Source organism: Pseudomonas sp. SGAir0191 (assembly GCF_002812565.2).
Lineage (GTDB): Bacteria > Pseudomonadota > Gammaproteobacteria > Pseudomonadales > Pseudomonadaceae > Aquipseudomonas > Aquipseudomonas parafulva_B.
In genome coordinates, this window is sequence record NZ_CP025035.2 from 3,170,150 (window position 1) to 3,227,583 (window position 57,434).

The 57,434-nt window shown below is 62.3% G+C and carries 50 protein-coding genes and 2 pseudogenes (1 of these 52 cut by a window edge); 26 read left to right on the forward strand and 26 right to left on the reverse strand.

From position 1 onward, the window contains the following. From nuoF to nuoN, 9 genes are all read left to right on the forward strand, one after another. Positions 1 to 829, forward strand: partial view of an NADH-quinone oxidoreductase subunit NuoF gene (gene nuoF / locus CWR53_RS14230; RefSeq protein ID WP_023534745.1) — the 3' portion only. Its footprint begins 551 nt before the window's first position; the window shows 829 of its 1,380 coding nt (coding positions 552–1,380); its start codon lies beyond the left edge, outside the window; its stop codon occupies positions 827 to 829. A gap of 133 nt (positions 830 to 962) precedes the next feature. After that, the gene (nuoG, locus tag CWR53_RS14235; RefSeq protein ID WP_100851907.1) at positions 963 to 3,677 is read left to right on the forward strand and encodes an NADH-quinone oxidoreductase subunit NuoG; all 2,715 of its coding nucleotides are present in this window, start codon (positions 963 to 965) and stop codon (positions 3,675 to 3,677) included. Beyond that, positions 3,674 to 4,681 (forward strand): NADH-quinone oxidoreductase subunit NuoH, encoded by a 1,008-nt coding sequence (nuoH, locus tag CWR53_RS14240; protein ID WP_027916254.1) that lies wholly within the window; start codon positions 3,674 to 3,676, stop codon positions 4,679 to 4,681. The genes nuoG and nuoH overlap by 4 nt, the downstream gene beginning before the upstream one ends. 11 nt (positions 4,682 to 4,692) lie before the next feature. Next, positions 4,693 to 5,241 carry an NADH-quinone oxidoreductase subunit NuoI gene (gene nuoI, locus CWR53_RS14245; RefSeq protein WP_023534793.1) on the forward strand — a complete coding sequence of 183 codons (549 nt, stop codon included), beginning with the start codon at positions 4,693 to 4,695 and terminating at the stop codon, positions 5,239 to 5,241. Between the two features lie 10 nt (positions 5,242 to 5,251). Then, positions 5,252 to 5,752 (forward strand): NADH-quinone oxidoreductase subunit J, encoded by a 501-nt coding sequence (gene nuoJ, locus CWR53_RS14250; RefSeq protein WP_023534783.1) that lies wholly within the window; start codon positions 5,252 to 5,254, stop codon positions 5,750 to 5,752. 3 nt (positions 5,753 to 5,755) lie between these two features. Continuing rightward, positions 5,756 to 6,064: an NADH-quinone oxidoreductase subunit NuoK gene (gene nuoK / locus CWR53_RS14255; RefSeq protein ID WP_003251446.1), complete on the forward strand. Its 309-nt coding sequence runs from the start codon at positions 5,756 to 5,758 to the stop codon at positions 6,062 to 6,064. After that, entirely contained in the window at positions 6,061 to 7,914 is a 1,854-nt protein-coding gene (nuoL, locus tag CWR53_RS14260) for an NADH-quinone oxidoreductase subunit L (protein ID WP_078478313.1), read from the forward strand. Before nuoK ends, nuoL begins: the two co-directional genes overlap by 4 nt. Positions 7,915 to 7,963: 49 nt before the next feature. Further along, positions 7,964 to 9,496: an NADH-quinone oxidoreductase subunit M gene (nuoM, locus tag CWR53_RS14265; RefSeq protein ID WP_023534786.1), complete on the forward strand. Its 1,533-nt coding sequence runs from the start codon at positions 7,964 to 7,966 to the stop codon at positions 9,494 to 9,496. A gap of 7 nt (positions 9,497 to 9,503) precedes the next feature. Further along, positions 9,504 to 10,973 carry an NADH-quinone oxidoreductase subunit NuoN gene (gene nuoN / locus CWR53_RS14270; RefSeq protein WP_058605086.1) on the forward strand — a complete coding sequence of 490 codons (1,470 nt, stop codon included), beginning with the start codon at positions 9,504 to 9,506 and terminating at the stop codon, positions 10,971 to 10,973. Positions 10,974 to 11,071: 98 nt separating this feature from the next. Here the strand turns inward: nuoN and CWR53_RS14275 are convergent, their stop codons facing one another. Then, positions 11,072 to 11,332, reverse strand: a complete 261-nt coding sequence (locus CWR53_RS14275; protein ID WP_058605087.1) for an ogr/Delta-like zinc finger family protein — start codon at positions 11,330 to 11,332, stop codon at positions 11,072 to 11,074. A 199-nt stretch (positions 11,333 to 11,531) separates the two neighbouring features. Here CWR53_RS14275 and CWR53_RS14280 point away from each other — a divergent pair, with 199 nt between their 5' ends. Next, a complete protein-coding gene (locus tag CWR53_RS14280; protein ID WP_058605088.1) occupies positions 11,532 to 11,921 on the forward strand; it encodes a helix-turn-helix domain-containing protein in 390 nt (129 codons plus the stop codon). On the opposite strand, the gene CWR53_RS14285 is transcribed toward CWR53_RS14280, so the two are convergent. The 3 genes from CWR53_RS14285 to CWR53_RS14295 are packed head-to-tail and all read right to left on the reverse strand — an operon-like array spanning position 11,918 to position 12,905. Then, on the reverse strand, positions 11,918 to 12,277 hold the full coding sequence (locus CWR53_RS14285) for a hypothetical protein (RefSeq protein WP_058605089.1): 360 nt from the start codon (positions 12,275 to 12,277) through the stop codon (positions 11,918 to 11,920). The genes CWR53_RS14280 and CWR53_RS14285 overlap by 4 nt on opposite strands. Next, a complete protein-coding gene (locus tag CWR53_RS14290; protein ID WP_058605090.1) occupies positions 12,270 to 12,611 on the reverse strand; it encodes a head completion/stabilization protein in 342 nt (113 codons plus the stop codon). The genes CWR53_RS14285 and CWR53_RS14290 overlap by 8 nt, the downstream gene beginning before the upstream one ends. A 9-nt stretch (positions 12,612 to 12,620) precedes the next feature. Then, complete coding sequence (locus tag CWR53_RS14295; protein ID WP_058605091.1) at positions 12,621 to 12,905, reverse strand: helix-turn-helix domain-containing protein; 285 nt, start codon at positions 12,903 to 12,905, stop codon at positions 12,621 to 12,623. A 218-nt stretch (positions 12,906 to 13,123) separates the two neighbouring features. Between CWR53_RS14295 and CWR53_RS14300 the strand changes: the two genes are divergently transcribed. Beyond that, positions 13,124 to 15,196: a TonB-dependent receptor domain-containing protein gene (locus CWR53_RS14300; RefSeq protein WP_100851908.1), complete on the forward strand. Its 2,073-nt coding sequence runs from the start codon at positions 13,124 to 13,126 to the stop codon at positions 15,194 to 15,196. A gap of 82 nt (positions 15,197 to 15,278) precedes the next feature. On the opposite strand, the gene CWR53_RS14305 is transcribed toward CWR53_RS14300, so the two are convergent. Beyond that, the gene (locus CWR53_RS14305) at positions 15,279 to 15,839 is read right to left on the reverse strand and encodes an NADPH-dependent FMN reductase (RefSeq protein WP_058605093.1); all 561 of its coding nucleotides are present in this window, start codon (positions 15,837 to 15,839) and stop codon (positions 15,279 to 15,281) included. A 155-nt stretch (positions 15,840 to 15,994) separates the two neighbouring features. On the opposite strand from CWR53_RS14305, the gene CWR53_RS14310 reads away from it, so the two are divergent. Further along, the gene (locus CWR53_RS14310) at positions 15,995 to 16,213 is read left to right on the forward strand and encodes a hypothetical protein (RefSeq protein ID WP_058605094.1); all 219 of its coding nucleotides are present in this window, start codon (positions 15,995 to 15,997) and stop codon (positions 16,211 to 16,213) included. 80 nt (positions 16,214 to 16,293) lie between these two features. Here CWR53_RS14310 and dnaQ read toward each other — a convergent pair whose 3' ends face one another. From dnaQ to CWR53_RS23015, 3 genes are all read right to left on the reverse strand, one after another. Continuing rightward, positions 16,294 to 16,998 (reverse strand): DNA polymerase III subunit epsilon, encoded by a 705-nt coding sequence (dnaQ, locus tag CWR53_RS14315; protein WP_230382586.1) that lies wholly within the window; start codon positions 16,996 to 16,998, stop codon positions 16,294 to 16,296. Positions 16,999 to 17,153: 155 nt separating this feature from the next. Then, the gene (gene rnhA, locus CWR53_RS14320) at positions 17,154 to 17,600 is read right to left on the reverse strand and encodes a ribonuclease HI (RefSeq protein WP_023534768.1); all 447 of its coding nucleotides are present in this window, start codon (positions 17,598 to 17,600) and stop codon (positions 17,154 to 17,156) included. Between the two features lie 13 nt (positions 17,601 to 17,613). Beyond that, the gene (locus CWR53_RS23015) at positions 17,614 to 18,387 is read right to left on the reverse strand and encodes a class I SAM-dependent methyltransferase (protein ID WP_100851909.1); all 774 of its coding nucleotides are present in this window, start codon (positions 18,385 to 18,387) and stop codon (positions 17,614 to 17,616) included. Positions 18,388 to 18,469: 82 nt separating this feature from the next. On the opposite strand from CWR53_RS23015, the gene gloB reads away from it, so the two are divergent. From gloB to CWR53_RS14365, 7 genes are all read left to right on the forward strand, one after another. Beyond that, entirely contained in the window at positions 18,470 to 19,249 is a 780-nt protein-coding gene (gene gloB / locus CWR53_RS14335; RefSeq protein ID WP_100851910.1) for a hydroxyacylglutathione hydrolase, read from the forward strand. Between the two features lie 100 nt (positions 19,250 to 19,349). After that, positions 19,350 to 20,780, forward strand: coding sequence for a lytic transglycosylase domain-containing protein (locus tag CWR53_RS14340; RefSeq protein ID WP_058605098.1), 1,431 nt, complete (start codon positions 19,350 to 19,352; stop codon positions 20,778 to 20,780). Between the two features lie 128 nt (positions 20,781 to 20,908). Continuing rightward, complete coding sequence (locus CWR53_RS14345) at positions 20,909 to 22,738, forward strand: extracellular solute-binding protein (RefSeq protein WP_100851911.1); 1,830 nt, start codon at positions 20,909 to 20,911, stop codon at positions 22,736 to 22,738. After that, positions 22,735 to 24,570: an extracellular solute-binding protein gene (locus CWR53_RS14350; RefSeq protein WP_100851912.1), complete on the forward strand. Its 1,836-nt coding sequence runs from the start codon at positions 22,735 to 22,737 to the stop codon at positions 24,568 to 24,570. Before CWR53_RS14345 ends, CWR53_RS14350 begins: the two co-directional genes overlap by 4 nt. A gap of 1 nt (position 24,571) precedes the next feature. Then, positions 24,572 to 25,645, forward strand: coding sequence for a microcin C ABC transporter permease YejB (locus tag CWR53_RS14355; RefSeq protein ID WP_023534831.1), 1,074 nt, complete (start codon positions 24,572 to 24,574; stop codon positions 25,643 to 25,645). A gap of 1 nt (position 25,646) precedes the next feature. Then, positions 25,647 to 26,666, forward strand: a complete 1,020-nt coding sequence (locus CWR53_RS14360; protein WP_058605100.1) for an ABC transporter permease — start codon at positions 25,647 to 25,649, stop codon at positions 26,664 to 26,666. A 1-nt stretch (position 26,667) separates the two neighbouring features. Next, complete coding sequence (locus CWR53_RS14365; protein ID WP_058605101.1) at positions 26,668 to 28,275, forward strand: ABC transporter ATP-binding protein; 1,608 nt, start codon at positions 26,668 to 26,670, stop codon at positions 28,273 to 28,275. A gap of 70 nt (positions 28,276 to 28,345) precedes the next feature. Here CWR53_RS14365 and CWR53_RS14370 read toward each other — a convergent pair. After that, positions 28,346 to 28,612: pseudogene (locus tag CWR53_RS14370) on the reverse strand (hypothetical protein); the annotation flags it as partial. Between CWR53_RS14370 and CWR53_RS14375 the strand changes: the two are divergent. After that, positions 28,602 to 28,982: a MerR family transcriptional regulator gene (locus CWR53_RS14375; protein WP_058605107.1), complete on the forward strand. Its 381-nt coding sequence runs from the start codon at positions 28,602 to 28,604 to the stop codon at positions 28,980 to 28,982. The pseudogene CWR53_RS14370 and the gene CWR53_RS14375 sit on opposite strands and share 11 nt — an antisense overlap. Here CWR53_RS14375 and CWR53_RS23545 read toward each other — a convergent pair. After that, positions 28,963 to 29,412 (reverse strand): methyl-accepting chemotaxis protein, encoded by a 450-nt coding sequence (locus CWR53_RS23545; RefSeq protein ID WP_371259686.1) that lies wholly within the window; start codon positions 29,410 to 29,412, stop codon positions 28,963 to 28,965. The genes CWR53_RS14375 and CWR53_RS23545 overlap by 20 nt on opposite strands. Before the next feature lie 135 nt (positions 29,413 to 29,547). Beyond that, positions 29,548 to 30,075 (reverse strand): annotated as a pseudogene (locus CWR53_RS23550) (PAS domain S-box protein); the annotation flags it as partial. Between the two features lie 399 nt (positions 30,076 to 30,474). On the opposite strand from CWR53_RS23550, the gene CWR53_RS14385 reads away from it, so the two are divergent. After that, the gene (locus CWR53_RS14385; RefSeq protein ID WP_100851915.1) at positions 30,475 to 33,402 is read left to right on the forward strand and encodes an aminotransferase; all 2,928 of its coding nucleotides are present in this window, start codon (positions 30,475 to 30,477) and stop codon (positions 33,400 to 33,402) included. A gap of 502 nt (positions 33,403 to 33,904) precedes the next feature. Beyond that, complete coding sequence (locus CWR53_RS14390; protein WP_100851916.1) at positions 33,905 to 34,168, forward strand: polymorphic toxin type 44 domain-containing protein; 264 nt, start codon at positions 33,905 to 33,907, stop codon at positions 34,166 to 34,168. Between the two features lie 1,024 nt (positions 34,169 to 35,192). On the opposite strand, the gene CWR53_RS14400 is transcribed toward CWR53_RS14390, so the two are convergent. After that, positions 35,193 to 36,556 (reverse strand): IS3 family transposase gene (locus CWR53_RS14400; protein WP_100850704.1). Its coding sequence is split into 2 segments (ribosomal slippage): positions 35,193 to 36,091 and positions 36,091 to 36,556, totalling 1,365 coding nucleotides; the frame shifts between segments, so codons are not numbered across the junction. Positions 36,557 to 37,240: 684 nt separating this feature from the next. Between CWR53_RS14400 and CWR53_RS14405 the strand changes: the two genes are divergently transcribed. After that, positions 37,241 to 38,146, forward strand: coding sequence for a LysR family transcriptional regulator (locus CWR53_RS14405; protein ID WP_100851917.1), 906 nt, complete (start codon positions 37,241 to 37,243; stop codon positions 38,144 to 38,146). A gap of 10 nt (positions 38,147 to 38,156) precedes the next feature. Here the strand turns inward: CWR53_RS14405 and CWR53_RS14410 are convergent, their stop codons facing one another. From CWR53_RS14410 to CWR53_RS14475, 14 genes are all read right to left on the reverse strand, one after another. Continuing rightward, a complete protein-coding gene (locus CWR53_RS14410) occupies positions 38,157 to 38,852 on the reverse strand; it encodes a response regulator (protein WP_100851918.1) in 696 nt (231 codons plus the stop codon). Next, a complete protein-coding gene (locus CWR53_RS14415) occupies positions 38,849 to 41,503 on the reverse strand; it encodes a sensor histidine kinase KdpD (RefSeq protein ID WP_100851919.1) in 2,655 nt (884 codons plus the stop codon). Before CWR53_RS14415 ends, CWR53_RS14410 begins: the two co-directional genes overlap by 4 nt. 22 nt (positions 41,504 to 41,525) lie before the next feature. Continuing rightward, positions 41,526 to 42,092: a potassium-transporting ATPase subunit KdpC gene (kdpC, locus tag CWR53_RS14420; protein ID WP_100851920.1), complete on the reverse strand. Its 567-nt coding sequence runs from the start codon at positions 42,090 to 42,092 to the stop codon at positions 41,526 to 41,528. 10 nt (positions 42,093 to 42,102) lie between these two features. Continuing rightward, positions 42,103 to 44,157, reverse strand: coding sequence for a potassium-transporting ATPase subunit KdpB (kdpB, locus tag CWR53_RS14425; RefSeq protein WP_100851921.1), 2,055 nt, complete (start codon positions 44,155 to 44,157; stop codon positions 42,103 to 42,105). 9 nt (positions 44,158 to 44,166) lie between these two features. Beyond that, positions 44,167 to 45,861: a potassium-transporting ATPase subunit KdpA gene (gene kdpA / locus CWR53_RS14430; protein WP_100851922.1), complete on the reverse strand. Its 1,695-nt coding sequence runs from the start codon at positions 45,859 to 45,861 to the stop codon at positions 44,167 to 44,169. Between the two features lie 10 nt (positions 45,862 to 45,871). After that, positions 45,872 to 45,961: a K(+)-transporting ATPase subunit F gene (gene kdpF, locus CWR53_RS14435; protein ID WP_058602683.1), complete on the reverse strand. Its 90-nt coding sequence runs from the start codon at positions 45,959 to 45,961 to the stop codon at positions 45,872 to 45,874. Positions 45,962 to 46,095: 134 nt separating this feature from the next. Next, on the reverse strand, positions 46,096 to 47,145 hold the full coding sequence (locus CWR53_RS14440; protein WP_058602692.1) for an AI-2E family transporter: 1,050 nt from the start codon (positions 47,143 to 47,145) through the stop codon (positions 46,096 to 46,098). An 11-nt stretch (positions 47,146 to 47,156) separates the two neighbouring features. Continuing rightward, on the reverse strand, positions 47,157 to 47,951 hold the full coding sequence (locus CWR53_RS14445) for a DUF4892 domain-containing protein (protein WP_058602682.1): 795 nt from the start codon (positions 47,949 to 47,951) through the stop codon (positions 47,157 to 47,159). Positions 47,952 to 48,060: 109 nt separating this feature from the next. Further along, positions 48,061 to 48,915: an alpha/beta hydrolase gene (locus CWR53_RS14450; RefSeq protein ID WP_100851923.1), complete on the reverse strand. Its 855-nt coding sequence runs from the start codon at positions 48,913 to 48,915 to the stop codon at positions 48,061 to 48,063. Then, complete coding sequence (locus CWR53_RS14455; protein WP_058602680.1) at positions 48,912 to 49,700, reverse strand: alpha/beta fold hydrolase; 789 nt, start codon at positions 49,698 to 49,700, stop codon at positions 48,912 to 48,914. Before CWR53_RS14455 ends, CWR53_RS14450 begins: the two co-directional genes overlap by 4 nt. 91 nt (positions 49,701 to 49,791) lie before the next feature. Beyond that, positions 49,792 to 50,166, reverse strand: coding sequence for a hypothetical protein (locus CWR53_RS14460; RefSeq protein ID WP_058602691.1), 375 nt, complete (start codon positions 50,164 to 50,166; stop codon positions 49,792 to 49,794). Positions 50,167 to 50,296: 130 nt separating this feature from the next. Beyond that, a complete protein-coding gene (gene sixA, locus CWR53_RS14465; RefSeq protein WP_058602679.1) occupies positions 50,297 to 50,755 on the reverse strand; it encodes a phosphohistidine phosphatase SixA in 459 nt (152 codons plus the stop codon). Beyond that, positions 50,752 to 51,099: a DUF4389 domain-containing protein gene (locus CWR53_RS14470; RefSeq protein WP_100851924.1), complete on the reverse strand. Its 348-nt coding sequence runs from the start codon at positions 51,097 to 51,099 to the stop codon at positions 50,752 to 50,754. The genes sixA and CWR53_RS14470 overlap by 4 nt, the downstream gene beginning before the upstream one ends. A gap of 36 nt (positions 51,100 to 51,135) precedes the next feature. Beyond that, entirely contained in the window at positions 51,136 to 52,161 is a 1,026-nt protein-coding gene (locus CWR53_RS14475) for an NAD(P)H-dependent glycerol-3-phosphate dehydrogenase (RefSeq protein WP_058602677.1), read from the reverse strand. 201 nt (positions 52,162 to 52,362) lie between these two features. On the opposite strand from CWR53_RS14475, the gene CWR53_RS14480 reads away from it, so the two are divergent. Genes CWR53_RS14480 through CWR53_RS14490 form a run of 3 tightly spaced genes read left to right on the forward strand, consistent with a single transcriptional unit; the run spans position 52,363 to position 57,295 of the window. After that, a complete protein-coding gene (locus tag CWR53_RS14480) occupies positions 52,363 to 54,477 on the forward strand; it encodes a TonB-dependent siderophore receptor (protein WP_100851925.1) in 2,115 nt (704 codons plus the stop codon). Beyond that, entirely contained in the window at positions 54,477 to 55,367 is an 891-nt protein-coding gene (locus CWR53_RS14485) for an ABC transporter substrate-binding protein (RefSeq protein ID WP_100851926.1), read from the forward strand. Before CWR53_RS14480 ends, CWR53_RS14485 begins: the two co-directional genes overlap by 1 nt. Then, positions 55,364 to 57,295 (forward strand): ATP-binding protein, encoded by a 1,932-nt coding sequence (locus CWR53_RS14490; RefSeq protein ID WP_100851927.1) that lies wholly within the window; start codon positions 55,364 to 55,366, stop codon positions 57,293 to 57,295. The genes CWR53_RS14485 and CWR53_RS14490 overlap by 4 nt, the downstream gene beginning before the upstream one ends. Positions 57,296 to 57,434: the final 139 nt, after the last annotated feature.

Here is a 57,434-nt window from a genome sequence, read left to right on the forward strand (position 1 = left end):
CCGCTACATCTGCGGCGAAGAAACCGCGCTGATCAACTCGCTCGAAGGTCGCCGCGCCAACCCGCGTTCCAAGCCGCCCTTCCCTGCCGCCGTGGGCGTATGGGGCAAGCCGACCTGCGTGAACAACGTCGAGACCCTGTGCAACGTGCCGGCCATCGTCGCCAACGGCAACGACTGGTACAAGTCGCTGGCCCGCGAGGGCAGTGAAGACCATGGCACCAAGCTGATGGGCTTCTCCGGCAAGGTCAAGAACCCGGGCCTGTGGGAATTGCCGTTTGGCGTCACCGCACGCGAACTGTTCGAGGACTACGCTGGCGGCATGCGCGACGGCTTCCGCCTCAAGTGCTGGCAGCCAGGCGGCGCCGGCACCGGTTTCCTGCTGCCCGAGCACCTGGACGCGCAGATGTACGCAGGCGGTATCGCCAAGGTCGGCACCCGCATGGGCACAGGCCTTGCCATGGCGGTGGACGACAGCGTCAGCATGGTCTCGCTGCTGCGCAACATGGAGGAGTTCTTCGCCCGTGAGTCGTGCGGCTGGTGCACACCGTGCCGTGACGGCCTGCCGTGGAGCGTGAAGATGCTGCGCGCCCTGGAAAACCGCCAGGGCCGTGCCGAAGACATCGAGACCCTGCTGGGGCTGGTCAACTTCCTTGGCCCAGGCCGTACCTTCTGCGCCCACGCACCGGGTGCGGTGGAGCCGCTTGGCAGTGCCATCAAGTACTTCCGCTCGGAGTTCGAGGCCGGTGTCGCGCCGGTCGTCGCTGGCGAGGCGTTGCGCCCTGACCTGGCAAGACCGCTTCAGGCCGGGCCGACCGTAGTCGGCGCATAACAAGATGTTCCAGCGGGTGGTCCGTGCCACCCGCCAGCTTGCCGACAGGCCCGACCCGATCGCGGCGTGTCGCAGGCTTACCGATTTCCATTAGCCACGCCTGCTCACGCGGGCCAACGAAGAACTTTGAACAATGGCCACTATCCACGTAGACGGCAAAGCGCTCGAAGTCAACGGTGCAGACAACCTGTTACAAGCCTGTCTGTCACTTGGCCTCGACATCCCTTATTTCTGCTGGCACCCGGCGCTTGGCAGCGTCGGTGCCTGCCGCCAGTGCGCGGTCAAGCAGTACACCGACGAGAACGACACCCGCGGGCGTATCGTCATGTCCTGCATGACGCCTGCATCCGACGGCACCTGGATCTCCATCGACGATGACGAGTCCAAGGCGTTTCGCGCCAGCGTCGTCGAATGGCTGATGACCAACCACCCGCACGACTGCCCCGTGTGCGAGGAAGGCGGTCACTGCCACCTGCAAGACATGACGGTGATGACCGGCCACAACGAGCGCCGCTATCGCTTCACCAAGCGCACCCACCAGAACCAGGACCTTGGCCCGTTCATCGCCCATGAGATGAACCGCTGCATCGCCTGCTACCGCTGCGTGCGTTACTACAAGGACTATGCCGGTGGCACCGACCTGGGTGTCTATGGCGCCCATGACAACGTCTATTTCGGCCGCGTCGAAGACGGCGTGCTGGAAAGCGAGTTCTCGGGCAACCTGACCGAAGTCTGCCCAACCGGCGTGTTCACCGACAAGACCCACTCCGAACGCTACAACCGCAAGTGGGACATGCAGTTTGCCCCGAGCATCTGCCACGGTTGCTCCAGTGGCTGCAACATCAGCCCAGGCGAGCGTTACGGTGAACTGCGCCGCATCGAGAACCGTTTCAACGGCTCGGTGAACCAGTACTTCCTGTGCGACAGGGGCCGCTTCGGCTATGGCTACGTCAACCGCACGGATCGTCCACGCCAGGCGCAACTGGCCGACGGCACCAAGCTGGGCCTGGACGCCGCCCTGGACAAAGCCGCCGACCTGCTGCGCGGCCGCACCATCGTCGGTATCGGTTCGCCACGCGCCAGCCTGGAAAGCAACTATGGCCTACGCGAGCTGGTTGGTGCCGAGTACTTCCACTGTGGGATGGAAGCCGGTGAACTGGCGCGCGTGCGCCTGGCGCTGGAGGTGTTGAACAACAGCCCCCTGCCCGTTCCGACCCTGCGCGACATCGAAGACCACGACGCGGTATTCGTGCTCGGTGAAGACCTGACCCAGACCGCTGCCCGTGTCGCCCTGGCCGTGCGCCAGGCCACCAAGGGCAAGGCCGAGGCCATGGCCGAGGCGATGAAGGTTCAGCCGTGGCTCGACGCCGCCGTCAAGAACATCGGTCAGCATGCGCTGTACCCTCTGTTCATCGCCAGCCTGGCCGAGACCAAGCTCGACGACGTGGCCGAGGAGTGCGTGCATGCAGCCCCGGCGGACCTGGCCCGCCTCGGTTTTGCCGTGGCCCATGCCATCGACCCAAGTGCACCCGCCGTCGCCGGCCTAGACGACGAGGCCAAGGCCCTGGCCCAGCGCATCGCCGATGCCCTGATCGCCGCCAAGCGCCCGCTGGTCATTGCCGGCACCTCGCTGGCCGATGCCTCGTTGATCGAGGCCGCCGCCAACATCGCCAAAGCCCTGAAGCTGCGCGACAAACAAGGCTCGCTGAGCCTGGTGGTACCTGAAGCCAACAGCCTTGGCCTGGCCATGCTCGGTGGCGAATCGGTCGACGCTGCGCTGGATGCGGTCATCGACGGCAAGGCCGACGCCATCGTGGTGCTGGAAAACGACCTCTACGCCCGTGTGCCTGCGGCCAAAGTGGACGCTGCCCTGGCAGCGGCCAAGGTGGTCATCGTTGCCGACCACTCCAGAACCCAGACGGTCGAGCGCGCCCACCTGGTACTGCCGGCCGCCTCCTTCGCCGAGGGCGATGGCACCCTGGTCAGCCAGGAAGGCCGTGCCCAGCGCTTCTTCCAGGTGTTCGACCCGCAGTACCTGGACAGCAGCATCCAGGTCCACGAAGGCTGGCGCTGGATGCACGCCCTGCGTGCAACCTTGCTGGCTAAGCCCGTGGACTGGACCCAACTGGACCACGTGACCCACGCCTGCGCCCAGGCGGCACCGCAACTGGCTGGCATCGTCGACGCCGCGCCAAGCGCCGCCTTCCGCATCAAGGGCCTGAAGCTTGCCCGCGAGCCGCTGCGCTACTCCGGTCGCACCGCCATGCGCGCCAACATCAGCGTGCACGAGCCGCGTACCCCGCAAGACCGCGATACCGCCTTTGCCTTCTCGATGGAAGGGTATTCGGGCTCGGCCGAGCCGCGTCAGCAGGTCCCGTTCGCCTGGTCGCCAGGTTGGAACTCGCCCCAGGCCTGGAACAAGTTTCAGGACGAGGTGGGCGGTCACTTGCGTGCCGGCGACCCCGGCGTGCGCCTGATCGAATCCCAAGGTGATGGCCTGGCCTGGTTCACCACGGTGCCTGGCGCCTTCAACCCGGCCCGCGGCACCTGGACGGCAGTACCGTTCTTCCACCTGTTCGGCAGCGAAGAAAGCTCCTCGCGTGCCGCGCCAGTGCAAGAGCGCATTCCGGCTGCCTACGTGGCCCTGGCCAAGTCCGAAGCCGATCGCCTGGGCGTCAACGAAGGCGCCCTGCTGGACCTGAACGTCGCGGGTGTGGCGCTACGCTTGCCGCTGCGTATCAATGAAGCGCTGGGCGCTGGCCTGGTCGCGCTGCCCAAGGGCCTGGCCGGCATCCCGCCAGCCGTGTTCGGGGCATCCGTCGAAGGCCTGCAGGAGGCAGCACAATGAGCTGGTTCACCCCCGAAGTGATCGACGTGATCCTCACCGTGCTACGGGCCATCGTGGTCCTGTTGGCGGTGGTGGTCTGCGGCGCGCTGCTCAGCTTCATCGAGCGGCGCCTGCTGGGCTGGTGGCAGGACCGTTACGGTCCGAACCGCGTCGGCCCGTTCGGCATGTTCCAGATCGCTGCCGACATGCTCAAGATGTTCTTCAAGGAAGACTGGAACCCGCCCTTCGTCGACCGCGTGATCTTCACCCTGGCACCGGTCGTGGCCATGAGCGCCCTGCTGATTGCCTTCGTGGTCATCCCGATCACCCCGACCTGGGGCGTGGCCGACTTGAACATCGGCCTGCTGTTCTTCTTCGCCATGGCCGGTCTGTCGGTGTATGCCGTGCTGTTTGCCGGCTGGTCCTCGAACAACAAGTACGCCTTGCTCGGCAGCTTGCGGGCCTCGGCCCAGACCGTGTCGTACGAAGTGTTCCTGGGCCTGGCGTTGATGGGCGTGGTGGTGCAGGTCGGCTCGTTCAACATGCGCGACATCGTCGAGTACCAGGCGCAGAACCTGTGGTTCATCATTCCGCAGTTCTTCGGCTTCTGCACCTTCTTCATCGCTGGCGTGGCCGTGACTCACCGTCACCCCTTCGACCAGCCGGAAGCGGAACAGGAACTGGCCGACGGCTACCACATCGAGTATGCCGGCATGAAGTGGGGCATGTTCTTCGTCGGTGAGTACATCGGCATCATCCTCATCTCGGCGCTGCTGGTCACCCTGTTCTTCGGCGGCTGGCACGGCCCGTTCGGCATCCTGCCGCAACTGTCGTTCCTGTGGTTCGCCCTGAAGACCGCGTTCTTCATCATGCTGTTCATCCTGCTGCGCGCCTCCATTCCGCGCCCACGCTATGACCAGGTGATGGACTTCAGCTGGAAGTTCTGCCTGCCGCTGACCCTGATCAATTTGCTGGTGACCGCTGCGATCGTGCTTTACAACACGCCAGCCGTCGCGGCCCAGTGAGGATTTGACCCATGTTCAAGTATATCGGCGACATCGTTAAGGGCACCGGCACCCAGCTGCGCAGCCTGGCCATGGTGTTCTCCCACGGGTTCCGCAAGCGCGACACCCTGCAGTACCCCGAAGAACCCGTGTACCTGCCGCCACGCTACCGTGGCCGCATCGTCCTGACGCGCGACCCCGACGGCGAAGAGCGCTGCGTGGCCTGCAACCTGTGCGCGGTAGCCTGCCCGGTGGGCTGCATCTCGCTGCAGAAGGCAGAAACCGACGACGGCCGTTGGTACCCGGAGTTCTTCCGCATCAACTTCTCGCGCTGCATCTTCTGCGGCCTGTGCGAAGAAGCGTGCCCGACCACCGCAATCCAGCTGACTCCGGATTTCGAAATGGCCGAGTTCAAGCGTCAGGACCTGGTGTACGAGAAAGAAGATCTGCTGATCTCCGGCCCCGGCAAGAACCCTGACTACAACTTCTACCGTGTTGCGGGCATGGCGATCGCTGGCAAGCCGAAAGGCGCTGCGCAGAACGAAGCCGAGCCGATCAACGTGAAGAGCTTGCTCCCATAAGGACAGAAAGATGGAATTCGCTTTCTACTTCGCATCCGGGATCGCCGTGGTCTCCACCCTTCGGGTGGTGACCGGCACAAACCCCGTGCACGCCCTGCTCTACCTGATCATCTCGCTGATTTCCGTGGCGATGATCTTCTTTTCCCTTGGCGCGCCGTTCGCGGGCGCCCTGGAAGTGATCGCCTATGCTGGCGCCATCATGGTGCTGTTCGTCTTCGTGGTGATGATGCTCAACCTGGGGCCGGCGTCGGTCGCCCAGGAGCGCGGCTGGCTCAAGCCCGGTATCTGGGCAGGGCCGGTGATCCTCGGCGCCCTGTTGCTGGTGGAGCTGCTGTACGTGCTGTTCGTCGCACCCAGCGGCGCTGCCATCAGCGGTACCACCGTGGGCCCGAAAGCAGTGGGTGTGAGCCTGTTCGGCCCTTACCTGCTGGTGGTCGAACTGGCGTCGATGCTGCTGCTCGCGGCAGCTGTCACCGCCTTCCACCTGGGCCGCAATGAGGCGAAGGAGTAAATCATGGGTGCTATCCCTCTCGAACATGGTCTGGCCGTCGCCGGCATCCTGTTCTGCTTAGGTCTGGTTGGCCTGATGGTCCGCCGCAACATCCTCTTCGTGCTCATGAGCCTGGAAGTCATGATGAACGCCTCTGCCCTGGCGTTCGTCGTCGCCGGTGCCCGTTGGGTCCAACCCGATGGCCAGGTGATGTTCATTCTGGTGATCAGCCTGGCAGCAGCCGAGGCCAGCATTGGCCTGGCCATCCTGCTGCAGCTGTATCGCCGCTTCCACACTCTCGACATCGATGCTGCCAGTGAGATGCGCGGATGAACCTTCTCTTCCTGACTTTCGTCTTTCCCCTCATCGGCTTTGTGCTGCTGTCGTTCTCGCGCGGGAGGTTCTCGGAGAACCTGTCCGCTCTGATCGGCGTCGGTTCGGTGGGCCTGTCGGCGGCCACGGCCGCCTACGTGATCTGGCAGTTCAACGTCGCCCCGCCTGAAGGCGGTGCGTACAGCCAGCTGCTGTGGCAGTGGATGTCGGTGGATGGCTTTGCGCCGAACTTCACCCTGTACCTGGATGGCCTGTCGGTCACCATGCTGGGCGTAGTGACAGGCGTGGGTTTCCTGATCCACTTGTTCGCGTCCTGGTACATGCGTGGCGAGACCGGCTACTCGCGGTTCTTCTCATACACCAACCTGTTCATCGCCAGCATGCTGTTCCTGATCCTGGGCGACAACCTGCTGTTCATCTACTTCGGTTGGGAAGGCGTGGGCCTGTGTTCCTACCTGTTGATCGGTTTCTACTACAGCAACCGCAACAACGGTAACGCAGCGCTCAAGGCCTTTATCGTCACCCGGATTGGCGACGTGTTCATGGCCATCGGCCTGTTCATCCTGTTCGCCCAGCTGGGCACGCTGAACGTCCAGGAACTGCTGGTGCTGGCACCGCAGAAATTCCAGGCCGGTGATACCTGGATGGTGCTGGCAACGCTGATGCTGCTGGGCGGTGCCGTGGGCAAATCCGCGCAGCTACCGCTGCAGACCTGGTTGGCAGACGCCATGGCCGGCCCGACCCCAGTGTCGGCGCTGATCCACGCGGCGACGATGGTGACGGCCGGTGTCTACCTGATCGCCCGTACCAATGGCCTGTTCCTGCTGGCGCCGGACATCCTGCACCTGGTGGGCGTGGTGGGTGGCGTGACCCTGGTGCTGGCGGGCTTCGCTGCGCTGGTGCAAACCGACATCAAGCGTATCCTGGCCTACTCGACCATGAGCCAGATCGGCTACATGTTCCTGGCCCTGGGTGTCGGCGCCTGGGATGCGGCGATCTTCCACCTGATGACCCACGCCTTCTTCAAGGCGCTGCTGTTCCTGGCCTCGGGTGCCGTCATCGTGGCCTGCCACCACGAGCAGAACATCTTCAAGATGGGCGGCCTGTGGAAAAAGCTGCCCCTGGCCTACGCCAGCTTCGTGGTCGGTGGCGCTGCCCTGGCGGCCTTGCCGATCGTGACCGTGGGCTTCTACTCCAAGGACGAGATCCTGTGGGAAGCCTTCGCCAGCGGCAACTCCGGCCTGCTCTACGCCGGTCTGGTCGGCGCCTTCATGACCTCGCTGTACACCTTCCGCCTGATCTTCATCGCCTTCCACGGCGAAGCGAAGACCGAAGCTCATGCCGGCCATGGCATCAGCCATTGGCTGCCACTGGGCGTGCTGATCGTGCTGTCGACCTTCGTCGGCGCATGGATCACCCCGCCGCTGGCTGATGTGCTGCCACAGAGCGCAGGCCATGCCGGCGGTGAAGCCAAGCATGCCCTGGAGATCACCTCGGGCGCCATCGCCATTGCCGGTATCCTGCTCGCCGCCTTGCTGTTCCTGGGCAAGCGCAGCTTCGTCAGCGCGGTGGCCAACAGTGGCATCGGCCGCGTGCTGTCGGCCTGGTGGTTCGCGGCCTGGGGCTTTGACTGGATCTACGACAAGCTGTTCGTCAAGCCCTACCTGCTGATCAGCCACCTGCTGCGCAAAGACCCGGTTGACCGCGGTATCGGCCTGATCCCTCGCCTGGCTCGCGGTGGCCACGTGGCCATGACCAAGACCGAGACGGGCCAGCTGCGCTGGTACACCGCCTCCATCGCCATTGGCGCAGTGCTGGTACTCGGCGCTGTGGTAGTGGCCGCGGTATGACCATGAACCTTGCGAACCTTGCGACCCTGCAAAAGGAAACCAACCCGTCATGATTTTGCCTTGGCTGATCCTGATCCCCTTCATCGGCGGCTTCCTGTGCTGGCTGGGCGAGCGCTTCGGCGCTACCCTGCCGCGCTGGATCGCGCTGCTGACCATGTCCCTGTTGCTCGGCATCGGCCTGTGGCTGTGGGCTAACGGCGACTACACCCTTGCCCCTGCCCCGGGCGCCGAACCTGCATGGGCGCTGGAATACAAAGTCCAGTGGATCCAGCGCTTCGGCATCAGCATCCACCTGGCCCTGGACGGCCTGTCGCTGCTGATGATCCTGCTCACAGGCCTGCTGGGCGTGCTGTCGGTGCTGTGCTCCTGGAAAGAGATCCAGCGCCACGTCGGCTTCTTCCACCTGAACCTGATGTGGATCCTGGGCGGTGTGGTCGGTGTGTTCCTGGCGCTGGACCTGTTCCTGTTCTTCTTCTTCTGGGAAATGATGCTGGTGCCGATGTACTTCCTCATCGCGCTCTGGGGTCATAGCTCGGCGGACGGCAAGAAGACGCGCATCTACGCGGCGACCAAGTTCTTCATCTTCACCCAGGCCAGCGGCCTGATCATGCTGGTGGCGATCCTGGGCCTGGTACTGGTCAACTACACCAACACTGGTGTGATCACGTTCAACTACAGCGACCTGCTCAAGGCCGATCTGCCGGCCGGTACCGAGTACCTGCTGATGCTGGGCTTCTTCATTGCCTTTGCCGTGAAGCTGCCGGTGGTGCCGTTCCACTCCTGGTTGCCTGACGCCCACGCCCAGGCGCCGACCGCAGGTTCCGTGGACCTGGCTGGTATTCTGCTCAAGACCGCGGCCTATGGCCTGCTGCGCTTTGCCCTGCCGCTGTTCCCCAATGCATCGGCAGAGTTTGCGCCCATCGCCATGACCCTGGGCCTGATCGGCATCTTCTACGGCGCCTTCCTGGCCTTTGCCCAGACCGACATCAAGCGCCTGATCGCCTTCTCCAGCGTCTCGCACATGGGCTTCGTGCTGATCGGCATCTATTCCGGTAGCCAGCAAGCACTGCAAGGTGCGGTCATCCAGATGCTGGCTCACGGCCTGTCGGCTGCCGCGCTGTTCATCCTGTCCGGCCAGCTGTACGAGCGTCTGCACACCCGTGACATGCGCCAGATGGGCGGGCTGTGGCACCGCATCGCCTACCTGCCTGCCATCAGCCTGTTCTTCGCTGCCGCCTCCCTGGGGCTGCCAGGTACCGGCAACTTCGTGGGTGAGTTCCTGATCCTGATCGGCAGCTTCGTACACGTGCCGTGGATCACCGTCATCGCCACCACTGGCCTGGTGTTCGGCTCGGTCTACTCGCTGATCATGATTCACCGCGCCTACTTCGGCCCGAGCAAATCGGACACCGTACTGGCCGGCATGGACACCCGCGAGCTGGTCATGGTGCTGGGCCTGGCGGTACTGCTGGTGCTGCTGGGCGTGTATCCACAGCCGTTCCTCGACACCTCTGCCGCCACCATGAGTGGTGTGCAGCAGTGGCTCGGTTCCGCTTTCACTCAACTCGCTTCGGCCCGGTAAGAGCGCTATGGAATTCACCACTCAACACTTCATCGCATTGGCGCCGATGCTGATCACCACCATCACCACGGTGGTGGTGATGCTGGCGATCGCCTGGAAGCGCAATCACTCGCAGACATTCCTGCTGTCCACCGTGGGGCTGAACCTGGCCCTGCTCTCGATCCTGCCGGCACTGAAGGTCGCGCCGCTGGCGGTCACGTCGCTGATCACCATCGACAAGTTCGCCTGCCTGTACATGGCGATCATGCTGGTCGCGACCCTGGCGTGCGTGACGCTCGCCCATGCCTACCTGGGCGAAGGCGCCAAGGGTTTCCCGGGCAACCGCGAAGAGCTGTACCTGCTGCTGCTGATGTCGGCACTGGGCGGGCTGGTGCTGGTCAGCGCCAACCACCTGGCGGGCCTGTTCATTGGCCTGGAGTTGCTGTCGGTACCGGTCTACGGCCTTGTGGCCTACGCCTTCTTCAACAAGCGCTCGCTTGAAGCCGGCATCAAGTACATGGTGCTGTCGGCTGCAGGTTCGGCCTTCCTGCTGTTCGGCATGGCGCTGCTGTACGCAGACGCCGGCAGCCTGACCTTCGACCAGCTGGGCAAGGCGCTGGCTGCCACCAGCATGCCGAGCCTGCTGGCTCAACTGGGTCTGGGCATGATGCTGGTCGGGCTGGCGTTCAAGCTGTCGCTGGTACCGTTCCACCTGTGGACGCCCGATGTGTACGAAGGTGCCCCGGCGCCGGTCGCAGCGTTCCTCGCCACGGCCAGCAAAGTAGCGGTCTTCGCGGTGGTCATCCGCCTTTTCATGCTCTCCCCTGCCGCCAGCAGCGGTGTGCTGAGCACGGTGCTTGCAGTGATCGCCGTGGCCTCGATCCTGGTCGGCAACCTGTTGGCGTTGACCCAGAACAACCTCAAGCGCCTGCTGGGTTACTCGTCCATCGCCCATTTCGGCTACCTGCTGATCGCGCTGGTCGCCAGCAAGGGCTTGGCGCTGGAGGCCATGGGCGTCTATCTGGTCACCTACGTGCTCACCAGCCTGGGGGCGTTCGGGGTCATCACACTGATGTCCTCGCCTTACGGTGGCCGCGACGCTGACGCGCTGTACGAGTACCGCGGCCTGTTCTGGCGTCGCCCTTACCTGACTGCCGTGCTGACCGTGATGATGCTTTCGCTGGCCGGCATCCCGCTCACCGCTGGCTTCATCGGCAAGTTCTACATCATTGCCACCGGTGTCGAGTCGCAACTGTGGTGGCTAGTAGGTGCTCTGGTAATCGGTAGCGCCATTGGCGTGTACTACTACTTGCGCGTCATGGTGACCCTGTACCTGGTAGAGCCGAACCTGCGCCGTCATGATGCCCCGCTGAAATGGGAACAGCGCACCGGTGGCGTCATGCTGCTGGCCGTCGCCGTGCTTGCGTTCATTCTCGGCGTGTATCCACAGCCCTTGCTGGACCTTGTGCAGCAAGCAAGCCTGCAACTGATCGGCTGATCGGTCTGGCAACGCGAAACACCCCGCTTGTGCGGGGTGTTTTTGTATCCGCGCCATTAACGTGGTACGCCATCCTTGGCCACATCGCTGCGCCTCACTCACCGCGCCAGCACAGCGGCTGTGTCCGGTAATGCCGCCTTGCGCACGTCGCCCTTGGCGGGTGGGAGGTAAACGCCAGGGTTGGGCATGCCGCTTGGGGACAGCTCGTGGGTCATCTCGAACTCAGCCCGTACTGACCAACCGCACGCCTCGGTGGTGCATTGCAAATAGGCAATTCGCAGGAAAATATGACGGCCTTCGCTGGTACGTATGCGCATGCGGCTGTGGCAATGCGGGCAAACCAGTTTATAAGTACTCACGAGAAGTACCTGCTAGCATTGTTGCTGCTTCTGCGATGTAGGCATGATCCTAGGGCCACGTAAGTTTTGGCTGAATGCATGGCTGGGTGGCTCATCTTCAAGTTCCTCATGCGGGAATCCTCCTAAAAGCACAGGGCTGTATTCGTAACGAGTAGTTTAAGCCCATGGAATATCATTAAACCAGTGATGGATATTTGTTATGAGTACTCATGCGCTCGCTGCCGTCATGGAGCGTCTCAAGCAGCTGACCGGTACCCACACTGATGCGGAGCTTTCACGGGCGTTGTCGATCAGCCCGCAGACCTTGAGCAGCTGGAAAGTCCGCAACAGTGTCCCATATTCGTTTTGCGTAGAGATTGCCGTACACTATGCGTGCTCTCTTGACTGGTTGCTGTTGGGCAAGGGCCAAGCTGCTTTTTTTGCTCAAGAAAACGCTGAGTGGGAGTCGGATCTGCTGGGGCGATTGCGCACTCTGTCCCCCACTGACCGCCAGGCCATCCTGCTCGTGATCAAGGACAAACAACGGATACAGCTGCTGGAACAACGACTGACCGAGCTCAGTAAGGGTTCTGGCAGTAGTGCCCCTTAACCCCGACGGCGCCAACGCTGAATCAGCTCGCGCGGATCCAGCGAATCCAGCCAGACCATGACCTTCAAGCTGATGGGAATGACCACGACAGCGGCGACGAAGGCCGACATGCCAGGGGTCAGCAAAGGCGCGATGGACGAAATCAAGGGTTCGAACAGATGCCCTACCCCAACCGTCACGAACACCAGCAGTATTTTCTTGCTCAATGTAAGCCGCTTGGCCGTGTCGGTGATCAGCCGATCTCGAGCCGCACTGACCAGCAACGCGCCAAGCAAGGCGGCAAACAACACGCTGGCCTCCGTGCTTAGCAGCTCTATGACGGCTTGGAATACACCTGCATCAAGTCGTTCAGCCATGACGGACACCCCGGCGTGATGAGCGCACGTAGGGCACGCCCAGGTGGTACAAGATTGCCGCGTCCACAAAGCACAGGTAACAAATGCGCAGCGCACGCCCATGGTCATGCCCACACACGTCATCCAGGCGTCTGTAGCCCAGGCTTCGCAACGCGGCGCGCCAGTTGGCAAACTCGCGAGCGGCTTTGATCACGGCGCAATAAGCGGCTACCTCGATGGCCGCATCACCTGTGGTTCGCTGCAACTTCAGACGCTTGCGCAGCCCGTTCAGATCAATGCGTGGCCAGAATGGGTCGTGGCAGTCGACAGCACGAACGATGTCTTGATGATTCATGAAAGCACCTCACGCTTCGGCCAACAGGCCATAGCGAATGGCTTTGATGACAGCCCCTACCCGGGTGGGTACGTCGAATTTGCGCATAATGTTGGATACGTGAAAATTCACCGTCGATTCCTTGCATCCCAGTATCTGCCCGATTTCCCACGAGCTCTTGCCGTAGGCGCACCACAGCAGTACTTGCTCTTCGCGCGGCGTCAGGCGCGTGGGTACGAATGTGGAGTCGCCGATGGGCGCGCCTGTGGGTTTAGCTGAGAGGGATTGTTGTGAACCTCTTGCATCGGTAGCCATGTTCGAACTCCGGATAATTTACGATCGGCGATGCTGCCGGCCTGCCGTCACCTTACGAAGCAAGGGCGCGCCTGCTCTAGCGGCGGGCTTTGTAAAGAAACTTCATACACTTAAGGGCCACAGAAACCCGATGGATTCGCCGACTTTCGACGTGCTCCGAGCGCCATTTCGCTCGTCTCAATGCTGATATTCGTCCGCCATCTATCTGGAGCCCTACAATGCGTTGCGTTTTGTCCCTTACCCCCTGCGTGGGTATGCTGGGTGTGTTCATGGCCGCCCAGCCCGCGCTGGCAGCGGCGCCGGTCGAACTGGGCCAGGTGCTGATCACCGAGGAGGAACAGGACGACCTGAGCGCCGCCAGTGAGCGCTTGCGGGCCATACCGGGCGCAAGCAACGTGGTGGACATGCACGGCATTGGACAAGGCCGCGTGGCCAGCAACCAGGACGTTCTGGCCTACCAGCCAGGGGTGTTCGCCCAGTCGGCAGGCAACGATGGGATCAAGCTGTCGATCCGTGGCTCGGGCATCAACCGGGCACCGGGTGCGCATGGCTCGGGTGTGTACACCCTGTTCGATGGCCTGCCCCTGACTGGACCAGGTGGCACGCCCTACGAGCTGTTCGAACCGTTATGGTTGAGCCGCGCCGAAGTGCTACGGGGGGCCAATGGCTTTGATCAAGGTGCCCTGGCCCTCGGCGGCGCGATCAACTATGTCACCCACACGGGCCGCGATGCCGCGCCGTTGCAGATACGCTACGAAGTGGGCAGCCGGGGCTATCAGCATCGGCACATCAGTTCGGGCCAGGTGCTCGGTGACCTGGATTACTACGTGGCCCTTACCGACGTCGAGTACAACGGCTATCAGCGGCACAGCAGTGGCAGCGCCAGCGGGATGGCCGCCAACATCGGCTACCGCTTCAACCCGAACCTGGAAACGCGGTTCTACCTGCGTTACCGGGAAACCGAAAACGAACTGGCCGGCCGCCTGACCAAAGACCAGATCAAGCACCACCCGCAGGCAGCCAATCCAGGCTACCTGGCTCGCGATGACAGTCGCCCGCAACCGGGCAGCACCTGGGTGGGCAACAAAACAACCTTCTACCTCGATGATGACGCCAGGCTTGAAGCTGGCCTGGTGTACCACGATTACCCCATGGACCTTCGCGAAGGGCCCATGCGCCTGAAAGTCGCTTACACCGACGTCAGCGGCACACTCGACTACAGGCGCCGCGATACGTTGTTCGGGCGTGAAAGCAAGTCCACTATCGGCTGGCGCACCACCAAACACCTGCCCAACAGCGGCGCGTCGCAGTTTGCTCGTAACGGCCATGTATTCGCAGACCGCACCCGAGACTTTACCTACCAAGGCTCAGACACCGTGTTGCACGTGGGTAACGACCTGGAGCTGGTACCCAATGTGTGGCTGACCACAGGCCTGGCCGCGATCTATACCCGCCGCGAGAGCGACGTGACCTACCCTGCCCAGGGCGGCAAGGTGTACATGCACGACTGGGACTATGCGCCACGGGTAGGCCTGCGCTATGACATACGCCCCGACCTGCAGGTATATGGCAACCTCAGCCGGTCGGTAGAACCGCCGCACCCTTGGTCATTGATCTGGAGTGCGCCAAGCGTTGGCGGCAAGCAGATTCAACCGATCAGAATGCAGAACCAGACCGCCACCACGCTGGAGGTGGGTGCGCGCGGCGCGTCCGCGGTCGGGCGATGGGACCTTGCCTGGTACTACTCCCAGGTACGCCACGAACTGCTCGCGGTCGAGGTGGTGCCGAACTTCACCTCGGAATTCAACGCCAGCGCCACGGTGCATCAAGGGGTGGAGGCCGGGCTGGACAGCACCCTGTGGGAACAGTCTGGCATGGGCCGCTTGAGCCTGCGCCAGGCCTATACCTTCAGTGACTTCCATTACCGCGACGACGAAAAATTCGGCCACAACCGCCTGCCGGGCATCCCCATGCATTACTACCAGGCCGAGTTGCGCTTCGACTGGCCCAATGGCTTCTACGCCGGGCTCAACACGCAGATGGCGTCCAAGGTGCAAGTGGACTACGCCAACAGCTACCACGCCGACGATTACGCTACGCTCGGTGCCCGTCTCGGTTGGGACTCGCCGCAGCGTGACTGGCAGACATGGCTGGACCTACGCAACCTGACCAACAAACGTTACGCGGCGACCGTTACCCCAGGCTTCAATGACGCAGGGCGCGACATTGCCCGCTCGACCCCGGGGGAAGGCGCTGCGGTCTATGCCGGAGTGTCCTATACCTTCCATTGACTGCCACAATCGAGCATTCTCTGGCTGACAGACATTGCGCCGGCCGGCTGGCCCGCGCAATGTGGCGCCGCCTAGCCCACCGTCATACGGACCGATTGAGCTTCACCCAAGAGGCAAACTTGTCGATGAAGCCCTGCAGAAACGGCCGGGTTTTGTCGTTGAGCTTGCCTGACTCGTCGAACAAGCTGGCAGCGCCGCCGATGTAGGCCTCCGGCATCTGCATGCACGGCATGTCCAGGAACACCAGAGACTGACGCACCGAATGGTTGGCACCAAAGCCGCCGATCGCGCCTGGCGACACACTCGCCACGGCTGCCGGTTTACCGCCCCACGCGCTTTGCCCGTAAGGCCTTGAACCCACGTCGATGGCATTTTTCAGGCAGCCTGGCATGGTCCGGTTGTACTCTGGCGTGACGAAGAGCACCGCATCGCTGCCCTTGATGTCCTCCCGAAAGCGTGTCCAGGCAGCTGGCGGGGTATCGGTTTCCAGGTCTTCGTTGTACATGGGTAAGTCGCCGATCTCGACGATCTTCAGTGCCAGGCTGGATGGCGCCAGCTCAGACAGCGCGCGGGCCACCTTGCGGTTGTAGGAATCCTTGCGCAGGCTACCGACGACGACGGCAACCGAATAGACCTGGGTCATGGCAATCTCCAACTTCACGTTTTCAGGGACGATGTAGTTATAGATGACCGTTTTGCGCGGCTTTGGTTTTTTTTCCTGGCCGCGAAAACTTCCCCTGCTCTTGGAAGGTCTATTGCTACAGACATTTCCTACGCAATTCAGAGGGTTCCACCCAAATGGCAGCAGTAATGGTCGGCCAATTCCATGCCCGCGACGCCGAAGGCCGTATCTATCCCGTGCACGAGTTCCAGGAATCTACCCTGCAACTGGACGGCAGCACGAACGGCGCACCTATCACTACCTACCGCCTTGCCATCGGCGACCGCGTCAACTACTTGGGTGAAAATCGATTCGAGCTTGCCCGCACCGGTGTCGAAATCATTCGTATCCCATGACCCGAAGACGGCCTTAGCTCGTTACTGCTCAATCATGTCTGGAGCGCTTGGCAGCCCCTGGTTGAGCAGGCTGTAATTATTTAGTCAGCTGACGGCTCAGTCAGCGACTGCCAGAGCGATGGACCGCCGGCAGACTTGGCAATCGCTGCAAGGCGTTCGGCATGGGCTTCGAGCTCATCCGATGCGGCCAGAATGACCCGACCCGGCGCACGTCCGCTGATGCGGCGAATATCAGCTCCATCACTGCCCTGCCCGTTTTCGTCCGAATCGCTGCCATGCCCTGCCAACGACAGGCTGGTCTGGCCGCCGGTCATTGCCAGGTAGACATCTGCCAGCAGCTCGGCGTCGAGCAGCGCGCCGTGCAGTTCGCGCCCCGAGTTGTCGATATCGTAGCGTTTGCACAAGGCATCCAGGCTGTTGCGTTGCCCCGGATGACGCGCCCGCGCCAGCAACAAGGTGTCGAGAATGGTGCAGTGCTGGGACAGGTCGGCACGGTCCTGCTGGCCCAGCAGCGCGAACTCGTTGTTGATGAACCCCACATCGAACGCTGCGTTGTGGATGACCAGCGTGGCGCCCTGGATGAACGCGAAGAACTCCTCGGCTACGTCGCTGAAGCGAGGTTTGCCAACCAGAAAGGCGTCAGTGATGCCGTGGACGTTGATCGCGCCCTCGTCACTTTCGCGGTCAGGCTGCAGGTAGACGTGGAAGTGCCTGCCTGTCAGGCGCCTGCCGACCACCTCGACGCAGCCGATCTCGATGATGCGGTGCCCCTCGCTGACCGGCATACCCGTGGTTTCGGTATCGAGGATAACGAACCGCTTGTCTTGCTGTTGCTCCACCTGGGGACTCCAACTTGCATCGCTTACAAAGGTGCGCAGTATAACAGCAGGCCGAAGGCAAGCGCTGTGCCCCCTTTGCACCTGGGATCGGGTTCAGGGCTTCAGGCCCGGGCGCGCACTTCGTCCACGCCACGGTTGGCCAACTGGTCCGCACGCTCGTTGCCGGGGTGGCCAATGTGGCCGCGCACCCACTTCCAGGTCACCTTGTGGCGGTTGACCTGTTCGTCGAGCAACTGCCACAGGTCGGCGTTCTTCACAGGCTCCTTGGCCGCGGTCTTCCAGCCACGCTTTTTCCAGTTGACCATCCACTCGTTGATGCCTTTCATCACGTACTGCGAGTCGGTCGTCAGCACAACCTCGCACTCACGCTTGAGCGCCATGAGCCCCTGGATGGCGGCCATCAACTCCATGCGGTTGTTGGTGGTCTCACGTTCGCCGCCCCACAACTCTTTTTCAACGCCCTTGAAAATCATCAGCACACCCCAGCCGCCGGGGCCAGGGTTGCCCTTGCAGGCACCATCGGTAAACATTTCGACGCTATCGCTCATGTACCACTCGTATTCATTGCTTATCGGGATCGGATGTCGCCGAGGTGCGGTTGACCTTGGCCAATGGCAACGGCAGTAACTTGCCCATCGGCTCGCGACGCTGGGGCCGCAGCGGCCGCAGGCCCACGACCATCTTGCGCGCCACCAGCACATAGACACCGCCGCCAGCGCTCTGCCACCCGCCCGCCATGCGCTCCCACCCTTGCAGGCGCTGCTGCCAGGCAGGCGAAGCAAGCGGCGGACGATAGCACCCAAAGCGGCGTTTCTCCAAGGCAAAGCCCAGCAGATTGAGCCAGTCACCCAGTCGCGAAGGCGAGATGCAGCGGGCCTTGCGCAAAGCGCCGCGGCTGAACAGGTGACGCATCCCCCAGCTGCTCCATGGGTTGATCCCAACGACCAGCAGATGGCCGCCGGGGCGCACGGCGCTGGCGGCCTCACGCAGCAGCCCATGGGGCGACAGGCTGAAATCCAGCCCATGTTGCAACACCACCACATCGGCCGCGTGCTCGCTCAACGGCCAGGCCTGTTCCTCGCAGACGATCTCCACCCCCGGCAGCGGTGCGCCGAGGCGCACGTTGCGCTGGACCTTCGGCGCACTGGGCGGGGCATCGGCGCAGGGGCCGTAGTGCACCAGGTAGCCACCGAAGAAGCGCCCCAGCTCTTCCTCCAGCAGCTTCTGTTCTTCGTGCAGCATCAACTGGCCGAGCGGGCCCTGAAACCACTCACGGGCCAGGCTGATCAGCTTGACCCAGTCCGGGTCGGCCTGGGCGAAGGCTTGGTCGGTCATTGTGCAATTCCTCGGAAGGTTCTCCCACCGCGCCATCGCGGCTAAGATGCCTTCATGTGCCAAGGCGAATCGGATTCCCACCATGATACAGATCGAAGCGTTGCCCGCTTTCTCGGACAATTACATCTGGTTGTTACAGGATACTGCCAAACGCCACTGCGCAGTGGTCGACCCTGGCGATGCTGGCCCGGTGGAACTGTGGCTGGCCGCTCACCCTGGGTGGCAACTGACCGCCATGCTCATCACTCACCATCACAACGACCATGTGGGCGGGGTGGAGCGGCTCAAGGCGTTGACTGGCGCGCAAGTGTTCGGCCCAGCTAACGAGCGCATCCCGTGCAGGGATGTGGCACTGGACGATGGCGATCACGTCACGGTGCTGGGAGAGGTGTATGACGTGCTTGCCGTGCCGGGCCATACGCTGGGGCATATCGCGTTCTTCAACGCTGGCGCGGCTCCACCTGTACTGTTCAGTGGCGATACCCTGTTCGCAGCCGGGTGCGGGCGCATGTTCGAGGGCACTGCCGAGCAGATGCAACCGGCGCTAGCCCGCTTGGCAGCCCTGCCAGCCAAGACCCAGGTCTACTGCGCCCATGAATACACCTTGAGCAACCTGCGTTTTGCCAAGGCCGTGGAACCTGACAATGAAGATGTATTGAAGCGCTTCGATGCGGTTTCTCGTCTGCGTGCGCAAGACCGCATCACGTTGCCCACCACCATTGCCCTGGAACGGCTGACCAACCCCTTCCTGCGCACCGCTGAAACATCTGTTAAACAAAAAGCAGACGAATGGAAGGGACATTCCAACACCTCGCATGTCGCTGTTTTTGCTGCCTTGAGGTCTTGGAAAGATAGCTTCTGATAACCCCAAGATATATCGCAAGTGGCGGTCAGAGGTTGACCCGGTCCGGAGCGGTTCCTAGAATCGCCGAAATTTTTTGCCCGGATACCTGTGCCCGCCGATGTCTTCCCGAAGCCGCAGAACCTCTCATTCCGTCGCGCTGACGCGCCTGGCCCAGGTCAGTGCGCTCGCGCTGGCCGCCACCTTGGTGGGTTGCCAGAGCACGCGTCAGCTCGACGAAGCCGATAGCGTCCGTGCGCACAGCCAGCAAGCGCGAATCAAGCCAAGACCCGCACCGTTGCTGGTCAAGCCGGTCGAGCAAGCGCCTCGGGATGTCTGGGAACGCATGCGCCAGGGCTTCGTGCTCCAGGAGTACCGCGATGTCAATCCGCGCATCGATCAGCAGCGCCTGTGGTTTGCCAGCAACCCGACGTTCATCGAAAGTGCTGGCGAGCGCGGCAGCCTCTACCTGCACTACATCGTCGAACGCCTCGAAGAGCGCGGCATGCCACTGGAGTTGGCCCTGCTGCCAGCGATCGAGAGCGCCTACAACCCAATGGCCTACTCACGCGCCAGTGCAGCCGGCATGTGGCAATTCATGCCAGCCACCGGCCGGCACTTCAACCTGCGCCAGACCAACTTCTATGACGGGCGCCGCGATGTCACCGCTTCGACCAACGCCGCGCTCGACTACCTGACCCGCCTGCACGACATGTTCAACGGCGACTGGCTGCTGGCGCTGGCGGCCTACAACGCTGGCGAAGGCACGGTCAGCCGGGCAATGGAGCGCAACGAGAAGCTGGGCTTGCCCACCGACTACTGGAACCTGCCGCTGCCTCAGGAAACCCGTGACTATGTGCCGAAACTGCTGGCCTTGTCACAGGTAGTCTCCACGCCTGAAGCCTACGGCGTGAACCTGACGCCGATTGCCAACGAACCGTACTTCGAGGCCGTCGCGATCAACGACCGGCTCGACCTGACGCGGGTGGCTGCCTTCGCCGACATCGACGAAGACGAACTCATCCAGCTGAACCCAGCCTTTAAAAAGCGCATGACGGTCGATGGCCCGAAGCAGTTGCTGGTACCCACGGCCAAGGCGCAGTTGCTCTCGGCCAGCCTTTCCAACCTCAACCCCGAGCAGTTGGTCACCCTTCAGCCCCCCAAGGCAGCTTTCGCTCGCGCCGTGGCCGAAGCCCAGGCGCCTGTAGCCGCGCGCAGCTACAAGGTCAGGCGTGGTGACAACCTGGGGACCATCGCCAAGGCCAACCGTGTCTCCATTGCGGACATCAAGCGCTGGAACCGCCTTTCGGGTAGCAGCCTGCGCGCAGGCCAGGTGCTAGCCCTGCGCGGCGGCAAAGCCTCCAGTGGCGCCGCCAACCGGGTCGCCAGTTCGGCAAAACGCACCACTCAATACAAGGTGCGCAAGGGCGATTCGCTGTATCTGGTGGCCAAACGCTTCAATGTCGAGATGACCCACCTCAAGCGCTGGAACCCGCGCAGTGGCCATGCGCTGAAACCAGGCCAGACCCTGACCGTCTACGTCGGCCACTGACCCTGGCGGCAAGGAGACACCCGTACGTGCGCGTACCTGTGTTTTCTTGCCGTTTGGCGCTTGCCGCGCCAGTGCAAACTGTTACTGTAGCCCGATCAAAGCCCAATGCCTTTGGATCGGATGCCGACTTGATACGTCCCCTCCTTCTTACACTCAGCCTGGCCTTGAGCTTTCCCGCCGTCGCAACCGTAAGCGAAAGCCACGGTTACGCGCAGTTCGGCACGCTCAAGTACCCGGCCTCGTTCACCCATTTCGACTGGGTCAACCCCCAAGCCCCCAAAGGTGGCACCTTACGGGCGATGGCCTTCGGTACGTTCGACACCCTCAACCCCTATACCTTCAAGGGTACGAGCCCGGTGAGCACGCCCAACTTTCAACAGTATGGGGTCAACGAACTCAACGAAACCCTCATGGTGGGCACCGGCCAGTACGACCCCTCGGGCGATGAGCCGACCTCCAGTTATGGGCTGATCGCCCGCTCGGTCGAATACAGCCAGGACCGCAGCTGGGTGGTGTTCAACCTGCGGCCGCAAGCCCGCTGGCACGATGGCAAGCCCATCACCTCGGCAGACGTAGCCTTCTCCTTCCGCACACTGCTCAAAGAAGGCCATCCGCTTTACCGGACCAACCTGCAGGAAGTTCAGCGGGTGGACATTCTCGGTCCGCTGCGTATCCGCTTCGTGTTCAAGCGTGCCGGCAACCCGCTGCTGATCCTGCGCCTTGGGGAAATGCCCGTTCTGCCCCAGCATTACTGGCGCACGCGCGACTTCAAGGCCACCACCTTCGAGCCGCCGCTGGGCAGCGGGCCCTACCGGGTGACCCAGGTAGTGCCAGGCCGGCGCCTGGTGTTCGAGCGCGTCAAGAACTACTGGGGCAAGGACCTGGCGGTCAACCGCGGCAAGTACAACGTCGACCGTGTCGAGTACGAGTTCTACCGCGACTCGACCGTTGCCTTCGAAGCCTTCAAGGCAGGCGAGTTCGACATCTACATCGAGCATCAGGCCAAGAACTGGGCCAACGGCTACACCTTCCCCGCCGTACGGCGCGGCGAGGTGATCAAGGCGCAGATTCCCCACCGCATCCCGACCCAGACCCAAGGCCTGTTCATGAACAGCCGTCGGGCCACCTTCAGCGATCCACGGGTGCGCCAGGCGCTGGGCCTGATGTTCGATTTCGAGTGGACCAACCGTGCGCTATTCAGCAGCGCCTACCGCCGTTCGACCAGTTATTACCCCAACAGCGAATTCGCAGCCGCCGGCCTGCCCCAGGGCAAGGAATGGCTGTTGCTGGCCCCGTTTCGCGACCAGCTTCCGGCCAAGCTGTTTACCGAACCCTACCAGGTCAGCCGCACGGACGGGCGCGGGATCGACCGGCAGACGTTGCGCAAGGCCCTGGCCTTGCTGGCGGAGGCCGGTTGGACGCTGAAGGGGCAGCGCTTGGTCGACAGCAAGGGCCAACCGCTGCGTATGGAAGTGCTGCTGGTAAACCCCAACCTGGAACGCATCCTGCAGCCGTATGTCGAAAACCTCTCCAGCATCGGTGTAGACGCGCGCTTGAGAACCGTGGACCGCGCCCAGTACAAACAGCGACTGGACCAGTTCGACTTCGACATGATTCTGATGACCCTGAACCAGACCCTGAGCCCGGGCCTCGAGCAGTGGCTGTACTTCCATTCAAGCCAGGCGGCCACCAAGGGCAGCAAGAACTACGCCGGGGTTGACGACCCTGTGGTCGATCATCTGCTCGACACCTTGCTGGCGGCGCGCACCCGTGATGACCAGGTCGCAGCGGCGCGAGCGCTGGACCGCGTGCTGTCATGGCAGCACTACATGATTCCCAATTGGTACCTCGACAACCACCGCCTGGCCTACCGCAATCGGTTCGGCTTCGTCACCACGCCGCCCTATACCCTCGGGCTGAACAGCTGGTGGATCAAGACTTCGGAGAAAGCCCAATGACGCCCACGCATTCCTTGCGCCGGCTGGCCGGCAGCCTGTTGCTGGCCTGCCTGAGCCTTCCCGCGCTGGCAGCGCCGCAGCACGCACTCACCCTGTACGACGAGCCGCCCAAATACCCGGCGGATTTCAAGCACTTCGATTACGTGAACCCGGACGCTCCCAAGGGTGGCACCTTCCGCCAGTCCAGCTTTGGTGGGTTCGACAGCCTCAACCCCTTCATCAACAAGGGGGTATCTGCCGAAAACATCAGCATTATCTACGACACCTTGATGCGCCAGAGCCTGGACGAGCCTTTCACCGAATATGGCCTGGTCGCTCGACAGATCGAGAAGGCGCCTGACAACAGCTGGGTGCGCTTCTACCTGCGCCCCGAGGCGCGGTTCCACGATGGCCATCCCATGCGCGCCGAAGACGTGGTGTTCACCTTCAATGCGCTGATGAAGGACGGTGCTCCCCTGTACCGTCAGTACTACGCGGACGTGGCCGAGGTGGTCGCCGAAGACCCGCTCAAGGTCGTGTTCACGTTCAAGCACAAGGGCAACCGTGAACTGCCGCTGATTCTCGGCCAGTTGCCCGTGCTGCCCAAGCATTGGTACGCGCAGCGCGACTTCAACCGCGGCAACCTGGAAATTCCGCTGGGCAGCGGGCCCTACAAGGTGGCCGAGGTCAAGGCCGGGCGCTCGGTGCGCTATGAGCGGGTCAAGGACTATTGGGCCAAGGACTTGCCCATCAACCGTGGTTTCTACAATTTCGACGCCATGACCTTCGATTCCTACCGCGACACTACGGTTGCGCTGGAGGCACTGAAGGCCGGCGCCTTCGACTATGCGCTGGAGGTCAGCGCCAAGAACTGGGCCACAGCCTACAACGTGCCGGCCGTGCGCGACGGCCGCCTGATCAAGGAGGAGCTGCCCAATGGCAATCCCACCGGCATGCAGGGCTTCATCTTCAACATCCGCCGGCCTGTCTTCCAGGATATACGCGTGCGCAAGGCGCTGAGCCTGCTGCTGGACTACGAATGGACCAACAAACAGCTGTTCAACGGCGCCTATACGCGCACCGGCAGTTACTTCGAGAACTCCGAGATGGCGGCCCGTGGCTTGCCCGGCCCTGGCGAACTCAAAATCCTCGAACCGGTGCGCAGCCAGGTGCCTGAGCAGGTCTTCACCCAGGCCTTCCATAACCCGGTGAGCGACGGCAGCGGCATGATCCGGGAGCAGCAGCGCCAAGCCTACAAGTTGCTGCAGGAAGCGGGCTGGAAAATCGTCGACGACAAGATGGTCGACACCAACGGCCAGCCGGTCAGCATCGAGTTTCTGCTTGCCCAGACCGAGTTCGAGCGCGTTTTGCTGCCCTTCAAGCGCAACCTCGCGGACCTGGGTATTGAGCTCAACATCCGCCGGGTTGATGTGTCTCAGTACATCACCCGCCTGCGCTCGCGCGACTACGACATGATCGTCGGCGGCTACCCCCAGTCCAACTCCCCTGGCAATGAGCAACGGGAATTCTGGTCCAGCGCGGCCGCCGACAACCCCGGCAGCCGCAATTTCATCGGCCTGCGTGACCCTGCCATCGACCAACTGGTCGATGGCCTGATCAACGCCGAGTCGCGTCAGAGCCTGATCGACCACTGCCGTGCCCTGGACCGGGTATTGCTGTGGGGCTACTACGTGATTCCGAACTGGCACATCAAGACCTGGCGCGTGGCCTATTGGAACCACATCGGTCACCCCAAGGTTTCGCCCAAGTACGACATCGGCATCGACACCTGGTGGATCAAGCCCGGCACATCGCCCAAGGCAAGCCAGGCCACTGCTGGCGAGGCCAACTGACATGCTGGCCTATATCCTGCGGCGACTGCTGCTGATCATCCCCACATTGTTCGGCATCCTGATCATCAACTTCATCATCGTCCAGGCCGCTCCTGGCGGGCCAGTGGAGCAGATGATCGCCAAGCTCGAAGGGTTCGAAGGCGCCACCAGCCGAATCGCAGGTGGGGGCGCCGAGGTGTCGGTGGCCGGCTCCAACTACCGGGGTGCCCAAGGCCTGGACCCTGCGCTGGTGGCGGAGATCGAGCGCATGTACGGCTTCGACAAATCGCCGCCCGAACGCCTGTGGATCATGATCAAGAACTATGCCCGGCTGGATTTTGGCGACAGCTTCTTCCGTGACGCCAAGGTCATCGACCTGATCCTGGAGAAGATGCCGGTATCGATCTCGCTGGGGCTCTGGAGCACGCTGATCATGTACCTGATCTCGATCCCCCTTGGGATCGCCAAGGCGGTCAGACACGGCAGTCACTTCGATGTGTGGACCAGCTCGGCGATCATCGTGGGCTATGCCATCCCGGCGTTCCTGTTCGCGATCCTGCTGATCGTCCTGTTCGCCGGCGGCAGCTACTTCGACTGGTTCCCACTGCGCGGCCTGACCTCCAACAACTTCGATGAGCTGAGCACCACGGGCAAGGTCCTCGATTATTTCTGGCACTTGGTGTTGCCGATCACGGCCCTCGTGATTGGCAACTTCGCCACCATGACGCTGCTGACCAAGAACAGCTTTCTCGACGAGATCAACAAGCAGTACGTGGTCACCGCCAAGGCCAAGGGCCTGAGCCGGTCACGGGTCTTGTACGGCCACGTGTTCCGTAATGCCATGTTGTTGGTGATCGCAGGCTTTCCCTCGGCGTTCATCGGCATCTTCTTCACAGGCTCGCTGCTGATCGAGGTGATTTTCAGCCTCGACGGGCTGGGCCTGATGAGTTTCGAAGCGGCCATCAACCGCGATTACCCGGTGGTCTTCGGCACCCTGTTCATCTTCACCCTCCTGGGGCTGGTGGTGAAACTGATCGGCGACCTGACCTACACCTTGGTCGATCCACGCATCGACTTTGCCAGCCGGGAGCACTGACATGGCCTTGTCCCCCCTGAACCGTCGTCGCTTCGAGCGTTTCAAGGCCAACCGTCGTGGCTGGTGGTCGCTGTGGCTGTTCCTGATCCTGTTCGGGCTGAGCCTGGGCGCCGAGCTCATCGCCAACGACAAGCCCATTGCCGTGCAGTACGACGGCCAGTGGTACTTCCCTGCCTTCAAGCGTTACCCGGAAACCACGTTTGGCGGCGAGTTCCCGCTGGAAGCCAACTACAAGAGCCCCTACGTACGTGACCTGCTGGCCAAGAAAGATAGCTTCGTGCTATGGGCACCCATACCGTTCAGCTACCAGAGCATCAACTACGACCTGCGCGTGCCCGCCCCCGCTCCACCCTCAGCCGACAACTGGCTGGGCACCGATGATCAAGGGCGCGACGTGCTGGCCCGGGTGATCTACGGGTTCCGCATTTCGGTACTGTTCGCCCTGACCCTGACCGTGCTCAGCTCCATCATCGGCGTGATCGCCGGTGCCTTGCAGGGGTTCTATGGTGGCTGGGTGGACCTGGCCGGGCAACGCTTCCTGGAAATCTGGTCCGGCTTGCCAGTGCTCTACCTGCTGATCATCCTGGCCAGCTTCGTGCAGCCCAATTTCTGGTGGTTGTTGGGCATCATGCTGCTGTTTTCCTGGATGAGCCTGGTGGACGTGGTCCGCGCCGAATTCCTGCGCGGACGCAACCTGGAGTACGTTCGCGCCGCGCGCGCACTGGGCATGCGCAACGGCGCGATCATGTACCGGCATATCCTGCCCAATGCCATGATCTCGACCATGACGTTCATGCCGTTCATTCTCACCGGCGCGATCGGCACGCTGACCGCATTGGATTTTCTCGGCTTTGGGCTACCTCCGGGCGCTCCGTCGCTTGGCGAATTGGTTGCGCAGGGCAAGTCCAACCTGCAGGCGCCGTGGCTGGGCATCAGCGCATTTGCCGTGCTGGCCGTGATGCTGAGCCTGCTGGTATTCATCGGCGAGTCCGCCCGCGACGCCTTCGACCCGAGGAAGTGACATGAGCGAAGAAAACCTGATCGAAGTGCGTGACCTTGCCGTCGAGTTCGTGAACGGCGAGCACACCAACCGGGTGGTCGACGGCATCAGCTTCGACATCCGCAAAGGTGAAACGCTGGCGCTGGTCGGAGAAAGCGGTTCGGGCAAGTCGGTGACTGCCCACTCGATCCTGCGCTTGCTGCCCTACCCCCTGGCGCGTCATCCCGGTGGCACGATCCGCTATCAAGGCAAGGATTTGCTGCAGCAGAACGAAAAGAGCATGCAGCGCATTCGTGGCGACCGTATCGCGATGATCTTCCAGGAGCCGATGACCTCGCTCAACCCGCTGCACTGCATCGAAAAGCAGATCAACGAAATTCTGCTCATCCACAAGGGGCTGACCGGCAAGCAGGCCACCGCTCGCACCCTTGAGTTACTGGAGATGGTCGGCATCCCAGAGCCGCGCAAGCGCCTCAAGGCGCTACCCCATGAACTCTCGGGCGGGCAACGTCAACGTGTGATGATCGCCATGGCGTTGGCCAACGAGCCAGAATTGTTGATTGCAGACGAACCGACCACCGCGCTGGACGTGACCGTGCAACTCAAGGTGCTTGACCTGCTCAAGGCGCTGCAGGCGCGCCTGGGCATGGCCTTGTTGTTGATCAGCCACGACCTGAACCTGGTACGACGAATCGCGCACCGGGTGTGCGTGATGCAGCAGGGGCAGATCGTCGAACAAGCCGACTGCGCCGCGCTATTCGATGCCCCACAGCACCCGTATACACAGATGCTGATCAACGCCGAGCCCAGCGGTTTGCCGGCGCACAACACCCCCGGCTCGCCACTGCTGGCAGTGGATGACCTGAGGGTGTGGTTTCCGATCAAGAAAGGCTTGCTGCGCCGCACCGTCGACCACGTCAAAGCCGTGGACGGTATCAATTTCAGCCTGCCCCAGGGGCAGACCCTGGGCATCGTGGGCGAGTCGGGCTCAGGCAAGTCGACCCTGGGCCTGGCGATTCTGCGCTTGATCGGGAGCCAAGGTGGCATCCGCTTCCACGGGAAAGACCTGCAAGGGCTGAACCAGCAAGCCGTACGCCCCCTGCGCCGGGAAATGCAGGTGGTATTCCAGGACCCGTTCGGCAGCCTCAGCCCCCGCATGAGCGTGGCCGAGATCGTGGGTGAAGGCCTGCGCATCCACCGTATCGGGACCGCCCAGGAACAGGAAGCCGCCATCATTGCAGCGCTGCAGGAGGTCGGCCTGGACCCGCAGACGCGCCATCGCTACCCCCATGAGTTCTCAGGCGGCCAGCGCCAACGCATCGCGATCGCCAGGGCCCTGGTGCTCAAGCCGGCGCTGATCCTGCTGGACGAGCCCACCTCCGCGCTGGACCGGACGGTACAGCGCCAGGTGGTTGAGCTGCTGCGCAACCTGCAGCAGAAATACAACCTCACCTACCTGTTCATCAGTCACGACCTGGCAGTGGTCAAGGCTTTGAGCCATCAGCTGATGGTGATCAAGCAAGGCCATGTGGTCGAGCAAGGGGATGCTCAAACCATCTTTCAGGCCCCGCAACACCCCTACACCCAGCAACTGCTGGAGGCCGCGTTCTTGCAGCCTGAAGCCCGTTAACGCCCACGGCGCGTTAACCGTGTCCCGGCCCGGCGCGCTCTTCTACAGGGCGCGTCGGTTTGACACGCTGTCAGGCGGCGGCGGGCGTTTCACATTGCGCCTGGCAACGACCGGTGACGGGCATCAATTGCAGGATCGCCCACACTACTTCCATCATCAGGATGCCCCAGATCAGCGCTGAACCGCCGTGCATCAGCGCATAGAGCTGCCAGGTACTGAACAGTACGCGACCGGCCGCATCATAACGAGCGAACCGCACTTGAGGATGACGTATGCGCAGCCACGCCCACACGCAGACGATCGACCCCATGAGGTTGGCCATCAACATGCGAATTGGTCGACTTGCCGCCTGCTGCGAAGTCAGCCGCGATACCCTGCGGTTCTATGAGGCCCGGGGCTTGATCAAGGCCCAGCGCTCGGCCAACGGTTATCGGGACTATGCCGATGACACCGTACAACTGGTCGCCTTCATCCGTACGGCGCAGCAGCTTGGGTTCAGCCTCAGCGAAATTGGCAGCAATGTGCAGCAGTTGTGGAGCGCTACCGAGCCGGCACAAGCCGTTGAAGCATTGTTGCGCGATAAATTGGCGCTCATCGAGCAGCGTATGGCCGACCTGCAGGGGCTGCGTGCAGCCTTGCTGCACCGCCTGGACCTGGCCTGCCCCCTGCGCCCAGATCTGCAGGACGCTAACGCAGGTCCTTGCTGACCCGCTCGACAGCGCCGACCACGCGCTTGGCGCCTTCCTGGATACTGCTGATCACATGCCCTGCATGGTCAGCCAGCTGCAACCCGTTGGCAGCTTCGGCACGGCTGCTTTGCACTTCGCCCACGGCCTGGGTCACCAACGCCTGGTTACGTGCCACCACCGCATCGATTTCCGCCGTGGCCGCGCTGGTACGACCGGCCAGTTTGCGCACCTCGTCTGCCACCACGGCGAAGCCGCGCCCCTGATCACCCGCCCGCGCCGCCTCGATGGCTGCGTTGAGCGCCAACAAGTTGGTTTGCGATGCAATGGCGCCAATGGTCTGGACGATGGCACTGATCACCGTCGATTGCTGGCCGAGCGCGCTGATGGTGTCACCGGCCGACTGCAGTTGACGCGCGACCCCCTGCATGGACTGCCCCACTTCCTGCATGACCACGACCCCTTCGCTGGCGCTGCCATCGGTTTGCAGCGACACCTCCAGCGCCACCTGCGCCGCTTGCTTGACGGCCTCTTCACGCTGCACCTGGTCGGTCACCAAGGAAGCGAACTTGACCACCCTCACCAGCTTGCCGCTGGCATCGCTGACCGGGTTGTAGCTGGCCTCAAGCCAGACCTCATGCCCGTGGCGGTCCAGGCGCTTGAAACGCCCGGTCACGTAGCGACCTGCGTTGAGGGTGCGCCAAAAGTTGCTGTATGCCTCGCCCTTGACCTCATCAGGGCTGCAGAACATGCGGTGATGCTGCCCCACCACTTCGTCCAGGCGGTAACCCAACGCCGTCAGGAAGTTGGGGTTGGCGGCCAGCACTTTGCCCTCAAGGTCGAACTGGATGATGGCGCTGGAGCGCAACAGGGCCTCCAGCAGCGCCTGGCTTTCTTGCGCCGGCGCCGCCAGCCAGTTCCCGAGTGGCTGCCCTACCACCGCTTCGGGCGAAACGCCCAAGGCAGTGGCGAACGCCGGGCTGCATTCGAGAGCGCGACGTTGTGCATCAAGGCGCAAGAATGCGCCGTTTTCCAAAACGTCCAGGCGCTGGCGAAGCGTAGCCAGTTCGGTTTCGCGGGCGGCCAAGGTAGCTTTGAGTTGCCGATTGAACATGGGGTCACCTGAGGGTGGGGTGCGTCAGCACCAGCGTACTGTCACTGCTTACGTGTGACAGATCAGTCAATACTTGTACAGGCCCACAGGACGGTCCAAATGGGTGCCTGGGGTCTATCCATCACGTCCCTGATGCCGTTTCGACTCGAGGATACGGCGGTCGTTCCTATAGGCAGGCTTAATAAATGTGATTGAACGGGACGAAGGGGCCGCGAAGGACGCCATCATCCAGATATCACCTTTCTGTACAAGGAATCACCTGTGTACAAGTCCAATACAAGGGCCTTTGCTCCGCGCTGCCGCGTGGAGCGTTTTCAGAAAAACTGAAGACAATCGTCTTTCTTCATCGCCCAGAACGCGCATAAATAACGTCAGTCTCCTTATGACCCGGTACGACCCATGCCTACACGTCTTCATGATGCCGCCACCGTCCTTCGCCAGATCACAGAACGTGTGAGCCTGCCAGCGCCCTGTCTAGCACCCTCCCAGGCACGTGAACTGCTCTCGGAGCATTACGGCCTCTGCGGCGAACTACAGCCGCTTGGCAGTCAACAGGATCTGAATGTGCTTATGGATACTGGCCAGGGCAAGTTCGTGCTCAAGGCGTGCCACGCCAGCTATGCCGAGCCAGAGCTGCACGCCCAGCATGCTGCGCTGGGTGTGCTGCGTGACCAGGGCTTGCCAGTGCCTTCGGTGGTTGCCGCAAAGACTGGCAACACCCTGCTGACACTGGATATAGAAGGGCAAGCGCTGAGGGTCCGGGTCTTGGATTACTTGCAAGGACAGCCCTTGACCCGATGCGGGTGGCTTCGCGCCCCTGTGATCCAGGCGATGGGCACGCTTTGCGCGCGGGTCGACAGGGCCCTTGCAGATTTCGACCACGAAGGTCTGGCACGCACGCTGCAATGGGACCCCAGGCACGCCCCGGCATTGATTGACCGCCTGCTGCCACAGGTGGAAGACCCAAGGCTACGCGGACGGCTGAGCGAGGCAGCACGAGCCGCTGCCATCCGCCTTTCCCCTCTGATGAAGCAGTTGCCCATCCAGGCCGTGCACCTGGACATCACCGATGACAACACCGTCTGGGCTCAAGATGCGCAGCGCCAGTGGCAACTGCAGGGGCTCATCGATTTCGGCGACCTGGTTCGCACCTGGCGCGTTGCCGATCTGTCGGTGACCTGCGCAGCGCTGCTGCATCATGCCGAAGGCGATCCCTTCAGGGTGCTCGCCGCCGTCAGTGCCTATCAGGCGGTCAATCCGCTGACCGAGGCAGAACTACGTGCGTTGTGGCCCTTGGTGCTCAACCGTGCAATCGTGTTGGTGCTCAGCAGCGCTCAACAGCAGGCCATCGACCCCGGTAACCAGTACATTCGCGATAACGCCGCCCATGAATGGCAGATTTTCGAGACGGCGCAGGCCGCACCGTTGGCACTGATGGAAGTCGCCATTTTACAGGCAGCTGGTTTGGCGCCTTCGGCCCCCTGCTTCGTTGATTGTGCACCGCTGCTACCTACCGTGGCTGGCCACCCGGTCGCCCGCCTCGATTTGGGGGTGCTGAGCGTGCACTGCGATGCCGGCAACTGGGAGGTGCCAGGGTTCGACCAGCGCCTGCTGGCAGCCCAGTCAGCGCCAGCGTGCACATTGCATGGGCAGTATCGCTTGTCCCAGACACACATCGATCGTAGCGAAGAACCGGCAACCTGCGCATTGGGGGTGGAGCTGAAACTGGAGCCTGGCACGGCCGTGCAGGCGCCGGAGGACGGCACGTGGCGGTCTGTAGATGAGCAGAGCGGGTACTTGCGCAGCTCCTCATGGGACCTGTGGCTCAATGGTTTGGCACAGGCCCCCGCCGATGGGCAATGGTTGCGAAAGGGCGATGCAGTGGGCAACAGCGGCGAGAGGCTCAGCGTCCAGCTATGCCTGGACAGCAGCCTCGAACCGCCGTTCTTCGCCGCGCCCTCCCACGCGCCAGCATGGCTGGCCCTGTGCCCTTCCCCTGCGGGCTTACTGAGGTTGGACTGCAACGCCGACGCCCTGCCAGACGCTCACGCGTTACTGGCTCGACGCGGGGCCAGTTTTGCCCGGTCGCAAAAGCATTATTACCCAGACCCACCCCAGATCGAGCGCGGCTGGCGCAACTACCTGATCGATCTGCAAGGTCGCTCCTACCTGGACATGCTCAACAACGTGGCCGTACTCGGGCACGGTCATCCGCGCATGGCGGCCGAGTCGGCACGGCAATGGTCGCTGCTCAACACCAATTCGCGCTTTCACTACGCCGCCGTCACCGAATTTTCCGAACGCCTGCTGTCCCTGGCGCCCGACGGATTCGACCGGGTGTTCATGGTCAACAGCGGTACCGAAGCCAATGACCTTGCAATCCGCCTGGCATGGGCCTACAGCGGTGGACGCGACATGCTCAGTGTACTGGAGGCCTACCATGGCTGGTCGGTGGCGACCGATGCGATCTCCACGTCCATTGCCGACAACCCGCAGGCCCTGGAAACCCGCCCCGCCTGGGTACACCCGGTCGAAGCCCCCAACACGTTCCGCGGCCGTTTCCGCGGCCCGGACAGCGCCGCTGACTACCTGCGCGACGTCGATAACCGGCTGGCCGAACTCGATGCGGGCGGGCGCCAGCTGGCTGGGATCATCTGCGAACCTGTGTATGGCAATGCCGGCGGCATTGCCTTGCCGCCGGGCTACCTGCAAGCGGCCTATGCCAAGGTGCGCGCACGCGGCGGGGTCTGCATCGCCGACGAAGTACAGGTGGGCTATGGCCGTTTAGGGGAATATTTCTGGGGTTTCGAGGAGCAAGGCGTGGTGCCGGATATCATCACGATGGCCAAGGGCATGGGCAATGGCCAGCCGCTGGGGGTGGTGATCACTCGTCGCGAAATCGCCGAGGCGCTGGAGGCTGAGGGTTACTTCTTTTCCTCTGCCGGCGGTAGCCCGGTCAGTTGCCGCATTGGCATGGCCGTACTGGATGTGTTGCAGCAGGAGGGCTTGTGGGACAATGCCCGCGAGACGGGGCGCTATTTCAAGGCCCGGCTTGAAGCGCTGGTCGACAAGCACCCCTTGGCGGGTGCGGCGCATGGTTCGGGCTTTTATCTGGGGCTGGAACTGGTGCGCGACCGAGATACCCTGGAACCTGCGACCGAGGAAACCATGGTGCTGTGTGACCGTCTGCGCGAGCTGGGGATTTTCATGCAGCCGACGGGCGATTACCTGAACATCCTGAAGATCAAACCGCCGATGTGCACCACGCGGGCGAGTGTGGATTATTTTGTGGACTGTATTGATCGGGTGCTTTCGCAGGGAGTGTGAGGGGATGGCCGGTTGGCCTGAATCTTTGAGCCGTCCATATGGGCCCGCGGCCACGCGGGCGACCCAAGTGGCTAGGCGGCTGACCTGTCTAGCGGCATCAATAGTGTGAATTGGGCACCGCGCTATCGTGACGTGTACCCAGCCAAGTCACGGTGCATTTATCGCCTGCACTAATAAATCGTGGGACGCGCTGTACAGCATCTAAATACTTGACTAGGAGCCATGACACTGCATTGAAGAAAACCTTCTACACAACTACATGCGTATCCGTTTCTTCTTGTTACAACAGAATAGACACAGAAGCCTCAGTAGGAATATGTTTCGTTTTATCTCATCACCTTGCGTGCGCCCCGGTTATTTTTTAAGGTTGGTGAGCCGGGAGCAGTATCCTTCTCCACCCCCAAGTATATCCCTTTGACCAGAACCTCGAAGAATCCAAAGCTCAAAAAGAGCACTTCAAGAATGGTGGTACCGCTTTTCTACTGAGCTGGTTTATAAGATAGTGCGTAATCGTGGTGAGTGGGATTACAAGCAGCTGGGCCCGCAGTTTGAAAGCTTTGGAAATTTCAATTATGGTGCTACAGGTACTGCAAGCGGGATATCCGAAGCCGTCCTTTTAAGAGCTGCGGGGGCTGCACAGTTGGTTTCAGGCACATCGCAAGCGGATTTCGACGCTTGGTGGGCAGAGGCGCCATACGGTGACGATCCAGTAGATCAAGCATGGATTAAAGCAGGTATTGATTATGCCAAGTCCAAAGAACACTAGGATTTGCCTCTGGTTATTAACACTGCTCTGCCTAGGCCAGATGATCTACATTTATGCATCCAACCGTACTTTGCCAGATCCCGATGAAATCATTTCCGTGTCCCGTGTCGGAGAGAACGGCGCCATCTACGAACTTCGGTACAGTGGTGGGGGCGCTACAGTCCCTCACGTGTACAGGTATTTCGTGATGGAGGTCCAGCCCAGTCATGAAGCCGCCTTGCAAAGAAGCAAAGATTCAGTCCCTTTTTTGGTGACGAGAAGTACGGGTGCGGTCCACGAGATTACGGGCCGATCCGTAAAACTACGCACCCTAAATAAGATCTACGAATTCCACAATACGGCCTATTACAAGGTCGAAGGTAACTTGAATGAGGTGAAATTCGAACTGGAGGCACGAATGCCATAATGGAGGTATATTAAGGCACACCAGTGCTGCAAAAAATCGTGCCCAGCGGGAGAAACGGACATCCCTCTGACTATCAAAGTCATAATCTTAACTGCGCTATCGCTTAGCCTATAGAAATAAGGAAAACCCGCCCCGATTCAGTCAGCAATGCTTCAGGCAGAAACTCACTCAACTATAGTGTCTGGGCAAGCACACGGTAATGAAGCAACGACGCGAACCCTGACTCTGCTCGCACGCCACGTATTAACTCCTGACCTTACATCGTCAGCTTTTTGCTGTTGCTGTTGCTGTTGCTGTTGCTGTTGCTGTTGATTTTGCTTTGGCTGTTGCTGTTGATTTTGCTTTGGCTTTTGATCTTGCTTTTGATCTTCGCGACTTCAGAAGGCCGAACGCAGGTCTTGCGGAGGGAGGTGACAGGCATGGATGCCTGTCAAGCGCTGGGCCCCAGGATGGGGCCTACAGCGCGGTCCTCCCGGGAGCAAGACCGGAGTGAGGGAACCCCGAAGCGTAGCGTAGGGGCCGTATGAATGGAGCACAGCGTTTTTTGGTTACTTTTTGTCGCGTTTGACAAAAAGTGACTCGCCGTTGAACTGACCCCCAAAAGTTGGACAGTGAGCGCTATGGGGCCAGCGCGTGGGTCCGAAATTGTATCGGACTCAGGCCATTAAGTCTGAGGCTGATGCGTTTTTGGTTGTAGTAAGCGATGTAATCATCAAGTCCTGAAGCCAACTGCTCGACATTTTCAAACGACTCCAGGTAAAAATATTCGCTCTTGAGTGTGCCGAAAAAGCTTTCCATTGCGGCGTTGTCTAGGCAGTTGCCCTTACGCGACATACTCTGCTCAATGTTCTTCTCGGCCAGCATATGCCGGTAAGTGGGCTGCCTGTACTGCCATCCTTGATCGGAGTGCAATATCGGTTTATCACCTGGATTCAGCCGCTCAAAGGCTTGCTCAAGCATTGCCGAGACCATCTTGAACTCCGGGCGCCGGTTAATCTGATAAGCGAGGATTTCGCCGTTATACAGGTCCATCAACGGCGAAAGAAACAGCTTCTGCCCCTTCACTTTGAACTCTGTCACGTCGGTTGCCCATTTCTGATTAGGGGCTCCTGCCTTGAATTCTCGCCTGAGCAGATCAGGCGCAACCAGTCCCTCTGAGCCTCGGTACGAGCGATATTTCTTCGCCCTGACCAGCGACTGGAGACCCATCAGCTGCATCAGTCGCTGCACCTTCTTGTGATTAATCATCCGACCGTTGTGCTTGAGGGTCTCAGTGATCCGGCGATAGCCATACCGTCCTTTATGCTCGTGATAGACGTTGTTGATACTCTCTTTCAAAGCTGCATGCTTGTCAGTCAACAACACCTTGCTTTGGTAATAAAAGGTACTACGTGCAAGCCCGGCAGCACGTAACAGCAGAGCGAGTCGATGCCCGTGCCTCAATCCCTGGACAGCCTTCGTTTTCTCGCCTGCGCAGTGCGAGGGTCCGCTTGGATCAAGGCATCGAGCTTTTTTAGATAAGCATTCTCCGCACGCAGATATTCCAGCTCTTCGAGCATTTGCTCGGGTGTCAGGTCGCTATCCGAAGCGGTAGGAGGACTTGCGCTGGTTTTTTTCGATGGCTTACGGGGCATGCTCAACTCTCGGGTATGATGCGGATGAAGTGCTTCAACTCCGCCTTGATCATACAACCTTTTCCACTGCCTGATGCTACTTGGACCACGAATATCAAACTGGATGCAGGCTTGCTGGGCAGACAATCCTTCTTGCTCAATGCACTGCAAAACCTTCAATTTGAACTGGGCATCGTAGCGGCTGTACTTGGCACTTAAACCGGCTGCGCCGTGTTTTTCATAGCCCTTTACCCACCGACGTAGCATCGATGGACTGAGGTCATGCTTTAGCGCCACTTCATGAATGCTAGGAGCAGAAAGGCACTCTTCGATGAGTGCCTGTTTGAGCGCCAGGTTGTATTTCGTCATGGAACACCCTCCGGTGAGATAGGTGTCCAACATTCGGGGGTCAGTTCACGTAATGGCGAAAAGGTGACTAAGCGTCGCCATCGCAAATGGACTATGCTCTCTTTCAATACCCACGCCAACGCAATCAAACTTTAAACTTTAAACTTTAAACTTTAAACTTTAAAGCGTGGGCGCATACAGCAAGTTGATATTCATTGGCGAGGGTGGCGCACAGTCACCTTTCCGCCCTTACGGCGGCTTACTTTTTGTCTTGTCAAAAAGTAAGCAAAAACCGCCTGCTCCTATCATCCGGCCCCTACGCTGCGCTTCGGGGTTCCCTCGCTCCGGGCTTGCTCCCGGGAGGACCGCGCTGCAGGCCCCATCCTGGGGCCCAGCGCTTGACAGGCATCCATGCCTGTCACCTCCCTCCGCAAGCCCTGCGCTCGGCCTCCTGAAGTCGCGATCTGCGGCGCCTGAGCTACCGCGCGCTTAGAAGCAAAAGCCAAAGCAACGGCAACGGCAACGGCAACGGCAACGGCAACGGCAACGGCAACGGCAACGGCAACGGCATCTTGGGCTTAAACTGTAGCTACATTTCCAGGACGAATCTAATAGATGGGCATTGAAGGCCCGGTAGGCGGTAGCAATCTCCCCGCCCCAGCATTACCCTCGCCCCACCCAATCGGCTCATCAGCAGGCACCCGCATGGCCTTCACCAGTGACTCCCTGACGATCTTCCTGGCCGTGCTGGAGGCCGGGTCTTTTTCCGCCGCAGCGCGCAAGCTAGGCCGGGTGCCATCCGCCATCAGCATGGCCATCGCGCAACTGGAGGCAGAACTGGACCTGCCGCTGTTCGACCGTACCACCCGCAAAGCCTTACCCACCAGCGCAGCGCTGGCGCTGGAGTCGCAGGCCAGGCAGGTGATCTGCCAGCTGAACCTGCTCGATGCTCAGGCCCTGCAACTGCATCAAGGGTTGGAAAAACGCCTGACCATCGCCATGGCACCCGAACTGCAAACAGGGCCCTGGAGCCAACCACTACACGCCTTGGCGCAGGCCTTTCCTGGCCTGGAAGTGGAGGTGCGCTCGGCCAGCCAGCGCGAGGCCATCCGCTTGCTGCATGACGGCACCGTGCAACTGGCACTGGTCTTCGAACGCCCAGGTATCGATGAGCGTGAGTCGTTTCTCGAAGCCGGCAGTCAGCTACTGGTGGCAGTCGCCTCCCCCCGTCACCCCGCCGGCATGCAGGGCGCCTTGCCCCTGCCCGAAGAAACCTTCGCCGAACAGCGGCAGATCATCGTCGCCTCCGGCAACCCCACCGGCTCCGACCCGCGCATGGTGCTGTCCCGGCGCATCTGGCTGACCGATAGCTACCTGGCCACACTGGACCTGGTGCACTCAGGCCTTGGCTGGGCCTATCTGCCGCAGCCCCTGGTCGAGCCGCTCATCGCCTCGGGCGCGCTGGCTGAGGTGCGCTTTGACAATATGGCCAGTCGCCTGCGCCTGTGGGTGGACATCATCTGGATCAAGCCTCGACCCTTGGGCCTCGGCGCAAGGCACTACCTGGACAGTGTCCGCAAGCTATTCGAAAAGGACCCGCCCAGGGCCTGAGCCAGGCCGCTCACTGCACCGGCGCGAGCAATCGGTACCCTACCCCTGCCTCGGTGGCGATGAAGCGCGGCGCCATCGGGTCGTCGCCAAGCTTCTGCCGCAGGTGCCCGACCACGATGCGCAAGTAATGCGTGTCACCCACATGGGTTGGCCCCCAGATGTCCTTGAGCAGTTGCTGCTGAGTGATAACGCGCCCGGGATGGCTCGCGAGTTGCGCCAACAGTGCATATTCCTTGCGGGTCAAGGTCACATCGGCGTCTTCCAGGGTCACGCGTCGCAAGGCAAGATCGACGGTCAGCGGTCCGATGCTGATGCGGGCCGGTGCGCTGCCCATCTGCGGCACCTGCCTGAGCAGGGCACGAACGCGTGCAAGAAACTCCTGAATGCCAAACGGCTTGGTCACATAGTCATTGGCGCCGGCGTCCAGGGCGTCGACCTTCTGTACTTCGCTGGCGCGTACTGACAAGACCATCACCGGCACCGTGCTCCACTGGCGCAGTTCGCGCAGCACCTGCTGCCCGTCCATGTCCGGCAGGCCAAGGTCGAGGACCACCAGGTCAGGCTTACCCAAGGCAGCCTGCGCCAGCCCCTGGGTGCCGTTCTCCGCTTCAAGGATTTTATAGCCCTGGGAAGCCAGGCTGATGCGCAGGAATTTGCGGATCTGAGGCTCGTCATCGATGACCAGCAAGGTGGCGGTCTGGCTCATGGCACGTCGCTTCCGGTGTCCGGTTGGGTAGGCAGCGGCAAGCATAAGGTCATGCAGGTGCCAACACCATCGATGCCCTCGCCAACCCTGACCTGACCGCCATGGGCCCCGACCATGCCCTGGCAGATCGCCAAGCCCAGGCCCGTGCCCTGGCCACCGCGATCACCGCGTGCAGCGGTGTAGAACATGTCGAAGACCTTGTCCCGGTCCGCCAGGGCGATGCCTGGGCCTTCATCGCTGACGGCGATATGCAGCTGCTGGTCGTGCACCGTCACCTCAACACGCAGGCGCCCCTGAGCAGGCGAAAACCGTGCGGCGTTCTCAAGCACGTTGACCAGGGCCTGTTCGATCAACGCGGCATGCACGAACAGCAGTGGCAAGTTGGCCGGCACCTGGGTATCGAGGTTCAGGGGTGCCAGCACGGCCCGCAGTCGATGCAGCGCGCTGCCCACGATGTCGGCAGGCGCTACCCAGTCGCGGGCCAGTTTGAGACTGCCGTGCCCCAAGCGGGTCATGTCCAGCAGGTTCTGGATATAGCGGTCCAACCGCTCGGCTTCGTCGCGGGTGCCTTCAAGCAGCTCACGTCGGTCCGATTCGGCAATGGCCTCGCCCAACGCCAGCAAGCTGTCGATGCTGCCGCGCATGGACGTGAGCGGCGTGCGCAAGTCGTGGGATACGGAGGCCAGCAATGCACTGCGCAGCTGTTCGGTCTCGCCGTGCAGACGCGCCGCCTCTAACTGCTCGGACAGCTGTGCCCGGGCCAGGGCCTGGGCCACTGGCTGCGCCAAGCCACGCAGCAATCGCCGCTCGGGGCCACTGAGCGCCTGGCCTGCGCACTGAGCCACGCCCATCAAGGCCAAAGGCTGGCTGTCCACGGTCAAGGGCCACCACCACCAACGCCCTTCGGGCAGTGTATCGCTGCCAAATCCGGCCGCCTGGTCGTGCTGCCAGGCCCACTGCGCCGCTGCGCGCTCGTTATCGGTAAAAGAAGTGGGGTCGCCGCTGGCTACGTGCAGTTGGCCATGCTCGTCGCGCTGCAGGATGCAGACCTGCAAGCCAAGCCGGCCATCGAGGTGCTGGTGCGCAGCCTCCAGCACCGCCTGACGGTCCGTGGCTCCGGTCAGGCGGCGAGACAGGTCCAGCAACTGGATGGTTTGCGCCTGGGTTTCACGCAGGGCCTGCAACTGACTGCGCTGGCGCGCGGCAAGGTTACCCGTGAGCGCGGCCATCAGCAGGAAAAACACCAGGGTCAGCACGTCCTCTTCGCGCTGGATACTCAGGGAAAAGTTGGGCGCAATGAACAGATAATCGTACGCCAGGAAGGACAGCATCGCACAAGCCAGGGCGGGCCCAAGGCTGGTGCGCACTGCCACCAGCAGCACCGCTGCTAGAAACACCAGGGAAATGTTGGGCAACGCCAGCACGCTGGTCACCGCCCAGGCCAGGCCCGCCGCCAGGACGGTCGCGGCCAGCGCCAACAGGTAATGTCGCCATGCCCACACATACCGGGCTGCGGGCTTGGGTGCCGAGCGCTGGACGTCGCGATCGAGCACATTGACCTCCAGACCATGACAACCCCGCAGCAGCCGTGCAGCGACACCTGCGCCGAACAGTCGGCGGCGCCACCGGTCACGGGACTGCCCTACCAGTACCAGGCTGGCACGCCGCTCTCGGGCATGCTCGATCAGCGTACGAGCCACCTCCGCAGCGCGCAGCACGACCACCTCCCCACCCAGGCGCTCGGCCAGTTGCTGGGCGGCTTGTATTCGCTGGCGCCCGTTCTCGTCGTGCAGGCGCCCGTTGTCCACGTGGACCAGGCTCCAGGGCAAGTGCCGACGCTGCGCCACGCGGCTGGCATGACGCACCAGGCGCTCGGCCTGGTCGTCGCCATCTACCCCGACCAGCAAGCGCCCGCGCAGCGCTGGCGCTGCAGTGCCGCCCTGGCGATAGCCCTGGGCGGCGTCGGTATCGACCTGGGCGGCAGCGGCCTGCATGGCCAGTTCCCGCAGCGCGCTGAGGTTGCGCTGGGAAAAGAATGCGTCGATGGCCGCCCTCGCTTGCTCAGGCACGTACACCTTGCCTTCGCGCAGCCGTTCGAGCAGGTCGCGTGGCGGCAGGTCCACCAGCAACAGGTCGAACGCTTCGTGCACCACCCAGTCCGGCACCGTTTCACGCACCAAAACACCGGTGATGTCGCGCACTTTGTCGTTGAGGCTCTCCAGATGCTGGACATTGACTGTGGTGTAGACGTCGATACCAGCGGCTAGCAGTTCCTGCACATCCTGCCAGCGCTTGGCGTGGCGGCTGCCCGGCGCGTTGCTGTGAGCCAGTTCGTCCACCAGCACAAGGCTGCCCGGGGTACTGAGCACCCCATCCAGGTCCATTTCGTGCAGGGTCACGCCCCGGTAACGGGTGCGCAACAGCGGTTGCTGGGGCAGGCCCGCCAACAGGGCTTCGGTTTCGGCACGCCCGTGGGTTTCGACCACGCCTACCAGCACTTGGCGGCCCATGCGCTGCTGGGCATGGGCGTGGGTGAGCATGGCGAAGGTCTTGCCGACACCGGGCGCGGCGCCAAGAAAAACCTTCAGCCGCCCTCGCCCCGGCTTTGGGAAATCTGCCAGCAGCGCATCGGCGCGGTCGGAATCACTCATGGGGTTTCCTTCACAGCAAGGGTCACAGGCCCTGGCCCGAACGGCTCATCCTTTCCAGCGCCTGGTTCAGGGCCAGGACGTTGACCACCGCAGGGCCCACCAATGGGCGCAGCGTGGCGGCTTCGAGCAGACGCTGCAAGCGTTCGATGGGTAGATGTCGGGCGGCGGCTACCCGTGGCAACTGATAGGCCACGGCCAGCGGCGGCAGGTGTGGGTCCAGCCCACTGCCCGATGTTGTGACCAGCGCCAGTGGGACCGGCCCCTGCTCTGGCTGGTGCAGCGCGGCTGCCTGTGCCTGAACACGCTGCATCAAGGCTGGGTTGCCAGGGGCAAGGTTGCTGGCGCTGCTGGCCACGGTCGCGAAATCACCTGCCGAGGGACGGGAATGAAACCAACCGTCACCCTCGAAGCGCTGGGCGATCAAGGCAGAGCCGCGCACGCGACCCTGCTCGTCTTGCACCAGGCTACCATTGGCTTGGTAGGGGAACGCCACCTGGGCAATACCGGTGACTGCCAGGGGGTACAGCGCACCTGTCAGGAAGGTCATCGACAGAACCAGGCTCAGAGCCGGGCGTAGGTATGCAGTCATGATGGCCTCCTCAGACCAGGTGCAAGGCGTTGAGCAACAGGTCGATGACCTTGATGCCGGCGAACGGTACGATGATGCCGCCCAGCCCGTAGATCAGCAGGTTGCGCCTGAGCAGCTGCGCAGCACTGGCAGCCTGTACCTGCACCCCACGCAAGGCCAACGGAATGAGCACGACGATAATCAGTGCGTTGAACACGATGGCCGACAGGATCGCGCTCTGCGGGCTTGCCAGCTGCATGACGTTGAGCACCCCCAGCTGCGGATAAATCACCGCGAACAACGCTGGCAGGATGGCGAAGTACTTGGCCACGTCGTTGGCGATGGAAAAGGTCGTCAACGCCCCACGGGTGATGAGCAGCGCCTTGCCAACCTGCACCACGTCCAACAGTTTGGTCGGGTCGCTGTCCAGATCGACCATGTTGGCCGCCTCCCGTGCAGCCTGGGTGCCATCGTTCATGGCCATACCCACATCCGCCTGGGCCAGAGCTGGCGCGTCGTTGGCACCATCGCCGCACATGGCCACCAGACGGCCGTCTTGCTGCTCCTGGCGAATGCGCGCCAGTTTTTTCTCCGGTGTTGCCTCTGCCAACACATCATCCACGCCCGCTTCGGCCGCGATGGCGGCTGCCGTGAGCGGGTTGTCGCCAGTGACCATGACGGTCCTGATACCCAGCTTGCGCAGTTCGGCAAAGCGTTCGCGAATGCCAGGCTTGACCACATCCTTGAGGTGAATCACGCCCAGCAGACGCTTGTCGAGGCACACCAGCAACGGCGTACCGCCTGACTGGGCAATGCGCTCTACCTCTCGGGCAAGGGCTGTTGGCATGTCCGCACGCGGCATCTCGACGAAGTCAAGGAGCGCATCGACGGCGCCTTTTCGATAACGACGTGGCCCCAGGTCGATACCAGAGAGGCGTGTCTGGGCCGTGAAGGCTACCGGTTGGTAGTGCCCGGCCGCCGGTTCGACGAAATCATGAAGCTGGTGCAGGTACTCGACGATCGACTTGCCCTCTGCCGTGTCATCGGCCAGCGAAGCCAGCAAGGCCCCCTCCCCCAGCTCACGGGCGGTCACACCGGGCGCGGCGTACAGTGCGCTGCAGCGGCGGTTGCCGAAGGTGATGGTACCGGTCTTGTCCAGCATCAAGGTGTGCACGTCGCCTGCGGCTTCCACGGCGCGCCCTGAACGTGCGATGACGTTGAGGCGCACAAGGCGGTCCATGCCGGCGATGCCGATGGCAGAGAGCAAGCCGCCGATGGTGGTGGGAATGAGTGTGACGAGCAACGCGGCCAGAAAAATCAGCGGCAAGCTGCCCCCAGCGAAGTGAGCAAAGGGTTGCAAGGTCACCACCACGATCAGAAACACCAAGGTCAGGCCGATCAACAGCATGTCCAGGGCGATCTCGTTGGGCGTTTTCTGCCGGCGCGCGCCCTCGACCAGGGCGATCATACGGTCCAGGGTGGAGTCACCGGGGTTGCTGGCGATGCGGATCAGCAGCCAGTCCGACACCAGACGGGTATTGCCGGTCACCGCCGAACGATCGCCACCTGACTCCCGAATGACGGGCGCAGATTCCCCGGTGATGGCTGCCTCGTTGACGGCAGCGATACCTTCTATCACCTCGGCGTCGGCGGGGATCATCTCGCCAGCCTCCACCCGGACTACATCACCCTTGCGCAGGGATACGGCCGGCACGTTGTCGAAGCTGCCATCCGGATTGCGACGCCTGGCCGAGAGCCCCTGGCTGCCGGCTTTGAGGCTGTCGGCCCGGGCTTTACCCCGGCCTTCGGCCAGGGCCTCGGCGAAGTTGGCGAACAGCACGGTGAACCACAGCCAGGCTGCGATCTGCACCGCAACGCCTGGGGTGACGCCATTGGCCGGGGCCAGGCACAACACGGTGGTCAGTAAGGCCGTAATGGCCACCACCAGCATGACCGGTGAGCGTTTGAGCTGACGTGGATCGAGCTTGAGCAACGCCTGCAGCAACGCCGGCCGCCACAGCGCGGCCAGCCGCGTCTGGGCTGCTGCGTCTGGTTGGGCCTTGATCTCTGGAATGGGCATGTTCATGGTCATCTCTCAATAGGCCTGGCTCAAATGGTCGGCAATCGGCCCCAAGGCCAAGGTCGGCAGGAAGGTCAGCCCGCCTACCAGCAGGATGGTCAGCAGCAGCAGGAGGGTGAACAGTGGCCCATGGGTGGGAAAGCTGTTGGGGCCTTGAGGTGCCTGTGGCTTGGCTGCCAGGCTCCCAGCCAGCGCCAGGACAGGCAGGATGTAACCGAAACGGCCGATCAGCATCGCCAGACCGATCATGAGGTTGTGAAACACCGTGTTGGCGCCAAAGCCTGCGAAGGCCGACCCGTTATTGGCGGCCCCGGAGGTATAGGCATAAAGCAACTGGCTGAAGCCATGGGCGCCAGGGTTGCTCACCGCTGCGGCCGGCCCTGGCAGGCTGGCAGCGACGGCGGCCAGTACCAGCACGCCGACCGGCATCACCAGCAAGGTCGCCACCAACAGCTGTACCTCGCGGGCTTGAAGCTTCTTGCCCAGGTACTCCGGCGTGCGGCCGATCATCAGCCCGCACAGGAACACTGCGATCAGCACGAACAGCAACATGCCGTACAGGCCTGCCCCGACGCCGCCGAAGATGACTTCGCCGACCATCATGTTGACCATGGCCACCATGCCGGTCAGTGGGTTGAGGCTGTCGTGCATGGCATTGACCGAACCGTTGGAGGCTGCCGTGGTAGTGACTGTCCACAACACCGAACCCGTGGTACCGAAGCGACTTTCCTTGCCTTCCAGAGGGGCTGCCTGCTCCACCTCGCTGACGTGCAGCGCCGGGTTGGGCTGGTGTTCGGACCACAAAGCCGATGCGCCGCCGACCAGAAACAATGCAAGCATGCAGGCCACAATGGCGCGGCTCTGGCGCAGGTCTTTCACGTAATGGCCGAACATGAACACCAGCGCCACGGGAATCAGGATGATCGCCGACACCTCGAACAGGTTGCTCCACGCTGTCGGGTTTTCAAACGGATGCGCCGAGTTGACGCCGAAGAAGCCACCGCCGTTGGTACCCAGTTGCTTGATCGCAATCTGGCTGGCTGCCGGGCCGAGCGGGATCAGCTGCTCGGCCCCTTGCAATGTCAGGGCATGGGCATAGTCGCTGAAGGTCTGGGGCACGCCCTGCCACACCAACAGCAGCGCCAGTAGCAGGGACAGAGGTAACAGCCCATAAAGCGTGGCCCGGGTCATGTCCACCCAGAAATTGCCCAAGGCCGCACTGCTGCGACGGGCGATACCACGGCACAAGGCTACCAGCACGGCCAGGCCCGTGGCCGCACTGACGAAGTTCTGCACGGTCAGGCCGAGCATCTGGTTCAGGTAGCTGATGGAGGCCTCGCCACTGTAGGCCTGCCAGTTGGTGTTGGTCACGAAGCTGACCGCGGTGTTGAAGGCCAGCGACCACTCAAGGCCGGGTAAGCGCTGCGGATTCAATGGCAGAAGGCCTTGGGCCAACAGCGCGCCGAACAGCAGTAGGAACCCAACCAAATTGAAGGTCAGAAGCGCCAGGGCATAGTGCCGCCAGCCCTGCTGCTGCGATGGGCAGACCCCGGCCACCCGATAACAGGCATTTTCGATCGGTCCCAGTAATGGCGTAAGCCAGGTGCGCCGGCCTTCCATGACATTGAAGTAGAACCTTCCCAGCCAAGGGGCCGGTAGCAGGACAATGGCGAAGAAGGCCATCAGCAAGGCGATATCGTAGGCGTGCATTGGCGTCCCCTTAGCTGCGATCGGCGCGTAGTAGCGCCGTCAGCAGGTACATCGCCATGGCCACCGCGATCAGCAGTGACAACCCTTCGAGCAAGTTCATGAATCAATCCCCGTTGATGCGGCTGCGGCCGCTTTATGGGGATTTTCGGTCAGGCCAGCGTAAAGGCTCGAGATCGTGGGGGCAGGCCTGGCATAAAGAACACGTAAAGAAACATGCTCGACCAGGCGGCAGGCCTAGGCAGTCGGGGTAGGCTGCACGTTGCGGCTCCAGTCCAGCAGCAGGCTGTAGCCGATGGCCAATAACGTCGGGCCGATGAACAGGCCGATGAAGCCGAAGGCAATCAGGCCGCCGAACACGCCGAGCAACACGATCACCAGCGGTAAGTCGCCGCCACGGCTGATCAGGTAGGGCTTGAGCACGTTGTCCACGCCACTGATCACGAAGGTGCCCCAGATACCCATGAAGATCGCCATGCCGTACTCACCCTTCCAGATCAGCCAGCCGGTCACCGGCAGCCAGGCCAGCGGCGGGCCCATGGGGATCAGGCTGAGCATGAAGGTGATCAAACCAAGCACGATGGCACCCGGCACGCCTGCGATGAGAAAGCCGATCAACGCGAGCAGGGCTTGCGCCGCCGCCGTACCGATCACGCCATTGACCACCCGTTGGACCGTGCCGGCCACCAGGTTCAGGTAATACTCGGCGCGCTCGCCGGTCAGCCGGTGCAGCAGCCGAAGCACGAACGCCGAGAGCCGCGGCCCGTCGCGGTAGAAGAAGAACACGAAGACCAGGCTCAGGGTGAGTTCCAGCACGCCACTGCCGATCTGCGCGCTGCGGGCCAGGAGCCAGTTGCCCACCTGCCCCAAGTAGGGTTTGACCGATGCCAGCAGCGCGGCGCCCTGCTGGTCCAGCGACGACCACCAGCTGGCCATGCGTTCGCCTACCAACGGGATGTCGACCAGCCACACAGGCGCATCCGGCAGGCCATCGACCTGCACATCACGCACGAACAAGGTCGCATCACGAATGTGGTCGGCCAGGTTGAAGCCCAGCCAGACCAAGGGCAGCGCCACGATGAGGATCCAGGCGCTGGTCAACAATCCGGCGGCAAGGGTTTCGCGCCCACCCAGCACGCGGGTCAGGAACCGCATCAAGGGCCAGCTGGCGAATGCGAGGATGGCGCCCCACAGCAGCGCCGAAATGAAGGGGGCCATGACCCACAGGCCGGCGCCTAGCAATGCCAGCAAAAGGATCTGGATCAGCAGGCGATCATTGTCAACCATGGTCTTGCCCGTCAACGGATCAGTTCGAGGTGCAGGCCATCGGTGGGCGAATCGCCGAGTTCCAGGCGAGCGCTGCGTACACCGGCCTTTATCAGCGCTTCACGCCAGGCCTCGGCCTGGGCACCGCTCAGGGTGGCGCGCAAGGTGCTGTCCAGGTTGAGGCTGCGTGCAAGCAGGGTTGCCCAGGCCGGCTGCGGCTCGCTCAGATCAGGATAATCGAGCTTGCCGGTGTCACGCATTTCACGCAGCACGGTTGCAGCAGTAGGCAGCAGTTCACCCAACGGGCTGGCGGCGACGAACTCCTCCACATGCAGGTAGGCCCGGCGATTACCACGGGTCACGCTGTAGAGTGCGACCAACGTATCGGCCTGCTCGGCAGAGCGGCGCAGCAGGATGAACGCCTGGCGCTCATCGCCACCATTGAGCCGAGCATTGGCAAAGACATCGTTGGCCCACAGGCTAGCCTCGCCACAGTCGCGGCCCTGGCACCAGAACAACGGGTACCCGCCGTCTTGCTGCAAGGCCTCGCGCGCGCGCGTGAAAGCCTCCCGCGCAGAGCGCTCAACCGGCAGCTCATAGGTGGTGGAACTGACCTGGCCACGGCTCTCTACTTTATCCTCCACTCGCAGGCGGCCGCTGATCTTGCGCAGTGGCCCCAATGGATAGACGCGCTCCTGCTCCACAGCCGGGCGCTGATCGACAACCTTGGCGTCCACTGGCACTGGCAGGCTGCCGGCCCAGAGCGTGGTGCTGGCGAGCAGCGCGCTGACGGCCAACAGGCAACGCAAGGCGGCAGGCGCATTCATAGGCGGCCCACGCGGCGCTCGGCGTCAAGGTGAAGCATGTACATGTCTGGCAATTGCATGGTTGTCTCCCTGATCAACCCGCCAAGCCTCGACACTTGTCCGGTGCAAGTCAAGCAAAGCCAAAGAAGCGATTGAAACAGTCTGCTACAAGCGTTGCGCCCTGCTCATCGTTCAGGTGCAGGTGATGGCCACCGGGCAAGGTCACCTGTTCAAAGGGTAGCTGCTCAAGCAACCCCTCGCGACGCGCCAGCATACCCTGCGCTGCCACCACCAGGCAGCCGGGGCACTTGACGTGCCGCACGTAGGCCATCGCCTGGGCTTGCGTCAGGCGCACCGGCGAGGGCAAGGTCAGGCGACTGTCGCTGCGCCAGCTGTAGCCACCGGCCACGGGCATCAGCCCACGCTGGGCCAGCAGCTCGGCCGCTTCGCGGCTCACCGCGACCATGCCCTTCATGCGTGCCTCCACCCCTTGGTCCTGGGTGCTGTACACCGACTTGCGCTTGGTATCGAGGCGCATTTGTGCGCGCAGCGCCATCCCCAGCCGCTCGGCAGCCTCCTGCTCCTCGCCGGTAGGCGGGATGAGGCCATCGATGAGCGCCAGGTGGCTGACACGCTCGGGCAGTGCGGCGGCCAGTTGCACGCTGATGATGGCGCCAAGTGAATGCCCCAGCAGGGCGAAGCGCTCCCAGCCAAGTTGCTCGGCTGCGCGCACAATGTCGTAGGCGTAGTCGGCCAGCGCATAGCCGGCACCCGGCGGACGATGTTGCGAATGGCCATGACCGGCCATGTCCAAGGCCACGATGCGCAGGCTCCGAAGGCGGGGCGCCAGGCGCGCGAAGCTGTTGGCGTTGTCCAGCCAGCCGTGCAATGCGATCACCGGCAGGCCGTCCTCGGGGCCGAACACGTGGCCGGCCAGCTCGATATGGCCAAGGTTCAAGCGTATGTCTTCGACCTGCACGTTCATGCCTGACCCCACCGATCGAACAGGCCCTTGATCAGGCTGGCGGTATCTTCCGGGTGCTCAAGCGGGAACATGTGGCCACCCGGAACGCTGTGGTATTCCCCCTTCGGCATGCCCCGTACCGCCAAGGCATGATGACGACGCACCACGGTACTGGCCTGACCACGGACCATGGCCAGCGGCAGGTGCAACTGCTGGACAGGCGCAGGGCTCAGGTGGGGTACGTTGCGATAGATGCTGATTTCGGTAGCAGGATCGAAGCGCAGGCACAGCGCGTGCTGATGCTCGTGCAGGCCATGTTCGACGTAGGCATCCAGGCAGTCGGGGTCGAAGTGGCGGAACAGTGATCGGCTGGCGAAATAGGAGCGGGCACTGCGCCGATCTTCGAATTCGGCGCGCCGACCTAGCGTCCGGCCGGCCGGGGTAATGCGGTCGATCAAGCCCAGGTGCTTGGCAGCACGCAGCAGCCACTGGTCTGCGCGGGTCAGCACGGGCGAGTCGAGCATGATCACGCCCCGGTAAAGCTCAGGTCGCCGCAGGGCGGCATGCAAATGCAGAACACCCCCTAGCGAATGTCCCACGCCCCAGACGGGGCCTGGCTGCTGCTCAAGGTGGTACAACAGCTCGTCCACCAGGCTCTGCCAGTTGGCGTCTACCGGAAAACGCGGATCATGGCCGTGCTGGGGCAAGCTCTGCACAGAGTAGTCCGGCGCCAGGGCGGCGAACAACTTACCGTAGGTTGCCGACGGAAACCCATTGGCATGGGCAAAGAATATCGGTTGCGGCATGGTGGGCTTCCGGGCGCAGAGAGTGGCCCATTGTGGTTGTCCACCAAGCCCCAGGCAACGTTCGGAAAGGTCATCGGCAAGGGCGATCAGGTCATGCCGATCGATCAAAGCTACCCAGCGAGCGGCGCAGACACGCCTTGATGAAGGCTTGATGGCTTTCCAGCACCTCGCGCGCCAGACGTTGGTCTTCAGCGTCCAGATCCAATCTGCGCAGCGCCAGGCAGCTGGTTTGTATCAGGTGGGCAACGCGGGTGCAGGCTAGCTGCAAGGCAAGCAGTTCCTGCTCGGCCTGCTGGCGTCGACCTTCCTCAAGCGCCGTGTTCGCCTCGATCTTGCGCATCAGGTGATAGAACTTGGCGTCGGCGACCTCCCGCAGCAAGCTGTGCTGGGCGTGGTCCAGGGCGATGCCTTGCTCGACCTTCTCCGTGGTGGTTTGCAGGTTCAGCGAGCACAACAATTTCCACATTTCGCCCGTCATCGACCCAACCTTATGCATGCTCTTTGTGACTAAGCTAGCAAGTCGCAATCGATTGAAACAACTGACAAAAATGCCAGTTGCCTCCATTGCAAACCTGTATGACGAAGCCACCGGGCAATCAGCAGGACATGTGCAAGGCGCGCAGCGTCATCAATCCCGCCAGGGGCCAATCCCCCTCAAGTTCCGCCAGGCTAGCCGTGCCCATGGCTGCCGGCCGTTGCAGGTGACCGTGTTCGAGCAGCCCGACCAGGTGGCCGACCAACGGTTGGTGGCTGACCAACAGCACGTGATCCAGACCAAGGCGTTCGATCTGGCCGATCGCGTGTTGCACATCACTCTCGGGGGCCAGCCACGGCACCGTGCGTACCGGCTCGCTAAACCCCAGCGCCTCATGGACCAACGCAGCGGTCTGCTGCGCCCGAACATAAGGGCTGGCAATGATCGCCTGCAGTGGCTTGCCTGCCAGGTGTGCGGCGCTGTGCAGAACCTGCTCGCGACCGTGCGCGGTCAAGCGCCGCTCGGCATCGCGGGTGGCTCGCGGCTCGGCTTCACCGTGGCGCAACACCCACAGGTTCACAGCTTGGGCTCTCGGTCAGGTTCAGCAGGCGCAGGCGCGCGCGCCATATGGGGCGCCTCGCCGTCCGCCGGGCGTGGTGCTGGCCAATCGGCAAACGGCCAGGGCTTCTGATCGGTATGGAAGGTGCCGAAACGTCCGATCTGAGCCAGGTACTGGCTCAGGCTATCGCCAACGTCCATCACGCTGGCGCTGGGCGCACCGTAGATCAGTCGATAGATCAACTGGACTACTACCAGGCCGGCCAGCAGCAACTCGGCCAATTGCCAGACCACCAGGAAAACCAGCATCCAGACCACGCGCAGGATCAGGGACTCGCGCTGGGCATGTTCAGGGGTATCGTTCATGTGTCGCTCCTTGCCGTTTGCCAGGGTTATCAGGGTTCAGTTGAAGCCGCTGGTGGAAATGAAATCGACATCGGTCTTCGGCTCGGCGCTCATCAGGTGCTCGATCACCTGATTCAACGTGCGGCCTTCGAACAGGATGGCATGCAGGCCGGCGACCAGGGGCATGTACACCTGCGCCTGCTGGGCCTTGGCCTTGAGTACCTTGAGGGTGTTGACGCCCTCTGCCACTTCCCCCAGCCGACTCACCGCCTCATCCAGGCTCAGCCCCTGGCCGAGCGCGTAGCCCACCTGGTAGTTACGACTCTTGGGTGAGGAGCAGGTGACGATCAGGTCGCCCACGCCGGCCAGGCCCAGGAAGGTCATGGGGTTGGCGCCCTGGCTGACCGCAAAGCGGGTCATCTCGGCCAGTGCGCGGGTAATCAACATGCTCTTGGTGTTCTCGCCCATGCCAAGCGCCACGGCCATGCCAGCGATGATGGCGTAGACGTTCTTCAGGGCGCCACCGAGTTCCACGCCAAAACGGTCGCTGCTGGCATACACGCGGAAGGTCCTGCCATGCAGCACAGCCTGCACCTGTTGGCACAGGCGCTCGTCTTCGCTGGCCACCACAGTGGCAGTCAGGGCGTGCTCGGCAATTTCCCGGGCAAGGTTAGGCCCGGAGAGCACACCTATGCGCGCCTGCGGGGCGATCTCCTCGACGATCTGACTCATCAGCTTGAACGTCTGGGCCTCGATCCCTTTGGTGAGGCTGACCAGTCCTTTGCCACGCAGCAGGTCGGCATGTGGCGCCAATACGCTGCGCAAGGCACTGGAGGGCAAGGCCACGAAAATCAGGTCGCACGCCTGAAGCGTGGCCAGCAGGTCATTGACCGGCTCTACCCCTTCGTGCAGCCCAATGCCCTTGAGGTAGCGCGGGTTCTCGCGATGCTCGCGCATCGCCTGGGCCTGTGCCGGGTCGCGCATCCATTGGCGCACTGGCACACCGTTCTGTGCCAGCAGGTTTGCCACGGCCGTGCCGAAGCTGCCGCCGCCCAGAACTGCAACAGGTTGCTGATCAGTCATATCCAATCCGTTAACACCTAAAATAAATGGCGACCGGCGCATTATACGGGTCACCTACCCGGCGCCAAGGCCGGTCGGGCATTGCTCGCCCAGGCCAGGTGCATGCCCACTGATCGGCCAGCATCAATACCGCCGCAGATCACTGGCAAAACGGCAAAGTTCATTTACCATGCCGGTTTACCCACGATACAAGGCCGCTTTGTGCTCCCTGGCTCGCCTCCCTACCCGCGGCTATTGCTGTTGACCGCCCTGCTCGGTGCACCTGCGCTGGCAGATGACTTGTTCATCGACAACAGCGACCTGCCACAGGTTTTGACTGCAACACGCCTCAAACAATCCCCGGCTGCGGTGCCAGGGAGCATGACCGTGCTCGACGGCGCCCTGATCCGGGCCAGCGGCGCGCGTGACATCCCCGAGCTGCTCAGGCTCGTGCCAGGGATGATGGTGGGCTATTTGGCTGGCAATCAACCGACCGTCAATTACCACGGCAGCAACGTCAACGAAGCGCGCCGCATGCAGGTGCTGATCGACGGCCGCTCGGTGTATCGGGCCGGGCTGGCGACGGTGGACTGGAGCGATATCCCGCTGGCGCTGGAAGACATTGACCGAATCGAGGTGTTCAGAGGGCCGAACACGGTCAGCTATGGCGCCAATGCCCTGATGGCCGTGGTGAACATCCTCACCCGTAATCCTGCCGACAGCCACGGCACGCGCCTGAAAGTCACGCGCGGGCAAAACGGCATCGACGACTTCTATGCCAGCCAAGGCTTTGGCTGGGACAACGGCGATATGCGTCTGTCCATCTCGGGCCTGCAGGATGATGGGTTCGACCATGACCAGTTCGGCCAGCACTACCGTGACAGCCGCCGCGCCACACGTTTGAACCTGAGCGCCAGCCATACCCTGGCACAGGACCAGACACTGGACTGGCAACTGGCCGCCAAAGAAGGCACCAACCAGCGGCCCTATACCTACCAGCCAGTGTTCCCGTTCGTGACCCAGCGCGGCAAGGATGCCGACGTCAAGGCCATGGACTATGCAGGCTCGGTGCGCTGGAACATCGACTTTGCCGCTGAACACAGCCTGTACGTCCAGGGTTCGGCGCAGCACTTCGACCGCCAGCAAGTGTGGCGGGCCTGCGACGCGGCGTTGTCCTTCAGCCCCGAACTCACCCGCCTCTGGCAAATGAACCCCAATTACGCCGAACGGGTAGCCCGCGGCGCGAACAACCCGCCCCCTAGCAGCAACCCTCAGGAGCAGGCCCTGGTCGATGCGATCAAGGAGCAGTGGAACAACCAGGGCGGCAGTGACGTGGTGTGCGGCGATGTCGACCAGAGCACGCGTGAAACCCGCTATGACCTGGAAATCCAGGACACCTACAGCCTGACCGACAGCCTGCGCCTGCTCAGCGGCATGAACTATCGCTATGATCGTGCCGACTCGCAGACCTACTTCAATGGCAGCGTGGACGATCAGACCTGGCGGCTTTTCGGGCAACTGGAGTGGCGAGCCGACGAGCACTGGATCGTGCAGGGCGGCGCCATGTTCGAGGATTCGCGGCTCTCTGGCAGCTCGCTTACCCCACGGTTGGCGGTCAATTACCTGATCACCCCGCGCCATGGCCTGCGCGCCGTCTATTCCGAGGCGGTACGTTCGCCTGACATGTTCGAAAACAACGTCAACTGGAGCTACACCGTAAAGAACCTGATGCCCTACGCCTTTGGCCAGCAGCATGGCGAATACTTCGTCAAGACCCGCGGCCCTGGTGACCTGGAGCAGGAGCACATGCGCTCGCGTGAGCTGGGCTACAACGGCTACTTCAGCGACCTGGACCTGAGCATGGACTTGAAGGTGTTCTTTGATGAGATCACCGGCATGATCAGCGAACCGCTCAAGAACAACCAGTACATCGCCAGCAATGCGAACCGCGCGCGCTTCAGCGGCAGCGAGGCCCAATTCGATTGGCGCCCGACCCTGCGCGACCGGCTGCGCTTGACCTTCGCCCATGTCGACGCCTGGGCCAGCAATCCTGCCGACCGCAACCTCAGCGCCAGCAACAGCGGCTCAGTCGGCTGGATGAGGGACTGGGGCCACGGCTGGTCCAGTGGTGCTTTCTATTATGGAGACGATGCCCTCAATCAGTACCGCTACGAACGCCTGGACCTGCGCGTGGCCAAGCGTTGGCGCGTGTACGAGAGCAACCTGGAACTGGCAGCCCTGTGGCAGCAACGCCTGGATGATGAGCCCACCACGGCCGTGCAGAACCGCTACGACAGCCGGCATCGGCTGAGCCTGAGCGCGGAGCTGGAGTTCTGATGGTTCGGTTGCTGCGCCTGTTGGTGCTATGGCTGTGGCCATTGGGGCAGTTGTCCGCTAGCGAAATCCTTTTGGTCGGCGCCCAGGACCAGCCGGGCATCCGCAGCTTCATCGCTGCCCTGGAAAGTCGACGCCCCAATGACCACGTGCATTTCCAGGCTGCCAGCGAGCTGCCTGCGCCGGGCCGGCTTAACCTGGACCTGCGCCTGGTGTTGCTGGACGATGAGGCATTGCAATGGCGCCTGTCGCAAACCGCCGGGCCACCGGCACTGGCCATGAGGGTCAGCCGGGTGCAGGTGGAACAGCGCCTGGGAAAGTCACGCCCCGGGTTTCTCACCTTGCTGTGGAGCGACCCGCCGCTGGATCGGCAACTGCGCCTGACCCGCTACCTGTTGCCGCAAGCCAGGCGCATCGGGGTGCTGTACGGTGAACACAGTGGGTTTCTGCTGGATGAGCTGCGCCGTGCCGCGCAACCGCTTGGCCTGGAGATCGTGGCACATGCGTGGCCCGACCCGCGTGACAGCCGCCCCTTGCAATACCTTCTGGGCAGCAGTGACGTGCTGCTCGGGCTCGATGATCCGGACCTGTACAATTCCAAGACAGCAAAAAACCTGTTGCTCAGCAGTTACGGCCGTCAAATGGCCTTGATCGGACCCAATGCCGGGTTCGTTCGAGCCGGCGCACTGGCCAGCACCTACAGCGACCAGCAAGATTGGCTGAGCGTGCTCGACAGCTTGCTCGGGCAATCGCCTGCGCGCTGGCCCCGCAGCCTCTACCCAGCTCATTTCGGGGTCAGCGGCAATCAGCAGGTGGCACGGGCGCTGGGCCTGGAGCCCATTGATCCCGACGCCGCCGCCCAAGCCCTGGCTGCTGGAGAGCGCACCCCATGACCAAGGGCCTGAACTGGGACATTCATACGCGCACACAGATCATCAGCCTAGGCCCGGCGCTGCTGCTGACGCTGCTTTTGATCAGCTTCTTCACGTTCGTGCGCATCCAGGATTTGCGTCAGGAGCTCAACCACACCGGCCAATTGATTGCCAACCAGCTTGCGCCCGCGTCCGAATACGGGGTCATCTCAGGCAACAACGAAGTGCTAGAAGGCCTGATGCGCGCCACCCTGAGCATTCCCCACGTGCGTTTTCTGGAGGTGCAGGACAGCCGCAACCATATTTTGGTGTACGTCGAGCAGTCTGACGAAAGCACCAACCGCGCCCAGCAGGTGGAGGTGTTTCAGGCGCCGATTCGTCTGCAGCAGATTCGACTCGAAAGCGATTTCCTTCAGGAAGGCCTGGCGGCTGCCCCGGCCATCGGCGATGACTACCTGGGCCGGGTCATCGTCGGCATGTCGGACGATGCGTTCAGCCAGCGTCAGCAGGAGATCGTGATCAAGGCCGCCGTGCTGGCGTTGTTCGCACTGCTCTTCACCTTCCTGCTGGCTCGCCGCCTGGCCCTGAGCCTGGCCAAGCCCATCAGCGACATGGGCCATGCCGTCAAGGCCATCCAGCAGGGTCACTACGATACGCCCGTTCCGGTGGTGGACGACAGCGAGCTAGGGCATCTGGCCCGGCACATCAATAACCTGGCCCACGCGCTCGAGCAGGCCAGTACCGAGCAGAAGAAAGCCATTGCCCAGCTGATCCAGGCACGCGAAGAGGCCGAGCAGGCCAACCGCGCCAAGTCCGATTTCCTGGCCATGATGAGCCACGAGCTGCGCACACCGCTCAACGGTGTACTGGGCATGCTGCAATTGCTCGAAACCACCTCGATGAGCAGCGAGCAGGCCGACTACACCGCAGTGGCGAGCGAGTCGACGGGGCATCTGCTGCGGGTCATCAATGACATCCTCGATTTCTCGCGGATTGAACGGGCGGCCTTGCAGCTCGAGCACATCGATTTCAACCTCGGCGAGCTCATCACCCACTGCGTCCAGTCATTCCAGCATGCAGCGCAGCAACAAGGGCTGGCGCTGGACTTGAGCCTGGCCGAGAACACCGCCCAGTTGCAGGTGAACGGCGACCCTACCCGGATCCGGCAGATTCTCCTGAACCTGATCGGTAATGCCCTGAAGTTCACCGAACAGGGGCAGGTGCGGGTCGAGGCCCGTTGGCAGGTGATGGATGAGCAGCGCATCTGGCTGACATGCAGCGTGCAGGACACGGGCATTGGCATCGACAATGATCGACTGGAAATGATGTTCGTCGCTTTCCAGCAGGCCGACAGCTCGATTTCCCGTCGCTACGGCGGCACCGGCTTGGGCCTGTCCATCGCGCGCACCCTGGCCGAACGCATGGGTGGGCACCTGCATGGCCAGAGCCTCGAAGGCCATGGCTCGACCTTTACGCTGGAGATGCCCCTGGCATTGCCAACATCGACGCGCCAGACCCGCCGCGTTGCGCCGCCCGGCCAGCTTGCCTGGACCGAACCCACCAGGGTATTGCTGGTCGAAGACAATGCCGTCAACCAGAGCGTCACCGAGGCCATGTTGCGCAGCCTGGGCGTTGAGGTGAGCACGGCCGATGACGGCCAGCAGGCCGTGGAGCAGGTCAGGCTGCAGCGTTTCGCCGCCGTTTTCATGGACTGTGGCCTGCCCTACATGGACGGTTACGAGGCCACGCGCCAACTGCGCCTGCTGACAAACGGCGCGCACGTACCGATCATCGCCCTGACCGCCAATGCGCTGCAGGGTGACCGCGAACGGTGCCTTGCCGCAGGAATGGATGACTACCTGAGCAAACCCCTGCGCCGCAGTGAATTGCAGCAGGTGCTGGCGCGCTGGCTGCCAGGACAGGCAACCGCGACTGGCGATAAATGCTAAAGTGCGGCAGTCTTAAACACTGGACAGGACTCCTTTCGGACCTGAAAATAGACGTTTCAGTGCACACCTGTACTTCTTTCGACAGGTGCGCTGTGACTTTCACTACAACGCAATAGTCTACCTGTAGGCTGCCGCCCCG

Bases quoted from the DNA above. Each gene is read 5' to 3' on its own strand.
- CWR53_RS14365 (WP_058605101.1), top strand. From the start codon at position 26,668: ATGAGCGAAGAAAACCTGATCGAAGTGCGTGACCTTGCCGTCGAGTTC.
- CWR53_RS14445 (WP_058602682.1), bottom strand. From the start codon at position 47,951: ATGAATGCGCCTGCCGCCTTGCGTTGCCTGTTGGCCGTCAGCGCGCTG.
- CWR53_RS14310 (WP_058605094.1), top strand. From the start codon at position 15,995: ATGGCAGCAGTAATGGTCGGCCAATTCCATGCCCGCGACGCCGAAGGC.
- CWR53_RS14350 (WP_100851912.1), top strand. From the start codon at position 22,735: ATGACGCCCACGCATTCCTTGCGCCGGCTGGCCGGCAGCCTGTTGCTG.
- CWR53_RS14355 (WP_023534831.1), top strand. From the start codon at position 24,572: ATGCTGGCCTATATCCTGCGGCGACTGCTGCTGATCATCCCCACATTG.
- CWR53_RS14440 (WP_058602692.1), bottom strand. From the start codon at position 47,145: ATGGTTGACAATGATCGCCTGCTGATCCAGATCCTTTTGCTGGCATTG.
- rnhA (WP_023534768.1), bottom strand. From the start codon at position 17,600: ATGAGCGATAGCGTCGAAATGTTTACCGATGGTGCCTGCAAGGGCAAC.
- CWR53_RS14340 (WP_058605098.1), top strand. From the start codon at position 19,350: ATGTCTTCCCGAAGCCGCAGAACCTCTCATTCCGTCGCGCTGACGCGC.
- CWR53_RS14305 (WP_058605093.1), bottom strand. From the start codon at position 15,839: ATGACCCAGGTCTATTCGGTTGCCGTCGTCGTCGGTAGCCTGCGCAAG.
- nuoI (WP_023534793.1), top strand. From the start codon at position 4,693: ATGTTCAAGTATATCGGCGACATCGTTAAGGGCACCGGCACCCAGCTG.
- CWR53_RS14475 (WP_058602677.1), bottom strand. From the start codon at position 52,161: ATGACTGATCAGCAACCTGTTGCAGTTCTGGGCGGCGGCAGCTTCGGC.
- CWR53_RS14385 (WP_100851915.1), top strand. From the start codon at position 30,475: ATGCCTACACGTCTTCATGATGCCGCCACCGTCCTTCGCCAGATCACA.
- CWR53_RS14490 (WP_100851927.1), top strand. From the start codon at position 55,364: ATGACCAAGGGCCTGAACTGGGACATTCATACGCGCACACAGATCATC.
- kdpB (WP_100851921.1), bottom strand. From the start codon at position 44,157: ATGAACATGCCCATTCCAGAGATCAAGGCCCAACCAGACGCAGCAGCC.
- nuoK (WP_003251446.1), top strand. From the start codon at position 5,756: ATGGGTGCTATCCCTCTCGAACATGGTCTGGCCGTCGCCGGCATCCTG.
- CWR53_RS14460 (WP_058602691.1), bottom strand. From the start codon at position 50,166: ATGTGGAAATTGTTGTGCTCGCTGAACCTGCAAACCACCACGGAGAAG.
- CWR53_RS14485 (WP_100851926.1), top strand. From the start codon at position 54,477: ATGGTTCGGTTGCTGCGCCTGTTGGTGCTATGGCTGTGGCCATTGGGG.
- CWR53_RS14405 (WP_100851917.1), top strand. From the start codon at position 37,241: ATGGCCTTCACCAGTGACTCCCTGACGATCTTCCTGGCCGTGCTGGAG.
- dnaQ (WP_230382586.1), bottom strand. From the start codon at position 16,998: ATGCCGGTCAGCGAGGGGCACCGCATCATCGAGATCGGCTGCGTCGAG.
- CWR53_RS14290 (WP_058605090.1), bottom strand. From the start codon at position 12,611: ATGAATCATCAAGACATCGTTCGTGCTGTCGACTGCCACGACCCATTC.
- CWR53_RS14450 (WP_100851923.1), bottom strand. From the start codon at position 48,915: ATGAACGTGCAGGTCGAAGACATACGCTTGAACCTTGGCCATATCGAG.
- CWR53_RS23545 (WP_371259686.1), bottom strand. From the start codon at position 29,412: ATGCAGGAAGTGGGGCAGTCCATGCAGGGGGTCGCGCGTCAACTGCAG.
- kdpA (WP_100851922.1), bottom strand. From the start codon at position 45,861: ATGCACGCCTACGATATCGCCTTGCTGATGGCCTTCTTCGCCATTGTC.
- nuoH (WP_027916254.1), top strand. From the start codon at position 3,674: ATGAGCTGGTTCACCCCCGAAGTGATCGACGTGATCCTCACCGTGCTA.
- CWR53_RS14410 (WP_100851918.1), bottom strand. From the start codon at position 38,852: ATGAGCCAGACCGCCACCTTGCTGGTCATCGATGACGAGCCTCAGATC.
- gloB (WP_100851910.1), top strand. From the start codon at position 18,470: ATGATACAGATCGAAGCGTTGCCCGCTTTCTCGGACAATTACATCTGG.
- CWR53_RS14285 (WP_058605089.1), bottom strand. From the start codon at position 12,277: ATGGCTGAACGACTTGATGCAGGTGTATTCCAAGCCGTCATAGAGCTG.
- nuoL (WP_078478313.1), top strand. From the start codon at position 6,061: ATGAACCTTCTCTTCCTGACTTTCGTCTTTCCCCTCATCGGCTTTGTG.
- CWR53_RS14415 (WP_100851919.1), bottom strand. From the start codon at position 41,503: ATGAGTGATTCCGACCGCGCCGATGCGCTGCTGGCAGATTTCCCAAAG.
- nuoM (WP_023534786.1), top strand. From the start codon at position 7,964: ATGATTTTGCCTTGGCTGATCCTGATCCCCTTCATCGGCGGCTTCCTG.
- kdpC (WP_100851920.1), bottom strand. From the start codon at position 42,092: ATGACTGCATACCTACGCCCGGCTCTGAGCCTGGTTCTGTCGATGACC.
- CWR53_RS14375 (WP_058605107.1), top strand. From the start codon at position 28,602: ATGCGAATTGGTCGACTTGCCGCCTGCTGCGAAGTCAGCCGCGATACC.
- CWR53_RS14280 (WP_058605088.1), top strand. From the start codon at position 11,532: ATGAGTACTCATGCGCTCGCTGCCGTCATGGAGCGTCTCAAGCAGCTG.
- nuoJ (WP_023534783.1), top strand. From the start codon at position 5,252: ATGGAATTCGCTTTCTACTTCGCATCCGGGATCGCCGTGGTCTCCACC.
- nuoN (WP_058605086.1), top strand. From the start codon at position 9,504: ATGGAATTCACCACTCAACACTTCATCGCATTGGCGCCGATGCTGATC.
- CWR53_RS14470 (WP_100851924.1), bottom strand. From the start codon at position 51,099: ATGAACGATACCCCTGAACATGCCCAGCGCGAGTCCCTGATCCTGCGC.
- CWR53_RS14300 (WP_100851908.1), top strand. From the start codon at position 13,124: ATGCGTTGCGTTTTGTCCCTTACCCCCTGCGTGGGTATGCTGGGTGTG.
- CWR53_RS14360 (WP_058605100.1), top strand. From the start codon at position 25,647: ATGGCCTTGTCCCCCCTGAACCGTCGTCGCTTCGAGCGTTTCAAGGCC.
- kdpF (WP_058602683.1), bottom strand. From the start codon at position 45,961: ATGAACTTGCTCGAAGGGTTGTCACTGCTGATCGCGGTGGCCATGGCG.
- nuoG (WP_100851907.1), top strand. From the start codon at position 963: ATGGCCACTATCCACGTAGACGGCAAAGCGCTCGAAGTCAACGGTGCA.
- CWR53_RS23015 (WP_100851909.1), bottom strand. From the start codon at position 18,387: ATGACCGACCAAGCCTTCGCCCAGGCCGACCCGGACTGGGTCAAGCTG.
- CWR53_RS14295 (WP_058605091.1), bottom strand. From the start codon at position 12,905: ATGGCTACCGATGCAAGAGGTTCACAACAATCCCTCTCAGCTAAACCC.
- CWR53_RS14455 (WP_058602680.1), bottom strand. From the start codon at position 49,700: ATGCCGCAACCGATATTCTTTGCCCATGCCAATGGGTTTCCGTCGGCA.